Consider the following 57,671-nt stretch of genomic DNA (forward strand, 5'->3'; position numbering starts at 1 on the left):
CCGCACCGCCTCCAGAAAGGGTTGCGGTGCAAAGAGCGAAGGTTTCGGCAGGGCAAAGCGGACCTTCAGATCCCGTACATCCAGAAGCGTTGTCATATCCGGTTCTCCTCGACCGCGTGGCAGGCCGCGGGATGGTGGCCATGGGTGGCCAGAAGCGGCTTTTCACGGGTGCAGCGATCGGTGCGATGGGCGCAGCGATCAGCAAAGGCGCAGCCCGCCCCCAGCAAATGCAGCGGCGGCACCACGCCGGGGATTTCCGCCAAGGTCTCCGGCATATCGCCTTTGCCAAGGGCCGGGATGCAGGAGATCAGCCCTCGCGCATAGGGGTGTTGCGGATAGTCCAGCACATCGTCGGCGCTGGCTTCCTCGATGACCCGCCCGGCGTACATGACCGCCACCCGGTCCGCCATTTCACTGATTGCGCCCATGTCGTGGGTGATCAGGATGATGGCGGAGCCGAAATCGCGCTGGATTTCGTTCAGCAGGTCAAAGATCTGCGCCTGCACCGTCACATCCAGCGCGGTTGTCGGCTCATCCGCGATCAGCACTTTTGGGCGGCAGCTTACGGCCATGGCGATCATCACCCGCTGGCGCATGCCGCCAGACAGTTGGTGCGGATAATCCCGCGCCCGTGCGTCGGGCGACGGGATACCGACCCGGTCCAGCAGCGCCACCGCATCCCGCAGGGCCTGATCGCGGCTGACGTTCTGGTGCAGCATAATGGCCTCGGCAATCTGATCCCCGACAGTGAACACCGGGTTGAGCGAGGTCATTGGCTCCTGAAAGATCATCGCCATTTCCGAGCCGCGCAGGGCACGCATCCGGGATTCAGAGGCACGGGTCAGATCCTCACCATTGAGGTGGATCGCGCCACCGGCGATGCGGCCGGGCGGGGTTGGGATCAGCCCCATGACCGACAGGGCGGTGATGGATTTTCCGCAGCCGCTTTCGCCCACCACGCCCAGGGTTTCACCGGCGCTGACATGCATCGAAATGCTGTCCAGCGCGGTGACTTCGCCATAGCGGGTATTGAAGGTGACGCGCAGGTCTTCGATTTCGAGAAGGTGGTTCATCGTTCCCTCAGCTTTGGATTGAAGGCATCGTTGAGCCCGTCTCCGATCAGGCTGACGGCAAAGACGGTAAAGAAGATCGCAAGCCCCGGGAAAGTGACCGGCCACCAGGCGTCCAGAATGTATTCGCGGTTGGCTCCGATCATCAGGCCCCAGCTCATGACATTTGGATCGCCAAGTCCAAGGAAGCTCAGCCCTGCTTCGAAGAGGATCGCGACTCCCACAGTCAGCGTGGCTGAGACGATCAGCGGCGGCAGGGCGTTGGGCAGGATCACGGTCCAGATGATGCGTTTGTCCCGGGCGCCAATCGCACGGGCGGCGGTGACGTACTCAAGGTTCTTGATCTTCAGGAACTCGGCCCGTGTCAGGCGCGCGGTCTGCGGCCAGCTAACCACCCCAATGGCAAAGGCGATGGTGAACAGGGTGGGCGACAGCAGCGTCACCAGCACCATGGCAAACAAAAGGGCAGGCAGCACTTGAAAGAACTCGGTGACGCGCATCAAGAGGTTGTCGACCCAGCCGCCATAGTACCCGGCCAAGGCGCCCATCGCGATGCCGATCACCATGGTGATCGCAGCCGCAACCGCCCCGACCGCCAGGGTCGGCCCGCCCCCGGTCAGCATGCCCGCAATGATGTCTCGGCCCAGATAGTCGGTGCCAAGGGGAAACTCGGGCGTCACCCCGGGCGGTTCATGCGGAGCCCAGACGATGTCGAAGGGATCGCCGCTGTAAAAGAAGGTGCCGTATAGCGTCGCGCCGATGATTAGGGTCAGCAGCACCACCCCGAACAAGGCCGGAATGTTGCGGCGGAACATCCGCCAGGCTTCCAGTGCCGGGCTTTGGGCCTGATGCTCGGTCGCAGACGTGTCGGTTGCGGTGTTGTCGGACATCAGCTTTTCTCCCTCAGTCGCGGATCGGCCAGCCGGTAGCTCATGTCCGTCAGGATATTGGCGATCACCACCATGGCGCTGGCAAAGAACAGGACCCCCATGATGGTTGGGTAATCGCGGCGCAGGATGGAATCGAAGGCCAGCCGCCCCATGCCGGGCCAGTTGAACACGGTCTCCACCAGCAGCGCGCCCGAGATCAGGTTGCCGAATTGCAGGCCGGCCACCGTCAGGATCGGCAGGGCCGCGTTGCGCAGCGCATGTTTGAACAGGATCGAGCGCTGCGAGGCGCCCTTGGCCTTGGCGGTGCGAATGTAATCGGATCCCAGCACCTCAAGCATCGAGGCACGCGACAGCCGGGCGTATTGCGCCAGATAGATGATGGCGAGCGTAAAGGCCGGAAGGGCGAGGTGATGCAGCACGTCCAGCGCCTGCACAAAGATCCCCGCATCGCGCAGCTTGACCGATTGCATGCCTTCGACAGGGAAGATCGGCAAAACGCTGGCAAAGAGGATGATCAGCATGATGCCGGTCCAGAACACCGGTACCGCATATCCTATGGTGGCAAAGACCGAGACGAAGGCGCTCATTATCCCATTGGGTTTGCGCGCGGCAATTACGCCGAGGAACACCCCGATGATGATCGACAGGACCTGAGCCGTGACCACCAACAGGATGGTCGGCAGGATGCGCTGGGCGATCAGGGTGGCAACAGGCTGGTTGAAGAAGAAACTTTCGCCAAGGTCGCCTGTCACCACATTGCCGACATAGATGCCCAGCTGCGTGATCAGCGGCTTGTTCAGTCCGTATTCTTCGCGGATGCTTTCCAGCATCTCTTCGGTGGCGCCGCCCATTTCCCCGGCAATCACCACTGCCGGATCACCCGGCGCCAGGCGGATCAGCAAGAAGTTCAGGACCACCACACCCAGCATCAGGACCAGCCCATAGCCAATCCGGCGTATCAAAAACGAAGCATTCATTACATGTCCCCGGCAGAAAGAAAGAGGGCGGGCGCCAGTATTCTGTTTGTCGGCGCCCGCCGGTTCAGCCGATCAGGCCCGGGCTCATTCGCCCCAGGAGACCATGTCCATCGGGTGCATGGTGCCCCAAATGCCAGTGGGAACGTTCATCAGTTTCTTGTCGTAGGCCGTGTGATAGGGAAGCGCGTTGATCCAGTAGACCGGCAGGTCCTTTGCGACGATCTGCTGGAACTCGGCATAAAGCTCCTTACGCTTGGTCGGATCGCTTTCGATGGCGGCGGCGTTCAGCAGTTCATCGACCTTTGCATTGGCGTATTGCTGGGTGTTGGACCAGATCACGCCTTGGCGAATGTTGTCGCTGAGATAAGTACGGTGCACCCCGATTACCGGGTCGCCCCAGTTGAACACGATATCCATCGTCAGTTCAAAGTCATGGCCGCCAACCCGGCCGGCCCAGGTCGGGAAATCTGGCGCGGCGCGCACGGTGACGGCAATACCGATCTTCTTCAGCTGCGATTTCATGTATTCGGCAATCGACTGCTGCTGTTCCTTGGGGCCGGGGATGAAATCAATGGTCAGTTCCATCCCGTCAGCAAACCCGGCTTCGGCCATCAGGGCCTTTGCCTTGTCCAGATCGGCATCATAGGCGGGGATGCTCTCGTCAAAGAAGGGCGAGCTTTCGATGATCGGACCCCGTTGCGGCGTGGAAACGCCTCTGTGCAACGCCTTGGTGATGAAGTCGCGATCCACCGCATAGGCAATCGCCTGACGCACCCGCACGTCGCTCAGCTTGGGGGAGGCGGTGTTGAAGGCCAGCCAGTTGAGCGGACCAACCGCAGCATAGCCTTCGGCGGTGACACCCAGATGGTCGGCTTTTTCAAGGCGGCGGATTTCCTGGCTGCCGGCCATGAAGGGGTACATATCCGCTTCGCCGTTTTCCATCGCGATCAGCAACGCCGAGGGATCCTTGATGATGCGGACGATGATCTCATCCAGCTTGGGGCGCCCGTCGAGGAAGAAATTCGGGTTCTTCTTCAGAACGATGGCCTCGCCTGCTTTGAATTCCTCCAGCATGAAGGGGCCGGAGCCGACGGGTTTGGAATTCATCGGGTGGGATTTGATGTCCTGCCCATCGTCGAATACGTGCTTGGGCAGGACCGGAGCCAGCGCGGGCGACAGCGCCAGCAGCAGCGCCGGGTGCGGATTGCTGAGGTTGATCACAACCGTATGCGCATCTGGCGTGTCGATGCTTTCGACCGGTGCGAACATGGATTTAAAAGGGTGGTTTTCCTTTGTGGTCAGGATGGAATAGGCCACATCTTCCGAGGTGATCGGCTCTCCGTCGTGAAAGGTGGCATTGTCGACCAGGTTCAGCGTGACGGTCAGGCCGTCCTCGGAGGTTTCCCAACTTTTCGCCAGATAGGGCTGCGGCTCCCAGTTTTCGTCATAACGGATGGGCGAGGCAAAAATCTGCGTCGACGGCACGGCGGTTGCGATGCCCGATTGCACCGCGCCGTTCAGGTGTCGCGGCACCTGACTGGAGGCGATGACCAGCGTGCCACCGTCGGCAAATGCGGGCAGGGCGGTAGAGGATAGTGCGGCAAATGCGGCCGCGCCCAAGAGGCGTGACATGAGTTTCATCTGGATCTCCCTGATCGTTTTTTTGCTGTTTCAATCAGGCTAGTCTCGCTCACTCGTCTCAGAAAACAGTCTTTTGCAGGGGTGAAAGTCTCATTTTTTAGCGGAAGATGTGAACAGAGGAGGGTGTTTCCTGCGGGTTAGAAAACAGTAAATCATCAAAATCCCCGCGCTCCGCCACCTCGCGGCAGGAGGCCAGAACCGATTTCACGATGGCAGATTTTTGTGACGCAGGCGTGTAAGCCACTCCATATTGTGGTGATTCCAGATCGCCCTTGATCGGGCGGGCGACATAGCCGCTTTGTCCGACGCGGTCGTTAGGGCCGCAGATATTCATCAGCGCATAGCCAAAGTTCGCTGCAACAAGCCCCCGCAGGACAGACGAGCTTTTGGTGGTATGCGCAATATTCGGGCGCAAGCCCCGGGCTTCGAAAAGGCTGCAAAAATAGGCACGTGTCCCCGGTAGGTCCAGAAGGATCATCGGCAGTTCCGCCAGATCCTGAAGATCGACCTCCGGCTTTTGGGCCAAGGGTGACTCGTCGGGGATCAGGGCAATCGGTGTGGCCCGGAACATCGGAATGAAAGGCTGCGCCTCCGGCGTGGTGCGCCGGTAGGTCAGCGCCACATCAATGGCGCCGGAGCTCAGCAGATCAGCAATCGACTGCATGTCGCCCTCTTTCAGCTCGATACTGATTGACGGGTAGTCTTCGGAAATCCGCTTCAGGATCGGCGGCAGCACATAAGGTGCGGTCGGGGCATAACAACCCATTCGCAGGGTCCCTGCCAGATCACCGGTCAGGGACATCAGATCCGATTCAAAAATCCTGGATTGTTCAAGAAACTCCTGAACCCGCTCGCCTACGGCCAGCCCGCTGCTGGTTGGGACGATCCCGCGCGCGGGCAGCCGCCGCAAGAGTTCAGTGCCCGTCGTTTGCTCGATCATGTCGATGGCTGCGGTGATCGAGGATTGCGAAATATTCATCTCGACAGCGGCCCGTGCGATGGAGCCGGTCCGCAGCGCCGCATCGAAGTAGCGAAGTTGTTTGAGCGTGAAACGCATAGCAATTCCTGCATTTTTTGCGGGTTACCTCGACAGTAATTACATTTTTCCAATGTTCAAAGCTTGGATATCCCAAAGGGGAACCCAAAGGTGCTCCATGTCAAAAATCACTGTTTTCAAAGCAAAAAAAATCATCACTCAGGATCCGAACACTCCGGTAGCGACCCATGTCGCGGTGCAGGACGGCAAAATTCTGGCCGTTGGCGATGCCGATTGCGCGCAGCAATGGGGCTCGGTTGAACGTGATGACAGCCTTAGCGGGGCGGTCCTGATGCCCGGTTTTGTCGAAGGTCATGCCCATATGATGGCAGGGGCGATGTGGAACTATGCCTATGCCGGATATCACGACCGGATCGACCCCGACGGGCGTATGTGGTCGGGCATGACGGACATTGGCGAGGTGATTTCCGGCCTCACGGAGTACGCCGGATCTCTGGGTGAGGACGTGCCACTGATCGGCTGGGGATTTGATCCGATTTTCTTGCCCACTGAGCGGCTGAACCGGCACCATCTGGATGAGATCAGCACCACCCGCCCGATTGCCATCATCTATTCCAATTTCCACCTGATGTGCGTGAACTCAAAGGCGCTGGAACTGGCGGGATACAGCTGGGAGACCAATGCCGAGGGGGTTCTAAAGGGTCCCGACGGCAGCCCGACCGGCGAGTTGCAGGAGATGGCAGCAATGTTCCCAGTAATGCGTCGGCTTGGCATCGATTTCCGCAGCTTAGCCCAGCAGGCGCCATCGATCCGGACCTATGGTGAGGTCGCCAAACGCGCCGGGGTTACCACTATCGCAGATCTCTTCTCTACCATGGAAGACAGCGATCTGGATGTCATGCTCGAGGTGACGGGCGCACCGGATTTCCCGGTCCGCATCGTGCCTGCGCAGGGGGCAATGGGGGCAACGCCCGAACAGATCGCCGCCCGGGCCAAGGATCTGGGCACCCGCTCCACCGACAAGCTGCGCCTTGGGGCGGTCAAGCTGATGACCGATGGTTCGATCCAGGGCTGGACCGCGCGGGTGAAATGGCCCGGCTACGTGGGCGGACAGCCTAATGGCATCTGGAACACTGCACCCGATCAGATCTACGCCCTGTGCGAAGTGATGCAGCGTGAAGGCGTGCAGATGCATATCCACGTCAACGGCGACGAAGCTTCGCAGGTCGCCATCGACGCCATCGAGGCGGCTCTGCGCCGGGCGCCCGGGCAGGGGCATCGCCACGTGCTGCAACATTGCCAGATGATGGGGCGTGATCAGTTCGAACGCTGCGCGGAGCTGGGGATCTGCACCAATATCTTTGCCAATCATATCTGGTACTTCGGGGATCAGCACGCAGAGGCAACCATTGGTGAGGATCGCGCCACGCGGATGGATGCCTGCCGGACCGCGCTGGACGCAGGTGTGCACATGACGATCCATTCCGATGCGCCGGTAACGCCGCTGGCGCCGCTGTTCACCGCATGGTGCGCCGTCAATCGCCAGACCATGAGCGGGCGTACTTTGGGCGCGGCGCAACAGATCACGGTGGAAGAGGCGCTTCATGCCATCACTCTTGGCGCGGCCTATACGCTGCGGCTTGATGATGAGATCGGCAGTATCGAGACCGGCAAGAAAGCCGATTTCGCAGTGCTGGGGGAGGACCCGACCGCGGTGGACCCGATGGCGCTGAAGGACGTGCCGGTTCTGGGCACGGTGTCGGGCGGTCAGGTGCATCTGCTGTGACCCGCCATGATTGACAGCCGCCTGCCAATGACCGTGATCGGGGGGTACCTCGGCGCGGGCAAGACCACGCTGATCAACCGCCTTCTGTCGGCGCCGCATGGCCAGCGTCTGATGGTTCTGGTCAATGATTTCGGCGCCATCAATATCGATGCCGAACTGCTGCACAGTGCCGATGAGGACACGCTGACCCTGACCAATGGCTGTGTCTGCTGCACCATGGGCGCGGACCTTTTCATGGCGATTGCCGATGTGCTCGACCGCAATCCGCGCCCGGATCACCTGATCGTCGAGGCCAGCGGCATTGCTGATCCGCAAAAGATTGCCAATGCCGCCGTGGCAGAGCCAGAGATGCGTTTTGGCGGCATCGTGACCGTGGTCGATGCAGGCAGCTATCAGAGCCTTTCCAGCGATACATTGATCGGCCCGCAGATCCGCGATCAGGTGGCTTGCGCTGATCTGGTGCTGGTCAGCAAGACCGAAGAAATACCGGCTGCTGTGGCCCTTGGGCTGGCCGCCGACAGCCGGTCGGCCCCGGTTCTGCTGAGCGATGCAGACCATGTGGCCGAACTGCTGCTGTTGCAGCCGGACCCCGCCAGCAAGCCGCAGCGGAGGACACGGCCACACCCGGATTACATGCATTGGCACCACAGTGCGGATATCGTTCTCAGCCGGGAGGAACTCGCCCGGATCGTTGAGACCCGCCCACCCGGCTTGTTCCGGATCAAGGGGTTCGTGCGTGGCAGGCCGGGGCGGGGCTGGCTTATTCAGGTGGTTGGGCAGGACGTTAGCATTACTCCGGCTGACGTGCCCGGTGACACGCATCTGGTCGGGATCGGCCTCTCCGCTCAGGTCACGGTGCAGGACTGTGAGGTATGGTGGCAGGGGGCAGAGCAGCTCTCTGCGGCACCTGCCAAGGCGGATTGAGGTCGATCAAGGACAGCGCAGCCCGCCCCTAGTATTCCTGTATCCACATTCGGTTCATAGCCAGCGAATGCGGATACGGGCATGCGACAGGAGGCGGCTGCAATGACGCTTTTCAAAGATCGAACAGATGCGGGGCAGGCCCTTGCGGCCGAACTGTCTGGCAAAGGGTATCAAGACCCGGTGATCCTTGCGCTGCCGCGCGGCGGCGTTCCGGTTGCGGCCGAAGTTGCGCGCGCGCTGAATGCCCCGATGGATCTGATCATGGTCCGCAAGATCGGCGCTCCTGAGCAACCCGAACTCGCTGTGGCGGCAGTGGTGAACGGCTCGGAGCCACAGATTGTCACAAACCAGGAAATCGCCAGATCCTTTGGCCTTGCGGCGGCGGATATCAAACGGATGTCACAGCCCCGGCTGGAGGAAATCAGGCGCCGCCGGGACGTCTATCTGAAAGGGCGCAAGCAGGTGCCGCTTAGGGGGCGGACGGCGATTGTCGTGGATGATGGCATCGCCACCGGGGCCACGGTCCGGGCTTCGCTGCGGGCCGTGCGTGCGCGCAAACCGGCGCGTTTGGTACTGGCGGTGCCGGTGGCGCCGCGCGATGTCGCCGAGAGTTTGCGCAACGAAGTAGATGAGCTGATCTGTCTGAAAATGCCTTTTCCTTTCGGTTCAATTGGGCGCTTCTACAGCGATTTTTCGCAGACCTCGGATGGAGAGGTCGTCCGCCTTTTGGATGCGGCGGCCAAGGCAGCCTCCGCAGAAACGCCCTGAGACAGGGCCAAGGCAACGCGTCCGGTGGTCCCGTCAAGGATCGTATCTGCCCGCGTTTTCACCCAAGGCTTGTGTCTGGGCACTGGCGGGGTGATCGCAAGTATGCCACCTTTCCCACACCCATGCTGAACCAAATCAGGAGCTTGCATGTCTGATACGGCACTGTCGCCCGATGAACTGAGACGGGTCTGCGATCCGACGGAGTTCGAGTTTGCAACCACCGCCGATCTTGAGCCGCTTGAAGGGCCGCTGGGGCAGGGCCGGGGAATGGAGGCGATCCGCCTGTCGGCGCAGATGAAACACCGCAGGTTCAATCTTTATGTGCAAGGCCCAAGGGGCAGTGGCCGTAAATCCGCCGTGCTGCGCGTGTTGGAGGAAGAGGCCGCCAGCCGCCCCATTCCAAAGGACTGGGTCTATGTGCAGAACTTTGAGGACGCCGATCAGCCCAACGCCATTTGTCTGCCGCGTGGGCAGGGCGTGCGGCTGCGCAACGCGATGGCCCGGCTGCTTGAGGAGTTGGCCAATCATATCCCGGCGCTGCTGGTGTCCGAAGACTACCAGAACAAGCGGATGGCGCTGGAGCAGGATTACAATGCGCGGCGCGAAGAGGCCTTTGATGCGCTGCGTCAGAAGGCCGAAGCCAGGAATGTCGCGATCCTGAGTACGCCGATGGGGTTTTCCCTGGCCGCAAAACGCGACGATGAGATCGTCAAACCGGAGGTGATCGAAAAGCTGCCCGAAGAAGAGCGGATACAGATCCGCGACGCGGTTGCGGAAATTCAGAGCGAGCTGGAGGATTTCCTTCTGGACCAGCCCGAACTGGAGCGGGAACAGCGCGATGCGTTGACCCGGCTCAATGCGGAAATGGCGCGGATCGCAGTGGATGCCGCCGTCGACAGGGCCTGTCGCGGTTTTGTCGAGATCGACGAGCTTGGTCCGTATTTCACGGCCCTGCGGGATGATCTGGTGGCCCATGCGGATCTGTTCCTGTCACTGGACCTGGGGCGCTCCAAGGCGCCGTTTCCCGCCGGGCTGGCTGCCTTGCGCGAGGATCCGCAGTTTCACCGGTATCATGTCAATGTTGTGGTGACCCATGAGGGAGATGCGGACCGGGCGCCGGTAGTTGAGGAAAGCCTGCCGACGCTGGCCAATCTGACCGGGCAGATCGACTACATGGCGATGCAGGGTGTGCTGGTCACCGATTTTACCCAGATCAAACCGGGGGCATTGCATCGGGCAAACGGGGGATTTCTGGTGCTGGACGCCCGCCGGGTGCTGGCGGAACCCCTGGCCTGGGATGCGCTGAAACGCTGTTTGGAAACAGAGGCGGTCCATGTGATCACCCCGGGTGAACGGCTGGGGCTGATTTCGACCACCACGATGAAACCCGAACCGATCCCGCTGGATGTGCGGGTTGTGCTGGTTGGGGATCGTATGCTGCACATGCTGCTGGCGGAATACGATCCGGATTTTGACAAGTTCTTCCGCGTGACCGCTGATTTCGGGCCTGACATGGTGCGCGATGCGGACAGTATTGCGCTGTTTGCCCGCCGGGTTGCGGCGCTGGTGAAGGAAGAGGCGCTGCGCCCGGTGACCGCTGATGGTGTGGCGGCGCTGATCGATGCCGCCTCGCGCGCCTCGGCGGATCAGGAAAAGCTGAGCCTTCGGATCGAGACCTTGTGGGATACCCTGCGTGAAGGCAATCACTACGCCCGCCAGGGGGGGACTGAGGCCATTTCGGCAAAACATGTAAATGGCGCCATAACTGCCGCCGAAGAACGCCGTGGTCTGATCCGCGACCGGATGCGCGAGATGATCGCGCGGGAGCAGATCCTGATTTCCACTCGGGGCAGTGAAATCGGTCAGATCAACGGGCTGACCGTTTCGGCGCTGGGCGAAGAAAGCTTTGGCGCGCCGGTGCGGATCACCGCCCGCGTTCGCGTAGGGTCCGGACGTGTTGTCGATATCGAGCGCGAGGCCAAGCTGGGCGGTCCGATCCATTCCAAGGCGGTGCTGATCCTCTCTGGCTATCTGGCGGCGCGCTATGTGCCGGACGCACCCCTGTCGCTTTGGGCCAGCCTCGTTTTCGAGCAAAGCTATGGCGGCGTCGAAGGCGACAGCGCGTCGTTGGCAGAACTCTGCGCCCTGATGTCGGCCCTTGCCGAGGTGCCAATCTCACAGTCCTTCGCGGTGACCGGATCGGTGAACCAGATGGGCGATGTCCAACCCATTGGCGGCGTGAATGAGAAGATCGAAGGGTTTTTCGAGGTCTGCCGTACCGAGGGGCTGACAGGCCGTCAGGGGGTTCTGATCCCGCGCAGCAATGTGGAGAACCTCATGTTGAAACCCGAGGTGGTGGAGGCAGTGCGCGCCGGGCAGTTCCAGATCCACGCGGTCAGCCATGTGGATGAGGCCATCGAACAGCTGACCGGCCTGCCTGCCGGGCTGCGCGATCTGCACGGTGCCTTTGAAGACGGGTCGGTCAATGCCAATATAGAGGTCAAACTGCTGGATTTCGCACAGACGCGCGCTGCCATGGGGGGATCATACGAGGCGCCGAACTCTCCGGATCCAGAGGACTGATCCCGGAAGGTCAGGACGCGCTACGCGTCATTTCCATTGCATTTCGGCCCCGGTCAGAGAAATCAGCAACGTATCTTGCGGCATCTGGCCAAGGCCTTCGAACATCTTGATATAATTGAGGTTCGAGTGAATTTCGGCGATCTTGTCGTCTTTAATCCGGAACATCATCTGGCCGTCAAAATCAAAAGGCGGGCGTGTGGGGTGTTTCGTGACAGCTACCGTGAAACAGGTGATTACCCAGTCGCCTAGCTCTTCGAAGACGGAAAAGGACACCTCTGGTGTGCATTCAAGGCGCGCTTTCAGGGCCGAGACGATGTCGATGGGCCTGAAATCCTTGTCTGCCAGATTGGACACCGGGCCACTCGCCTTTGCACCGGTTGAAAACATCTCGTCCTGTATTTGGTCGTTGTTCCGGTACCAGATTTCCTCGAACCAAAACCGCACCAACTCTGCCTTGCTTCCCACCAGTTATTCACCTGTTTAGAGTTCCCGTTTGGCGGGATTTTATGCCGTGTTTACGACCGCCGTCGAGAGCATGAATACGTCGGTCGCGACCTGTGTCAAAAAGGCCAAAATCGGGCGGGATGGCTGCCCTGTGGTTATTCTGGGCAGTCGCGGATTGAGCTGCTAGCCTGATCGAGGCCTCGGGTTTCAATCGCAAATGCGGGGCACAGCGGGGCAGGGATCGGGGAATCCGGGTGCAATTGAGGAGTTGCGCAGCCTGCCGCGCGTCGGGAGGGGAAACGATGAAACACGCTGAGCAACAGGCAGATGTCATTATCGTCGGGGCGGGGCTGGCCGGACTGGTGGCCGCCGCCGAACTGGCGGACCGGGGCAAGACGGTCATGATCGTCGATCAGGAACCCGAAGGTTTTCTTGGCGGGCAGGCTTTCTGGTCGCTGGGCGGGCTGATGTTGATCGACAGCCCCGAACAGCGCCGCATGGGGATCCGTGACAGCCGTGAATTGGCCTATTCTGACTGGATGGGCAGCGCTGGTTTCGACCGTGACGAAGACCTCTGGCCGCGCAAATGGGCCGAAAGCTATATCGATTTTGCGGCCGGTGAGATGCGGCCGTGGTTGCATGACATGGGCATGCGCTGGTTTCCCATCGTCGGCTGGGCCGAGCGGGGCGGCTCCTTTGGTTCGGGGCATGGCAATTCGGTGCCACGGTTCCATCTGACCTGGGGCGTGGGTCCCGGCACGCAGGAGCCGTTCGAGCGCCGGGTCAGGGAGCATGAAAAGGCGGGGCGCATCAGCCTGAAGTTCCGCCATCGCTGTTCACATCTGCTGATGCAGAACGGCGCCTGCACGGGCATCAGCGGTGAGGTTCTTGCCGAAGACACCAGCGCCCGCGGGCAGAAGACCAACCGCGAGGTCATTGGCGATTTTGAATTGCGCGCAGCCAGCGTGGTGGTGGCCTCGGGCGGGATCGGTGGCAACCTGGATCTGGTGCGCAAGGCCTGGCCGACGGACCGGCTGGGGGCCGCGCCAAAACACATGATCGCAGGCGTTCCCGCCCATGTGGACGGCCGTATGGTCGCGATCACCCAGCAGGCCGGTGGCCATGTGATCAACGCCGACCGCATGTGGCATTACACCGAAGGCGTGAAGAACTGGGATCCGATCTGGCCGAACCATGGCATCCGGATCCTGCCGGGACCGTCCTCAATGTGGTTCGATGCGACCGGCAACCGTTTCGCGCCGCCTGCCATGCCGGGCTTCGACAGTCTTGGCACGCTGAAGGCCATTCTGGCCACGGGCTATGATTATTCCTGGTTCATCACCACGCAGAAAATCATCAAGAAGGAATTTGCGTTATCCGGATCAGAGCAGAACCCGGACCTTGCCTCCAAAAGCTGGAAACAGGTCCTAAAACAGCGACTTTTGAATAAGAAGGCGACCCCCAACGTGGAAGCCTTCAAGGAGCACGGCGAGGATTTTGTCGTTGCTGACCGGTTGGAGGATCTGATCGCCAGGATGAATGCACTGCAAGGGAACAGCCTGCTGGATGCCGGAAAAATACGGGACGAAATCACTGCCCGGGACGCGCAGATCGACAACCCGTTCTCAAAAGACGCCCAGATGATGGCGATCCACGCGGCCCGCAATTATCGCGGTGACAGGCTGATGCGCACGGCAAAGCCGCACCGGATCCTGGATCCCGACAACGGTCCGCTGATCGGGGTCCGGCTCAACATCATCACTCGCAAGACGCTGGGCGGTCTTCAGACCGATTTGAATGGGCAACTGGTCGATGCCAATGGCAAGACCATTCCCGGCCTTTTCGCTGCGGGGGAGGTTGCCGGGTTTGGCGGCGGTGGCTATCATGGCTATAACGCGCTCGAGGGCACGTTTCTGGGCGGCTGTATTTTCTCGGGCCGCCAGGTGGGACGGGCGGACAGCATTGCCTGATGACCGGGATCAGTCCTCTAAGTAATTCGCCAGATAGGAATCCAGCAGGGTGAGAAACTCCTGCGCGTAGATATCCGCGTTTTCTGGGTTGGACTGAGCCGCGATCATATCCTCCATGGCAACCGCGATCTGCAGTACCGTCTGGGCCACCACCTTTGGATCGCCACCATGAAACCCGTCCTGACCGCGTTTCCAGCGCATTTCCATCAGTTCGGTGGTGTATTCACGTTCACGGTCTCGGGCAGCGACTGCTGGGCGGGCCGAGACGAAATACATCAGCAGCAAACGGTAGTAAGGATTGTTCCGTACGTAGTCTCTCTGGGTTAGGATGATGTGATGCAACCTGTCGCGCCAGCCCGGTCTTGTCTCGGTGTTTTCCAGCGTCTCCAGAACCTTGTCCCGCAGTTCCTGCGCGCTTTGCAGGTAGAGCTCGCGCAAAACCTGATTCACATCGGAGAAATAGCGGTAAATGGAGCTGACCGGGATCCCGGCATGAGTGGCAATCTGTGTGGTCGTGATCGTTTGCACCGGATGATCTGACAAGAGATCTGCCGTAGCGGTCAGAATGATGTGGATGCGCTGGACAGCGCGGGCCTGTTTCGGCGTGTTCCGTGTTTTCAGCGGACCAAAGACTATGGGTGTTTGTGCGGACGGGGTCATCTTACAGTCTCAGCAGTTGGGCCAGGGTGGCTGCCGAATGGCCTTGCTGTGGCGTCGGCGCGGCCTCTTGGGCTTTGATCAGGTCGTAAAGGGCAGTGTTGATGGGCGCCGGGCAGTCGGCAGCTGCGGCCAGGCGCAGGATTTCGCCGGTGATCGCATCGATTTCGGTGGGCCTGCCCGCGGCCAGATCGACGGCCATGGAGGTCATCGACGCCGGATCGAGTTTCTGAAGCCGCAGCAATGTCCTATTGAACAGCGCGTCGGGCAAACGCAGCAACCATTGCACCAGCCGCGGGGAGAGGGGACCGACGGTCTGACAGGTGACCCCTGCTTCGTCATAGACCCGGAGCGCTTCGCGCAGCGTGGCCGCGTATATCCGGCGGTACCCCGATTGGCAGAGCATGGCATGAAGTGGCAGGCCGCTGAGGGCATTGATAGGATTGATCAGGTTCAACAGCAGCTTGCCGTATTGAATGGGCTTCAGCGCATCCTGCAGCTCTGCCGGGGCGCCGGTGGCCGCGATGATCTCGGCAAGGGCAGTGCTGACTGGGGTGCGTTCCAACTTCAGCTGCCCGGCGCTGGACCGATGCAGGTGGTTGCCGGATGCCCAGACCACATTGAAGGGCACCATACCGGCGATGACCGGATGAGCGGGAAGGGCGGCACGCAGCTGCTCCACCGCGGACACTCCGTTCAGCAGGCAGAGGATCGGCGTTCCTTCGGCGGCGTATGAGCGGATCTCTTCGATCGCCCGCTCCAGCCCGATGGATTTGAGCGTCAGCACGATAAGATCGGCCTCTGACAAGGCCTCGGGGCTGTCGTGCAGGTCCAGAAGCGACAAGTCAGTGTCCGCCGCCGTGCCGCCGGTCAGTCGCAGCGGTCCGGCACCGATCTGTGCCCAAGTGGCGGCCCGTCCGATCAGGCCAAGACGCCCGCCCGCCGCCTGCACGGCCGCTGCCCAATGCGCGCCGAGGAAACACCCGATCGCTCCGGCGCCCAGAAAGACAACTCTGCGGGGTGTCACGTTCAATCGAGCGTTCTCCAGACCGAGGCCAGGTCAGACAGTGGAATAAGAAATGGATAGCGCGCTCTGCCCCCTGACGCGCCGTGCGGCAGTTCTACAATCATTCACCGTTCCGCGGAAATATTTTCCCGTTTTGCGGTAAAATATTGGTTCATAGGCTGATGTGATGCTGCGCAAACGCCCGATTTGCCGAGGTTCAGAGCAATTTCAGGGCACTGCGGAGGCCATGACTGCCGGTAAACTTTGGACAGTTCATTGGTGTGCTGGGCGTCAGCGCAGGTTGGCGATGTTTTCCACCAGCGAAGTGCAGGCATCTGCGATATGCGCCCGGGTCAGTTCCGCAGCGAGGGCAGCATCGCCGGTGCTACAGGCCTCAAGAATGGCAAGATGCTCTTCATGGGCGCGCTGCATGCCGTTGGATAGCACCAGCTGTGCGCGCAAATATCTGTCGACCCGGTCCATAGCATTGTCGATCACATCGAGATGATATTGCAGGCCGCTGGCCGCGTAGAGCTGCGAATGGAAATCCCGGTTCAGCTGACCCCAGGTCAGGGGATCGTCCGATGCGGAAAACGCTTCCAGACATTGGCGGGCCTGCTCCAGGACCTCTGGCATCATCTGCGGGACCGCGCGGCGGATCACTTCGGGTTCGATGAGCGCCCGCAGATCAAAAATCTCCTGTGCCTCTTCGGGGGAGAGGCCAGACACAACCGCGCCCTTGTACCGCTGGGTCTTGACCAGTCCCTGTTCCTCAAGCCGCGAGATCGCCTCGCGGACCGGGATCCGGCTGGTGTTGAACAGCCCGGCGATTTCATCCTGCCGCAGCGGTTCGCCCTCTTTCAGGTCACCTTCGATGATGGCCTTGCGCAGGGCTTCGAAAACGATCGACGAGGCCGAGGCGGTTTTCGAGATATCGACGGGGTTCAGCTTCATTCGGTTTGGCTCCTCCTGAAGCCTTGATATGATCTTTTGCCTGCTCTGCAAAGGTTTGGCCGCAATTATCCGCTGCAGGCCCAGGACAGGCCACATGCGGAAATCGCTTGCAAAGGCAAGCAGGGATGAAATGCGGTGGAGGGACGTGCCTGCCCGTTACGGGCGATCCGCGCCAAAACCAGCTGTCGTGAAGCTGCCAGTCAGGGCGGCGGAGGCAGTCTGCGGAGTGGTGGCCGCGCGGCTGGCCATGCGCTCAAGGTTTACGATGGTTGAGAGCATGATCCGATCATGGCTCCAGTCGGCGGGGCGTTGCAGCAACAGGGCCGTTGTCATCACCGCAGCAACCATCAGGCCCGAGATGATGGCCCAGCCCAGCGGGCTGGCTTTTGCGCTCTGGTCGGCGGTCACGGCGAGCAGGCGGCGTTCCAGCGCTGATGCGCCACGACCTGTTTCGCGGCGATCCACCAGGGCCACCGCAGGGCTGCGACGGGCAAACAGTACCGGGTCCTTGGCCGCATGGGCGCAGGCGCGGATCAGGCATTCGCAATAGGCGCGCAGATCGAAATGAGGCCGTGCCATCATCGCCTGATCGCAGGCAAATTCACGCAGCAGCCGCACTTCGCGGCGCCACAGGTAGAAGGCGGGATTCCAGAACAGCAGCGGTCGCAGCGCATCGAGGAGAAATTCGCATTCGATGTCGCGCTGCCGGAAGTGCTGCAATTCATGCGCGACGGTCAGGCGCAGATCCTGCGGATCCTCCAGCAGGGCGGTCGGCAGAACCACGTAGCGCGTAAAAAGACTGCGGGTGGAATAGGCGACGCGGGCCTCATCAGACAACAGCACCCGCACGCTGCCGATGCGTTTCCAGGTAAAGGCCTGCCGCAGGCTGCTCCGCAGGCGCAGGACCGACACCGCCAATTGCGCCGTGCAGAAGGCCGCGCCAGCTGCCAGAGCGGCCAGCGTCGCCTGTGCCCAGAGAGGTCGATCGCTGGTCAGGGTGCGAACCAGATCCTCGCGCAGGCCCAGAAGATCCTCGAACCGGGTTGCGCTCATCCCGACATGACCCTGCAGATATTGCGCAACCAGAAGGTCCGACAGGTTGGGTGGATGGGCAAAGACCAGGCTGGTCAGGGCCAATACCAGCAGCGGAGACAGTGCGAGCAGCAGCGTCACCGTGTTCAGAAGCTGCAATTGCGGACGGTAGGTTGAGCCGAAAGCGCTGCGGGACAGCAGTTTTCGCGCGACCAGCCAGAGCGCCGCGCCCGCAAACAGCAGCAGGTTCAGATCAAGATAGGCATTCAGTAGAGCATCAGGTTGCATTGTCCCCCAGCCTTTCCTCCAGAAGCGCTCTCATCTCTTCGAGCATTTCGTCGGTCACGTCCTCATCATCGACAAGCCGGGCAACAAGGGCGGCCGGGGCTCCGTTGAAGAGTTTGCTCGAAAGGTTTTTCAGAGATGTTTTCTGGTACTCTGCCTTGGGAACAGCGGGGCGGTAGACCAGCGACCGGTCAGCCCGTTCACTGGTAAGAAAACCCTTCTGCTCCATGATTTTCAAGACCGTTGCGACCGAGGTATAGGCGCGTTCCTGCACTTTGTTCAGCTCGGCCAGAATATCGCGCACGGTGCCGCCGCCGGTTTCCCAGACCACGGTCATGAACTCCAGTTCCACTTCGGTGAGGAGCGATTTGTCCTGTTTCTTTCGCATGCGCGCAGTTGCCTGATCCATTTTGGTCTTCCGCTTATGCTAGGGGAAAGGGGGAGGGGTTGAAAACTATTTTTTTAGCAGAGGCCAGGCGCGCAGATTTCTGGTTGCCGTGGCTCGTAGGGCAGAGACCTCTGTGCACCAGCAGAAAAGGCCCGATTTGCTGAGAAGGCCTTGAGGGGCAGATCTGCCTCTCAAGGCCGTTTTCAAGGGTATTGAAGGTTTGCGCGTCAAGGACAAGCCGCCTTTGGCGGGGCCTTCGGCCTCCTTGACCCGCCGGGTGGGCCCGCCGTCACACCTTCCAGAAGCAGAAGACGCCCCAGGCGATAGACAGGCCGAGCGGGATCCACAGGGGCATGCCGATCAGACCGAGCCAGGCCAGAAAGATATAGGCGGTCCCGAGGAGGCTGATGAACAGCCGGTCGCCGCGAGTGGTTTCGAGCCCCAGGACCCCCTTGCGCAGGTCGCCGCCGGGGTGACGGATCTCAAGCGCGATGAGAACGCCGATTGCAGAAAAGATACCGATAAAGACCAGCGCCGTCGGCCAGGTCCAGGCCATCCATGATAGCATGTCAAACCCTCCCCATCGCAAAACCCTTTGCGATGTAGTTGCGGACGAACCAAATCACGATGGCGCCCGGAATGATTGTCAATGTGCCCGCAGCCGCCAGAAGGCCCAGCTCATAGCCGGCGCTGGAGGCGGTTTTGGTCATGGTGGCGGCGATGGGTTTGGCCGCCACGGCTGTCAGGGTTTTGGCCAACAGCAGCTCCACCCAGGAGAACATGAAGCAGAAGAAGGCAGCAACGCCGACCCCGGCCTTGATCGAGGGGATGAAGATCACGGCAAAGAACCGCGGGAAGGAATAGCCATCCACATAGGCGGTCTCGTCGAGTTCCTTGGGAATGCCGCCCATGAAACCTTCGAGAATCCAGACCGCGAGCGGGATGTTGAACAGGCAGTGCGCCAGCGCCACCGCCAGATGGGTGTCGAACAGCCCGACGGCCGAATATAGCTGGAAAAAGGGCAGGGCAAAGACCGCTGCCGGGGCCATCCGGTTGGTGAGCAGCCAGAAGAACAGCTGCTTGTCACCGAGAAAGCGGTAGCGGCTGAAGGCATAGGCGGCCGGAAGGGCCACCGCGACCGAAATCACCGTGTTGATCGTCACGTAGAGGATCGAGTTGACATAACCCCAGTACCAGGTCGGATCGGTGAAGATGACCTTGTAGTTCTCCAGCGTGAAGGTCTGCGGAAAGAGCGAGAATCCCGCGAGGATTTCATTGGTTGTCTTGAAGCTCATCGCCACCAGCCAGTAGATCGGCAGCATGAGGAACAGGATATAGACGATGGGGACGATGGAACGTTTTTGCATCTGATCCCTCCCTTAATTCTGATCGTCTTTGGTCATCAGCGTGTAAAACAGCCAGCTGACCAGAAGCGTGATTGCAAAGTAGATGAGCGACATCGCGGCGGCAGGGCCGAGGTCGAACTGACCCAGCGCGATTTTCACCAGATCGATCGACAGGAGCGTGGTGGAGTTGCCGGGGCCACCGCCGGTCAGAACGAAAGGCTCGGTGTAGATGTTGAAGCTGTCCATGAACCTGAGCAGGATCGCGATGGTCAGGACGGTTTTCATCTTGGGCAGCTGGATGAACCGGAACACCGCCCAGTTAGAGGCACCGTCGATCTTGGCTGCCTGATAATAGGCGTCGGGGATTGAGACGAGACCCGCATAGGACAGAAGCACCACCAGCGAGGTCCAGTGCCAGACGTCCATGGTGACGATGGTCACCCAGGCCGCGACCGGATCCTGCGTCATGTCGTAGTTGATGCCGAGCGTATGGTTCAGGAAATAGCCCAGAAGGCCGATATCGGGGAGGGTGAAGATGTTCCACATCGCGCCCACCACGTTCCAGGGGATCAGCATCGGCAGCGCCATCAGCACGAGGCAGACCGGCACCCAGAACCCTTTGCGTGGCATCGACAGCGCAATCGCGATGCCCAAGGGCACCTCGATGATCAGGATCAGGAAGGTGAAGAGGAACTGACGCCCCAGCGCCGCGTGGAACCGGTCGGAGCGCAGGATCTGTTCGAACCAGTCGAGCCCTTGCCAGAAGAAGACGTTGTCGCCGAAGGTTTCCTGTACCGAGTAGTTGACGACGGTCATCATCGGGATGAGCGCATTAAAGGCCACCAGCAACAGGACCGGCAGCACAAAGAACCATGCTTTTTGGTTTTCGGTTTTCATTTGCTGTTACTCCGGGTCTGTGGCGAGCCAGCCGTCCACGTAAAGGCGGGTCTGGTCTTGGCGGAAGGCGAGGTGGGTTTCATCGCCTTTGTGCGGGGCGGCGCCTTCCCCGATCACGGCGTTGACCTTGTGGCCAAGGCAGTTGCATTCGACCACCGTGTGGCGGCCGATGTCGGACACCTTGGTGACGGTGGCGGGCAGGCCGCTGTCTGAGAGCGAGACGAACTCCGGGCGGATGCCGATCTCGGTCTTGCCATTAGGGGTGCCGCGCACGGGGCCTTCGAGGGCGACTGGCTGGCCGTCGATCTTTGCCTCACCCTCAAACGTGCAGGGCAGGATGTTCATGCCCGGCGAGCCGATGAAATGGCCGACAAACGTATGCGCGGGGCGTTCGAACAGCTCAACCGGCGTGCCGATCTGCACCACTTCGCCAAGCTGCATCACCACCACCTGATCGGCAAAGGTCAGTGCCTCGGTCTGGTCGTGGGTGACGTAGATCATCGTTGCCTTGACCCGCTGGTGCAGCTCTTTCAGCTTCGAGCGCAGCTTCCACTTCAGATGCGGGTCGATCACGGTGAGCGGTTCGTCGAACATGACCACGTTCACATCCTCGCGCACCAAGCCACGGCCCATGGAGATTTTCTGTTTGTTGTCCGGGGAGAGACCAGCGGCCTTCTGATCTAGCATCTCGGTGACTTCCAGCATCTCGGCAATCGCCATGACGCGTTCGCGTACGACGGCCTCGTCCCGGCCACGATTGCGCAGTGGGAAGGCGAGGTTATCGTAAACTGTCATCGTGTCGTAGATCACCGGGAACTGGAACACCTGCGCGATATTGCGCTGGTCGGGGGGCAGTTTGGTGACGTCCTGCCCATCAAACAGGATCTGACCTTCGGATGGCACCAGAAGACCTGAGATGATGTTCAGCAGGGTGGATTTGCCACAACCCGAGGGACCAAGCAGCGCATAGGCGCCGCCGTCGGACCAGTCGAGATCGATCTCCTTCAGGGCGTAGTCGGACGCGGAGGTCGGCGCCGGAAGGTAGCTGTGGCGTAGTTTTGAAAGGGTGATTTTTGCCATAGTCTTGCCTCACGCCACGCGGGAGCCATCGGGTGCAAAGAAATAGCACGCGGATGGATCCATATAGAAATCATGCATTTCACCGACCTGGTAGGGGTGAACCCCGGCCGAAAGGGAGACCCAGCTGCCCTGAGCGCTGCCAAGGCCCAGATCGAAATGGGCGCTGCTTTCGGAGCCCGAAAGCTCGGTCACCTGCACGCGTCCGGCGATGCGGACCGTGGCCTGCGTGGTGGCGACGGGCAGCACGTGATAGGGGCGGATCGCGACGGTATAGGTGCCATCCGCCAGATCTGCGGCGGCGCCCTCCAGAACCCAGGTCACATCCGGGGTCAGCCGGGCCATGTTACCCTGTTTGGTGATTTCGGCGGTGTTGATCGGCGGATCCGAGAACACCCGGGCCGCGGCCACGTTTTGCGGGTCGCGGTAGATCTCTGCGGTGGGGCCGAACTGGGTAACGCGGCCATCGCGCATCAGCGCGGTCTTACCGCCCAGCAGCAACGCCTCTTCGGGCTCCGAGGTGGCATAGACCACGACGGCACCACGTCCGGCGAAAAGCTCTGGTAGCTGGTCGCGCAGTTCTTCGCGCAGTTTGTAATCGAGGTTCGCCAGCGGTTCGTCCAGGAACACCGCCTGGCTTTCCTTGGCAATCGCGCGGGCAAGGGCGCAGCGTTGCTGCTGTCCGCCAGAGAGCTCATGCGGGCGCCGGTGCAGCATCGGGCGCAGCTGCAGGATATCCGCGGCGTCTTCTACCCGACCTTCGATTTCGGATTTTGCCATGCCTGCGACCTTCAAGGGGGAGGCGATGTTTTCAAAAACCGTCATGTGCGGGTAGTTGATAAAGAATTGGTGCACCAGGCTGATGTTGCGTTTCTGGGTGTTGAGGCGGGTCACGTCCCGGCCTTCCATCCACACGCTGCCGCTGGCAATCGGGTCCAGCCCGGCCATCAGTTTGATCAATGAGGTCTTGCCCGACCCGGTGGCGCCCAGAAGGACGTTGAAGTGACCGCTCTCCAGTATCAGAGACGTGTCTTTTATGTGCTCAATCGCGCCGACGCGCTTGACCACGTTTTTAAGTTCAAGAGCCATCTTGGTTGGTCTTTCCGGAGAATGGGCCCGCTTGCGCTGCGCCGCTGCGGGCGTCGGCGAGAGAGCCAAAGCGCGATCCGCGCTTCCGTGGGGTTTGCAAATGCCCCGAAGCAGGACATGGGCCGCTTCGGGGTGGGTCGGCCGGGCGGAGAGCCGCCCGGCGGGGAGGGAGCCCTTAGTTCTTGGCCCAGCGGGCAACTAGCTCGTCATAGTTGACGGTCTGGCCCTGAGGCTTCTCGTTCTCCAGCTTCGGCTTGGCGCCGCCATTGGCGTACCACCATTCCGCGTCCTTCTCTTCGTTCAGACGCGGACCGCAGCCGCCGTAGATATTGGCCTGCTCGTCTGCGCGCTGCATCCGGCTCATGGTGATGTCCATTTCCTGAGCAAGACGATCCATCGCTTCCTGCGGCGTGAAGGCGCCGGAGTTTACGTCACCGATCTGCTGCCACCAGATCTGGGCCAGCTTGGGATAGTCCGGAACGTTCACACCGGTCGGCGACCATGCCACGCGGTCGGGCGAACGATAGAATTCCACCAGACCACCGAGTTTCTCGGCACGTTCAGAGAAGCTCTCGTGGTTGACCGAGCTGTCGCGGATGAAGGTGAGACCCACGTGGGATTTCTTCACGTCCACGGTTTTCGACACCACGAACTGAGCGTAGAGCCATGCAGCCTGCGCGCGGTCCAGCGGAGTGGAGTTGAGGAAGGTCCAGGAACCCACGTCCTGATAGCCGACCTTCTGGCCTTCTTCCCAGTAGGGGCCATGCGGAGAGGGCGCCATGCGCCACAGCGGGGTGCCGCTGTCGTCGACGGTGTTGTTGCCTTCGGACTTCGGCTTCACCATGTCTGCGGTGAAGGCGGTGTACCAGAAGATCTGCTGTGCCACGTTGCCTTGGGCCAGGGCGGGCAGGGACTGGTAGAAGTCATAAGACGCCGCACCTGGAGGCGCGTATTTGCGCAGCCATTCGTCCCATTTGCGGATCGCATAGACCGCAGCCGGGCCGTTCGCGGCACCACCGCGGGTGACGCTGGCGCCAACCGGGTTACAGGTGCCCGCTTCCATGCGGATGCCCCATTCGTCGATCGGCACACCGTTCGGCTCACCTTTGGAGCCTGCGCCCGCCATCGACAGCCAGGCGTCGGTCATCCGCCAGCCAAGGTCAGGCGCGCGTTTGCCGTAGTCCATGTGGCCGTAGATATCGACGCCATCGATGTTCTTCACATCTTCCGAGAAGAATTCAGCGATGTCCTCATATGCGGACCAGTTAACCGGAACGCCCAGATCGTAGCCGTATTTCTCTTTGAAGGCCGCTTGCAGGTCTTCACGGTCGAACCAGTCTTTGCGGAACCAGTAGAGGTTCGCGAATTGTTGGTCGGGCAGCTGGTACAGATCGCCATCGGGACCGGTGGTGAACTGGGTGCCCATGAAGTCGTCGAGGTCGAGACCGGGGTTGGTCACCGCCTTGAAATCGCCTTCCATCATGTCGCTGAGGTTATAAGCAAGCTGCAGACGCGAGTGGGTGCCGATCAGGTCGGAATCGTTGACGTAGGCGTCATAGAGGTTCCGCTTGGTCTGCATTTGGGTCTGAACCGCCTGAACGACTTCGCCTTCCCCCAGGATCTGGTGGTTCACCTTGATGCCGGTGATTTCTTCAAAGGCTTTTGTCAGAACTTCCGATTCATAGCTGTGCGTGGGGATGCCCTCGGACAGCACGTTGATTTCCATGCCCTTGTAAGGCTCTGCCGCCTGAATGAACCACTGCATCTCGGACAGTTGTTCATCCTTGGACAGGGCCGATGGCTGGAATTCTTCATCAATCCATTTCTTGGCAGCTGCCTCGTCGGCATATGCTGCTTGGCCCGCAACCACGGCGCAAACCGCTGCTGCGGACAAAAGATACTTCCGCATCTTTCTCCTCCCTAAAGTCAGTAAGGCCAGATGTGCGTTGCTCGCACCTGACTGCTACAGGAGTTTCATAGGGTGCGGCGGATTGTCAAACTAAAAAATTAGTAATGATGTAAGTGTTTGACAATATTGTGATTAAAGTTGATCTGGAGATGCCTGTTTGCAATGCGGGCGCAGCGAAAATCCGCTGCCGCACCGCAGCATCAACCGGATTAGTGGCTCTTGTTGTGGGGATGGCGAGGGCGCTGGGAGAATCGCGTTTTCCCGTCGCGGTGTTCGGAGTTTCCGGCTAAGGAAGGTGCCATGACAGATGAATCCACATTCGAGATCTTTCTGACCGCGGCGCCGGGGCTTGAACAGGCCCTCCTGGCCGAGGCGCGCGAGCTGCAATTTTCCGATCCCCGGGCGGTACCCGGCGGTGTCACGGTGCAGGGCGGCTGGCCCGAGGTCTGGCGCGCCAACCTGTACCTGCGCGGCGCCGCGCGCGTGCTGGCGCGGATCGGAGCTTTCCGGGCCTTCCACCTTGCGCAACTGGACAAACGCGCCCGGAAATTTCCGTGGGCGGATGTACTGCGCGCGGATGTTCCAATCCGCGTGGAGGTGGCGACCAACAAGAAGTCAAAAATCTACCACGCAGGTGCCGCCGCCCAGCGGATCGAACGGGCCCTGTCCGAAGAGCTGGGCGCCACAATCATTCCGCCCAATGCCAGTGATGAGATGAGCGGCGCAGGCGTGACGCTGAAATGCCGGATTGAGGACAACCTGTGCCAGTTCAGCGTCGATACTTCGGGCGAGGGGCTTCACAAGCGTGGCCACAAATCGGCCGTGGGCAAGGCGCCGATGCGGGAAAATCTGGCGGCGCTGTTTCTGCGCGAATGCGGGTTCGACGGAAGCCAGACAGTAGTGGACCCGATGTGCGGCTCCGGCACCTTCGTGATCGAGGCCGCCGAGATCGCCATGGGGCTGGCGCCCGGGCGCAGCCGCAGCTTTGCCTTTGAGCAACTTGCGACATTTGATGCGGATGCTTTTGCCGCGATGAAAGCCGCAGTCGTTTCGCATGAGACCCCGCTGCGGTTCTACGGATCCGACAGGAATGCGGGCGCGGTGGAGATGGCCACTGCCAATGCCGCCCGTGCGGGTGTTGCAGGCTGCACGTCCTTTTCGCAGGCTGCGGTAAGCGATCTGATGCCGCCCGAGGGGGCGCCAGGGCTGGTGATCGTGAACCCGCCTTATGGGGCGCGGATCGGCAACAAGAAACTGCTCTTCGCACTCTACGGCGCGCTGGGGCAGGTCCTGAAAGAGCGTTTTTCCGGCTGGCAGGTGGGTATCGTGACCAGCGAAACCGGTCTGGCAAAGGCGACCCAACTGCCTTTTCTACCCTTCGGGGCACCAGTCGCACATGGCGGGTTGAAGATCCGTCTGTTCCGGACTGCTCCGCTGCCCTGATCCATCGTTCTGATGTGACAATGCTGGCCATACTGCTGAGATCAGTGGCATCTTGGCTGCGCCGGGCTATCTGAACCCGGCGCCAAATCCTGCATTCACGGAGCCGCAGCATGAGCACATTTGACGAAGATCTGTTTCTCAAGGGGCTTGAGCAGCGCCGCGCCACCCTTGGGGCGGAATATGTAGATGCCAATCTAGCCGCTGCGGATGATTTCAGCCGCCCCTTTCAGGAGGCGATGACCGCCTGGTGCTGGGGGTTCGGCTGGGGCGATGATGTCATCGATGCCAAGACCCGGTCGATGATGAACCTTTCCATGATCGGCGCGCTGGGCAAGATGCAGGAGTGGGAAACTCACTGCAGAGGCGCGCTGAACAATGGTGTCACACAGGATGAACTGCGGGCGATTATTCATGTGATCGGGATTTATTGCGGTGTGCCGCAGGCGCTGGAGTGCTTCCGGGTGGCCCGGCGGGTTCTAGCCGAGGCTAACGCGGAGAGCTGAGGCTCAGCCCTTGTCATGGGGCCCGTGATCGGGTGGGATCAGCAGGATGTTTGTTTCCCGGAAGGTCCCTCATGGTTTTGCGCGCTCTGGTTGTTATTTTTCTGCTGCTGGGCGGCCCCGGCTCGGCCTTGGCCCAGGACCACGCCGCCATTGAGCGCCAGTTCCAGACCTGGTTGCGGCAGGAGGTCTGGCCGCAGGCTCGGCAGGCGGGTGTCTCGCGTCGCACGTTCAAGGCCGCTTTTGACGGCGTGACACTGAACTGGAAGCTGCCCGATCTGGTGCCCCCTGGCGCCCCGGCCAAGACGCCGAAAACGCAGCGGCAGGCCGAGTTCGGCAAACCTGGGAAATACTTCGGGCGTGGCACGGTTGATGGCGCCACGGCGACCGGGCGCCAGATGGCCCGGCGCCACAAGGCAAGTCTGACAAGGGTCGAGCGCGAGACCGGCGTGCCCGGGCGGATCATCCTCGCGATCTGGGGGCGGGAAAGCGCCTATGGGCGGGCGGCCATTCCGCATGACGCCTTTCAGGTCCTCGCCACCAAGGGGTTCATGAGCACGCGCGCGGACTATTTCTCGGCCGAGTTGATCGCGGCGCTGCAGATCGCGGAGGCAGGTCACGTGCCCGCCCATGCAATGAAGAGCAGCTGGGCTGGCGCCCTTGGCCAGCCGCAGTTCATGCCCACGAACTTTCTGCAACATGCCGTGGACGGCGACGGCGACGGCCGCGCGGATATCTGGGGTTCGGAGGCCGACACCATCGCCTCGATCGGGACCTATCTGAAGCGGCATGGCTGGCAAACTGGGCGCGACTGGGGGTTTGAGGTTTCAGTTCCAGGCAGCGTCTCTTGCACGCTGGAAGGCCCAGATCAGGGCCGCCTTATTTCCGATTGGGAGGCCATGGGGATCACCCGTGTCTCCGGGCGCCCCTTCCCGGAGCATGAACGGTCCCAGCAGGGGTACCTTTTGATGCCCGCCGGACGTTACGGCCCCGCTTTCGTGGTGACACCGAACTTCTATGTCCTGAAGGATTACAACATGAGCGATCTATACGCTCTCTTCGTGGGGCACGTGGGGGACCGCATCCAGTTCGGTGTCGGTGACTTTCACGCCCGCTGGGGCAGTGTCGGGGGGCTGCTGCGGTCGGATGTGGCTGCCATGCAGCGTACGCTCATAGGGCAGGGGCATGATGTTGGCGGCGCCGATGGGCTGGCCGGTTACAAGACACGCCGCTCCATCGGGCGCTGGCAGGAGGCCATGGGGCAGCCCCCGACTTGTTTCCCTGACCCTGCGATGAAGGCGGCGCTTGCGCGGTGACTGCGCCGCAGCCCGGCGAGGCATGCGATTCTGAAAAACGCGGAGAAAGCGCGGGGTTTCGCTTCGCAGCGGGTGAGGTAGGGGAGGGGGCGTCCAGTCAGCCTAACGCTCGGGTGCCAAGGCTGCGATGTGTTTCACAGTGCCTGTCTTCGCGGTCATTTTGTTTGATGGCTTAAGGTGCTGTAAATATTGTAAAATTTTAAGACGGCGCATTTTTTTGACCAGAAAATCCTGCAGAGCCGATTTTCCTGCTTGACCCCACCGGCCCCATTCCGTAAATCGCCTCCACACAGCGAGTGGCGGAGTAGCTCAGCTGGTTAGAGCAGCGGAATCATAATCCGCGTGTCGGGGGTTCAAGTCCCTCCTCCGCTACCAAAAACTTCTGCAACGCAAACAACGTTTGCCGCCGTTGGAAGAAAAAATACCCGAAAGCGACATATAGCGCCTGACGCCCGGATCTGATGTTCTGGACGCGTTGTGTTTTGATGCCTGCAGTTTGGCGCCTCTGGCGGCGTGCGGAGCAGTGCTGCGAGGCTGCAGAGGGGCGACCGCATCCTTCTGAGAACACGGTCGCTTGTCTTTAGCTATTATTCTGCTTCACAGCCGTTGACGAAGGTCGCGACAGGCCATTTCTCCTGGCGCAGTGCGGTCTTGCTGACCCAGCCGCTGGCTTCTCCGAAGCGGGCTCGGCACCAGATACCGTCCGAGGCCACAGTGCAGTAATTCACCTTGAGGCATGCGCCCTGCGGCAGTGTACCCACGATCCGCGCATCCCGTCTGGGCTGATCGCGGACATTCAGGTTGACCAGAAGGCCCAGAGAGGCAACGACACCCCCATCTTCGCTCATGACAGGGGCTGCCAGATCGGAACGTTCTGCGCAGTCGCTTGTGTAGCCAAGGTAAATGCAACGGTGTTGGCGCACAGCCTGGCTGAAGGCGGCCTGATAGGCGTCGCCGTTTGGTCGCTCTAGAATGAGGCTGACAAAAGAATCGGACAGATCACCTGTGACGCGGGATTGGTTGCCGCCCAACCGAGCAACAACAACATCCTGCTGAGCATAGAGGACAAGCTGGTTCTGCTCGATGTCCCAGGCTGAAACGCTGTTCAGCGGCACAACGCAGTTTTGGCTATTGGCGACGGGGCGCAACTGAGACTCCTCAACTACCCCGTGGAGTTCCACCTTGTTTTCCAGGCTGAGCGAACATGGTGTGGAACTGGTCGAGAATGCGGTGTCGAAGACCACCCAGTTCCCAGAAAAAGCTTCAAGCAGCTGTTCTTTTGTTTGAGCAGACGACGGGGGCGCAATCAGCGTTACAAGCGCGGCAAGCGCACCCAGAGAAAGCGATTTGAGCATTACCATTCCTGTTCCTTGGAAATTATGGTCCGAATGTGGACACCGCGGTGGCGATTTCGGCTCCGTCTTGCGTTACGGATAACTCGACCGAGAGCTTGCCGCCGGGCTGTATCGAAAGGGTCGTCTTGCCTATGACATGACGTTCCCCACGGTGTATTCCGATTGCACGGCTTTGTGTCAGGTTGGAGGTTCCGCCAGAGTCGGATTTGACGATTGTCAGAGCAGCCTGCACCTCACCCTCGTCCAGTCCGATCACGCGACCTTCGATTTCCACACCTTGAGCGGTGGGAATGATCGAAATCTCAGCTGCAGCGGATTGCGCTGTGGCGGTGGATGTTCCCGCGGACATCAAAACGGTGCAGGCAAGTCCAAGGGTCGAAAGCAGTCGACGCATGGCGCAGCCAGCCTAGCGCGTCTGCGTGATCAGAACAGTTCCGCCGTTTGAAATGACGGTTGGCCCCGCTCCATTCACCGCTGACAGTCCATTACCAATCTGCGTGTAGGTGACATTTGTCGAATCACCCGCTACAGACAGGCTGAAACTGTTCTGATTGCCGTTCTGAACCAAGGTGCCGGAATTGTTGGAGCCGGACACATTGACATTGCCATCGTTGCCATTGCCGGTCTGCAGAAGGCCCGCGGAGTTATTGATGCCGGTCACGGAGATCTCACCGGTATTCCTGGAGCCGGTTTGGGACAACACGATGGAGGCCAATTCACCGCCAAAGATGGTCGCGGAATTGCCAAGTGGTGATCCGGTTAAGGCATTGTTTTGACTGAAGTAAACAGTCGCGCCTTCGCCTTCTAGAATGATTTCGCCGCTGTTGTAGGTGCCATACTGGCTGGCAGGTGACAGCCCGTCTGGAGCACCGGCGACGAGCGAATTCGTTGCGTCACTTTGGTCAATAAATAGCTCGTTGCCCGCGCTCGTGCCGTCGCCCTGCTCAAGATAAACAACGTTTCCACTGCCAGCAGCAGCCATGGAGGTCAGTGAAAGCGCCACGACGACCGTCATAGGGGTAATATCAAGTAAACGTATCAAAGCAAAAACTCCCCAAAAGTTAACAATACGTTACCATGATGATTGGGAGATCGCTACACTATTTCCGTTTCCATGCTGATGAAACACGGCCACATTTGCATGTCCGGTTTGCATGACGAGTGCTGTGTTGCCGGTGCCGGTTATCTGACCAAAGGCCCGGTTATTGGAACCATTCTGCGCAATGGCGAAAAGGTTGTCTGATCCGAGGACAGACAGGTCGATTTGATTGCCGAAGCCTGTTTGCGACAATACGCCTGGCTGAATAGTTGCGGCGGCAAATGCGGGAAGCGCAGGCCAGCTTTGGCCAAATCCGCCGTTGTCATTTCCTGAGATGGTCAGGGTTATCGTATTTTCTGGCTCGACGAGGACCTCCAGGGTATTGGCCGGTTCTGTTCTGAGTGAAACGACATTGTCCTGAGCTGCTGCCGTTTCGGTGCTGAGGCTCAGCGTGAAAGCTGTCAGGCAAATGAAATGTGCAACCAGAGGTGGTTTGAACGGTGTCTTCATTGCATATCCTCCTGTGACGGCGAGGCCTTCGGTCAGCGACCTGGGGCAGGCACAGGAAAGGATAGAATAAGGGCGAGTTTGAGGCGGGCTATAGGCGCTTGAAGGAGGCTTTTTGGATGTTTTTATCTTAAATTTAAACAAATTATTACTGTGAGCATTTGCCTGTGATGGCAGTACAGCAAACAGCGGATAAGGCATATGCCTGCTCCGCTGTCTGGCCCAGGATCTGAAACGATCCTGTTATTTCAGAAAGTGAAGTGCCTAAGCGGGCAGAACGAGGTTAACCAATGACCTCGCCGTCTGCCGGCGGCGGCGGCGTTACCGGGCCACCTTCATCGACTGCAGGCGGCAACTGACGCACGCTGGGGGCGGGCGGTGTTGGTCGCGGCTTGGGCCGCGTCTGGGTAATCCGGGCGGCAGAGATCGTCACTGGACGCACCGGGGGGAGCGTCTGGCCGAGGTATTCCCCCAGTTTCTCCTGACGGTACTTCGCAATCAGGCGCTGCTGGGATCCCTTGTCCTTGAAGGCCCACAACCCGACCTCGGCCCCTTCGATGATGGTGCCGTAGACAGCCTTTTCGATGGCCTGTTGCAAGGCAATCAAGCGGGGTTCGTTCCCGGTCACGCCGGCTTCGATTTCAAGCAGCTCGTCCAGCGCGATGTAGCGGAACACGCTACCCCGGATCAGGGAGGAGCCGATTGATTTCTGGGTGACCACGCTGGTGAGGACTTCGCCAGTTTCGGTCGAGACAGCCCGCAGGCTGACGGTCACGGTATCCAGTTGCCACTCGGTATTGCCGCCGATGCCAAGGTATCGTGCGCCTGCGCCACCTGTTTGGGTGTTGCTGTCGTATCCCACGATTCCACCCTGCAGGATGATGCCGGAGTGCAGCAGCGGCGCCAATGCATTCGGATCGATCTCTGTCTCACCGCGATACTGCCGACGCATTTCAGTGAGGATCTGGCGCTCCCGGACGAGGTCCTGCAGGCCGGCGCGATCCAGAACTGTGAACCAGCGGCGTTCACCGGCATCCTGTAGTGCTTTGATCAGAACCGCAGAACCGCCCTGGGACACGGCCCGGGACAGTGTCTGGACGAGTTCGCGCTCTTTGTATTGTCCGGTAAGGTCAGGAAAATCGTAAACGGAGACGGATATGCGGCGCGTCGGTTCTGGCAGCGTGCGCAGGCTCATGTTGACCGGTGTCGGCTGCACAATCGTCGGATCGGTGGTCCCAAAAAATGGCCCTGGCGTTGTGGCGCAGCCAGAGAGAGCAGCGGTTCCAGCCACCACCATGGCACGGAGTAGCACTCGCAGGCCTGCTTCTTTACCAAACACCATGTTTATCCTCGTTCTAATTCGTAGCTGTGGCTGCCCGATCTGCCAGGCAATCAGCAAACCTAATTTTAACTTCCAGTTACCAGTTGCGGGACCACGATTTCTGTCACGGTGCCATCCAGGGAGTCGACAATTGTGAGGCTGATGGAATCCACCGTACGCTCAAAGGTGACTTCGGTGGTTCCGAACGTCACTGTGCCCTGATCGGATGGGTTGCTTCCGAAGATCGCCTCTGTCACCTGGCCCGCGAGAGCGGAAAGCAAGCGACCTTCGAGCTGGCGCACGAACAAATCGGCGTTTGTGGTTCCGGTCGGAGATGTTGTTCCGGTCCCTGTGGTCGAGCTGCTTACTGCATCCCGCGCTGTCGCGTCGCGTTGCGCATTCGCAGTCGACAGCAGGTGGGATGAGTTGAGGGGAGCACCGCCGAAGGACGGGTTGATCGGAGTATAGGTCAACTCTCCAGATACACCGGCTCCCGCAAATAAGAGTGCCGATGCAGTGAAGCCAATGAAGGAATTTTTCATATCAACCACCAATCCTACAAACCTGCCGTGATGCGTCGCTAATTGACCGACTCACGGGTGATAACAACCACGCCGACTGGGTGTCCAGCGCCCATCATCTCTAAAAGCGCAGCAAATAGTGACTTGGCGATGACGAATTGTCCAAGTTGAAATAATTCGCATAAGTGTGTTGCGAATCTGTCACTTGTTGATGATGAAGGCTCGCGTCAGGGTTTTTGCGGGAAATTGGGCAATTCTAACAATGGTTGTGTTGACGTTACGAAAGCGCACGCGTTGCGCTTGGATTCGTTGGTGGCTCCCCCGTGAAATTGACGCTTAATTGAAAACAATCGTCCGGATTTGGGGTGAATGGGTGCGGGGTGCGAACGAGTTCGGTCCGGATTGGCTAAAATTATATAAAAATTTGCGACTTGATTACTGAAAGCTTGATTTAAATCATCTCTTAGGTCTCAATGAGGCGGCAGAATTGTTAACAGAAAGTTAACGGTGCGTGGGGGCGCACGAGGGGTGAATGGGCAGAGGAATATCTTTCATAGCCACATCTAAATTCTTGGTGCGTGGGCCCTTTTAAACAGTTGGGTCGGGGCATGCCTGCAATTGATGCAGGACGCCCCGCTGGGGCGGTTCCGAAGTCGAAGGCTTCTTTGGCGGAAGAACCTGGTAACGATAATTGGAGACCAAAATGCGAATTTCAAAACGTTTTCTGGTGGCAACGACTGCGTTGACGCTGAGCATGAGCGCGGCAGCCCATGCTGATGACAACAAGGCCTTTCTGGAACAGATCGGATCCGACAACAGCGCAAGCGTCGATCAGTCGCTGGGCAACACGAACCAGGCAGGCGGTCAGCAAGGTTCTTCGTCAGCCTCTGGCAATGCGATGGTACAGAACGGCGAGGGTAACTCTCTGGATATCGTCCAGTCCGGTGACGACAACTTCATCGGGGTCCGTCGGGGGCAGGGCGGCGTCAACAACGGTGTGACCCAGACCGGCGACGACAACTCCGCAACGGTAACGCAAAGCTCCGTGACCAACTTTGTCAATGTGATCGAGCAAACTGCCACGAGCTTCTTGTCGGTGGGGAACGAGCTGACGATCACCCAGTCTTCGGTCGGCAATGCTCCGCGTAGCGGTCCGTTGAGCGGCGATGGTAACTTGCTGAGCGGCGTGCGCCAGACGTCGACCGGTCTTGTTAAGAACAGTGTGACCGTCTCGCAGAACGTAAATGTTGCAAACGGCAGCAGCTACACGCGCAACCAGATCGGCGGGAACCTTAATCAAAACGAGAACGCAGGTCTGATTTTTGAAAACTCGAACCTGAACCAGGGTAACAATGGCGTTGTCCAGGTGGGTTGGGGTAACTCGGCCAACCTGACACAGGACGGCACCCGCAACTTCATCAAGCTTGTTGATCAGGCTGGTGGCAGCAACACAGCGATCGCGACTCAGAATGGTGCGTTCAACAGGATTTCCACGATCGCCCAGTCTGGTACAGGCCCGTTTGGTTTCGGTGGGAACATTGCTATTGTGTCCCAGAGCGGCAGCAACAACGGCCGCGGCGGCTTGACCCTGCCCAATGCCGGCTCGGTTGGGGCCACGGATTCCAGCATTTTGCAGTCCGGCATTGGCAACTCGGTGAACTATGCTGCGCTAGGCGACAGCAACGAATTTGGTTTCACTCAGTCCGGTAACGGCAATACCGTCGGATCCGTCTCAGTTGTCGGTTCCGGCAACCAGACCGCTGGTTTCCAGGATGGCAACGCCAACATCATCACCATTATACCGATCGTTGGCGACGATAACGACGTTGGTGTCAAACAGGTGGGGACCGTCAATGTGGCGACTGCCATCCTGACCAACGGAAGTGATCGCAACGCGCTGCTGATTGATCAGAATGGCGGCTTTAACGTTGCCACCATGAGCGTGAATGGCGATGACAACGTTGCCAAGCTGGATCAGACCGGGACTGGCAACAACTTCATCCTGGCCATGGTCGGCGACGCGAACAACAACACGGCCCTGTCGGGGACCTTCAGCGGCAACGCCGCATCCCTCGGGCTGACAGAAGGCGTATTTACCCAAGATGGCGCGGGTAACTCTTTCTTGGGCTCCGTTATCGGTTCGAACAACCTGATGGCCTCGCTTCAAGATGGCAACAACAACGCCATCGTTGCGTCTGTCGTTGGCGGCGCCAACCAGGCAGCGGTTTCCCAGGTGGGCAACAGCAATACAGCCAATTTCACCCAAACTGGCGGCAGCAATAACGCTGGCATCCTTCAGTAAGCTTTTTGGCGGGGGCCTCATTCCTGAGGGTCTCGCCGTTTGATGGGGCATTTACCCCGGCTCAAAACGGAGAAAATTATGAAACTTCTCAAAACATCCTTGATTACCACCACAGCCCTGACGCTTTCGCTGAGCACTGCAGCTTTTGCGGACAGCAATGAAGCCTACCTGGATCAGCAGGACGTGGCGAACAGCGCGATCGTCGATCAGAGCGGTGGCGACAACAACAAGGCAGGTTATGCTGGTCTGAAAATGACCCAGGACGGCTTTACGGCTGCCGATGGCTATAACCAGCTGAGCATCACGCAGTCGAGCGACAACAACGAGATCGGCTTGATCGGCTCCGGCGTGTCTCAGGTTGGCAAAGCCTCCAACCCGGGTGCCGTTTCCTCGAACGTGGCAACCGTGACTCAGTCCGGCGGTGGCAGCAACGTGATCGGCGAGCTGGTGCAGTTCCACAATGGCGGCCCCGGTTCTGCGGGCGTTCCCAACACCCTGACGGTGAAGCAGAACGGAACGTCGAACAACATCACCACGATCAATCAGGAAGGCAAGGTGAACGACCGCAACACGGCGACGATCACCATGTCCGGCACCAGCGACAACATCGATTTGGTGCAGCAGAAAGTGTCCAACAACGGTTCGGGTGACAATACCCTGACCATCACCATGAACGGCGTCAGCAATGGCATCGGGGACTTCACCGGCTTTGCCAATGGCTCGGGTGCGGTTGCGGCCCACTTCCGCCAGTTCAATGCGACCCGCACCAACGCCAATGTCATCATCGGCGGCACCGGCAACCTGGTCGGGACCTACCAGCAGGGCAAAGACAACGATGTTGGCACCCTGGAAGTCACCGGCGACAACAACCAGCTGGGTGTTCTTCAGCACGGTAACAGCAACCTCGTCAACGTTGCCGCGATTGCAGGTAACGGCAACAATGTTGGTATTTCCCAGATGGGCAACACCAATGGTGCTTCGGTTACCGTAACCAATGACAACAACGCCTTCGGTGTCATGCAGAATGGCAACGACAACAGCGCAACGGTTTCCGTCTTTGGTGATGGCAATGGTCTGACCGGCACCACGCCTCTGTTGGCTGGTTCCGCGCTGGCGGCCGCTGGCAGCCACGTTTCCTTTGAGGCGGGCCTGATCCAGCAGCAGGGCAATGACAACACTGTCTTGGCCTCCGTGACTGGCAACAACAACCTGTTCGGTACCCTGCAGTGGGGCGCTGACAACAGCATCACCGCCACCGTGAATGGCAACAGCAACCAGTCTGCCGTTGTTCAGGTCGGCAGCAGCAACACCGCGAGCTTCTCGCAGACTGGCGGTACCAACAACGCTGGCATCATTCAGTAATCAAAGAGTTGCGCGGGGCTGAATGCATTCCTCAGCCCCGCGATTTTACGTGTGTTAATCATTTTGACCTCTGGGGGGAGGTACTATCATGAAACTTCTGAAAACGACCTATATCACGACAACTGCTCTCACCCTTTCGATGAGCGCCGCGGCTTTCGCCGGCAGTGGCAACGAAGCCTACTTGGATCAGATCCAATCCGGATCCGGGACGGGCACGAACAGTGCTCTGATTACCCAAAGCGCGGGTAACGACAACGAGGCGGGTTCGACCAGCCAGAACATCCGTCAGATTGCACAGAGCAACTCCAACAACGATCTGGACATCGTGCAGAGCGGCGATAACAACGACATCGGTCTGAACGGCTTCCAGCAGCTGGCGCAGTATGCCTCCTCTCCCAACGGCAACACTGCGTCGATCACCCAAAGCTCGAATGACAACGTAGTTGGCAAGGTGACTCAACGAAACCGCTTCGGTGGTGCGGTCGGTGCGTCCGGCAACGCATTGACCATCCTGCAGCAGACCGGTGACGACAATGTCATCACGGAGGTTTTCCAGGACAAGCACAAGGGCGGTTCCGGCAACACGGCCACGCTGACCATGTCCGGCACCAGAAACACCATCGCGCTTGCCAAACAGACCGTCACAGGGGGGAGCATCCCGGGCAACACGATGACTGTCTCGATCTCCGGCGACGACAACGGTCGTGGAGCGCTGGGTGGATATGCGGCTCTCAGCGGTGCGTCCACAAGCGAACTCAAACAAGGGTTCGAAGACTTGAACAACGGGAATGTCAACAAGGGCAACAACGCTCTGGCACTCGACATTTCCGGGAACAGCAACCAGTTCGGCGTGACGCAGGACGGGACGAACAACACTGTTGGCACACTGTCCATCACCGGCAGCAGCAACGAGTTGGGCATCAGCCAGGTCGGCGATGCGAACACTGTGCAGCTTGCTGTGCTGGGGGGCAACTATAACAACGTTGGTATCTCGCAGACTGTCGACAACAACTGGGCGCAGGTCGACATCAGCGGGTCCTCCAACGAAGCCTGGGTGATGGAACACGGCAACCGCAACTTTGTGGACCACTGGGTGGAGGGCGACCACCATACTGCCGAGATCGACATTCTCGGCGACGACAACTCACTGAACACCCATCAGCGCTGGGGCAATGGCAACCAGATGTATGTGAGTGTAACCGGTGATCGTAACAATAATGGTGGTGCATTGAGCGGCAATGCCGGCAGCGCATTTGCGGCTGCCAATGGTGTCACCGGCCTTCCGATGTCTGCGGGGTCCCTGTGGCAACACGGCAGCAACAACGAGATGACCGTGACAGTCACCGGAGACGACAACCTCTTTGCAGTCCTGCAACGGGGTAGTGGCAACGCGCTTGTCGGAACGGTGATCGGGGCCAACAACCAGGCTGCCGTGGCGCAAAATGGCAACAACAACACTGCCAACTTTGTCCAGAACGGTTCGTACAACAACCTCGGCATCATCCAATAAATCGACACCCCGTCGCGGCAGATCCGCGGCGGGGCTCAATCCCGTTTGCAACACAATTTCTATAGCATTCAGGTGAGTTTAACGATCAATTTCAGGAGCTTGACCCAATTGAACTGTGCCCAACATGACGCTGTTGACCATTGAATATTGCATTGGGGGCGTAAGATGACACATCTGAAGACAATCCTGGTGACCTCCACGGCCATGGCATTGGCCGCCGCGGCTTGGGCGGACAGCAACAAAGCGGCCATTGTCCAGAACGGCAGTGGCAATGCCGCATTGATCGACCAGGGGGCCGGAACGAACAACGTGGCCGGTACAACGGCGACGTTCACCGACTATGCCGACATCCCGCTTCGGCAGGACGGGGACAACAACGACCTTTCGGTTAAGCAGTCGGGTAACGGCAACCTTGTGGGCTACAACGGCAACAGCGGCAATCCGGCTGGCTATGTCCAGCAACTTGGGGACGACAACCTTGCTACGATCGAGCAGACGACGGACGGCAACGCCGTGATCCGTCTGTCTCAGAAAGGCGACGTCGGGACCGGCACGGGTGAAAACGTCCTGACCATTCTGCAGACGGGTGGCAACAACAACACGCTGCGAACTGTACTCCAGCAGGCAACCGGCGGAGTTCCGGATCTGGCCAATACTGCGGCTTTGATCCAGGACGGTACCGGTAATCTGATCAATACCGTTCAGCAGTTCGGCGAAGACAACAGCCTGGCCGTTCAGATGACCGGCGATAGCAACGGCACCACCGCGCTGTCGGGCGTGGCGGATGTGGCGAATGATGCCACCTTCATCCAGCGCGGCCTTGGCAACATGATCAACGTTGACATCGCTGCCAACAACACCGGTATCGGTGTGGAGCAGCGGGGGAACGGCAACGCGGTCGGCACGTTGGACATCAACGGCGACAACAACGAGATCGGTATCGCGCAGGGTGGTCCTGTTAACCAGTCCAGCCAATCGGGCAATAACAACCTCGTGGCGATGGGCGTGATCGACGGCGCCTCCAACATCATCGGGATCCGCCAGTGGAACGATGACAACATGGCGGTTTTGAATATCATCGGCACCTCGGACGACAATATCGTGTCGATCCTTCAGAAAGACGTGTTCGGAACGGGTGGCGAGGCCATCGTCAACATCGACGGAGACGCCAACGGTGGTGACTTCAACACCGTCGCGATCATGCAGCAGGCCTGGGGCTTTGCTGATGTGGGCATAGTCGGGGATCAGAACAATGTGCACGTCACCCAGTTCAATGCTGGTGAAGCAACCCTTCGCATCGGCGGCGCCGCGGAGGGCGACAGTAATTTCCTGTCCGTTGTGCAGGGCCTGTCCAGTCCGGCGAGCCCCAATGTTGTGACGGCGTCCATCTTTGGCGACGGCAACAATCAGGCAGGTGGCTTCAGCGCGCCTGTGTCGTTAACGGCAGCCGTAGCCGCGACCGGCTACCAGACCTGGGACGGCCTGCAGCCGGGCGAGTTGAGCCAGAAGGGCATGGGCAATGTGATGTCGCTGACGGTTGGTGTCGATGGCGTCAGCCAAGCTAACGATAACCTCTTCGCCGCCAGCCAGCATGGTGATTTCAACACGCTGACCGGCACTATCAACGGCAGCATGAACCAGGCCGTCGTTGCACAGACGGGCAACAGGAATGTTGCTGTTTTCGCACAGACAGGGTCCGGCAACAGCATCGGCATCGTCCAGTAAAATGTTTCGACTGGGGCGGACCACCGCCCCCACACGACAACCGGGGAAGTATCCCCCTGAAATAAGGATCACAGCAATGCGGAATACGAAAACAATTCTGGCGGCCTCAACGGCGCTTTCCCTTCTGGCGGGTGCTGTCTTCGCCGGTAGCGGCAATGAAGCTCTGCTGAGCCAATCCGGAAATGCAAACAACGCTCTTGTCACCCAGTCGGGCGACAACAACAGTGCTTTCGGCTCGGTCGATGGTGGCACCACCAAGGCAGACATGATCCAATCTGGCGACCAGAACACGCTGACCATTACCCAGTCGGGCGATGGCAACGAAATCGGCATCAAGGGAAGCCTTGTGACCTTTGGCGGTGGGGCCGGTCTGAACCAGACGAATAATAACGCCACGACCGCAGGCAATTTCAACGTGCTGAGCGTCACCCAATCCACCAATGGAAACGCGGTGCAGGGAATCCGTCAGCGTGTCTTTGCCGGGGCAGGAGGCAACAGCATGACCATCACCCAGCAAGGCGGTGACGGTAACCTGATCGGTGATATCAAGCAGTGGCAGTATGGTTCCTCAGGAGCCAATACGGAGGGGCAGACGATTGCCATCCTGCAGGACGGTGCCAACAACCAGATCCGCGCGGTCTATCAGGACCTGACGGGCAACGGGAATGAAGGCAATACGATGTACATCGACATCCTGGGCAACAACAACAGCGGTGCCCAGCCGGTCAACTCGGATGCGCGTGCCGGATACAATGGTGGCGGACAGTTTCGCCAAAACGGCTACGGCAACTACATGGATGTGGACATCACCGGTGACTCCAACGGCTATGGGGTGAACCAAGTTGGTGCCCGCAACTCGATCGGTACGCTGGCCATAAATGGTGACGGCAATGCGTTCGGCATCGCACAGCTTGGCAATGACAATACCGTTTCGGTTGTCAGCGGCATCAACGGAAATGGCAACGATTTCGGGGTCAACCAGAACGGATCTTCCAACCTAGTTGATGTGGCGCTTTTCGTCGGTGATCTCAATGAGCTGCTGGTCGATCAGGACGGTGCTGACAACACGTCCTACGTGACCATCGATGGTGACCAGAACGATGGCGACATCACCCAGGGTGGCGGTGGCAGCAATACCGCATCGCTGAGCCAGGTCGGTGACAGCAACGTGGCGACCATCACTCAGTGACGCCGCAGCGCCGGATTGGCGCAAAAAATCAATCAGGCCGGGCGCCAGCGCGCCCGGCCCCTGATCCGTAGGAGCCCGTCGTACAATGCGCATTCTCGTTCTTCTCAGCGTTCTTCTTCCTGCGGCGGCTGCCGCGCAGGACAATCTGGTTTTCATTGATCAGATCGGTTTGGAAAACGAGGCGCTGATCGATCAGGTCGGAAGTGGCAACCAATTGGGCCTTGATACGGATGTCGCGCTGCAGGAGGGTTATTATAACAGCCTGATCGTGACCCAGACGGGGGCGGACAACCAAGTGGGCACCATCGGACGGGGCTTTGAGCAAAGCGGCAATTCGCAGACACCTACGATTTTCAACCAGGTCGACATCACCCAAGGCTCCAACAGCAACCTTGTGGGAGAGGTACTTCAGGCCGCAACCGGGGCCATCCCATCTGGCGCCAACCGCCTGTTCATTCTGCAAGGACAGTCCGGGTCGGGAGATGGCAACCAGATCATCACCGTAATCCAGGAACAGCTGGACGGAATGCCTGGTCAGATTGCCCAGATTGAACAGACCGGCACTGAAAACACTCTGCTGCGGGTCGAGCAGCGGTCCGAAACGGCTGCGCAATTCGCCGAGAACATCATCCGCGCCCGGTTCACCGGATCCTACAACGGTCGCGGTCAGCTGACCGGGCCTGCTTTGCTGTCCCGCGCCCTCGACAACGCGCTCATCCAGCGTATCGGCTACGATAATATGGGTGCAAACGGCAATGAGATGGATCTGACGGTTTCTGGGGATTTCAACCGCTTTGGCATCTTTCAGGGCGGACGCCGCAATTCGGTCGGTTTCGTCACAATCACCGGCGACACAAACGAAGTGGGGCTGCGCCAGGATGGTTTGCAGAATGATATCACCATGTCCACGGTCGCTGGCGATGAAAACCGGGTCGGGGTGGGGCAGATCGGCACGAACCGCGCCTGGGTGGAGCTGACGGGGTTCAGCAATCGGAACGACATTCTCGGGCTGCAGGAAGGCACCAACGATCTGGAGTTCTATGTCGAAGGAACTGGCAATATCGCCTCAGCGGACCAGAACTATTTTTCAGGATTGGGGGGCGGCAATGCCGCGGAATTCCGCATTCTCGGAGACAGCAATTTCCTAGACCTTCTGCAACAGGGGCAAAACACGGCTGTCTTTCTTGTTGAAGGCGACCTGAACAATGCCGCACCTGCAAGCTTCACGGGTGTTGCAGCCAGCGATCCAAGTCTGACGCCGGGTTTCTTCAAGCAACTTGGCTTCGGGAATGATGCCACGACATCCATCACCGGGGACGCAAACCTAGTTGCCGCGGTACAGGACGGTGATGCGAATGGTTTCACGGTCATCATTGTCGGCAATACGAACCAGGCCGCCGTCGCACAGCGCGGAAACGCGAACGACGCGTGGATTTCTCAAAACGGGACCGGAAATACGGCTGCAATCATCCAATAATCTGGCCCCCCCTTTATCTCTGCCAATATCGTGCACTTGCGGAGCGGAGAGGATGTAAGCGCTTTGCCGCGCTACCGGCCTTGGCGGGCGGTTCTGTATAGGGCGCTTCGTCTTGCGCCGCCGAACTGCAACATGGAGTTGGCCAGAAGCGGCTGACGCCCGGTGTCCGTCAGCGGGATGTGACCGGTCCCCCCTGCGACGATGCCGCCTGTCAGGTGGCGGGCGGCGGCGGCGAATTCAGGGGTCAGGTAGGGGCTGGACGCGGCGCTCAATTGGGGCAGGCAAAGCCGTGAGGCCCACAGGAACGGATGAGTCGAGAGACGGGCTTCACCGGACGGATCGAGAAAGAATGCTGCTTTCACGGTTGATTGGCGTGACCATGCTATCGTGTTTGAGAGTGACCAAGAAAGGCGAGCTGCCCCTGAAACTGGCCGCCATAGACGCCGGAGGACCGGGGCATCGTAATGGGAAGAAGCACAAGACCGGCCGCCATGGCAGCGGCTAGTGCCAGTGCAAGAAGAGAAGTCATTTCTTTCATTTGCGGTTTCCACTTCCTGGGCTGAATAGTTTTAAAGACGCACTGGCCGTCTGGCGCATGGCGTACTCAAGGTATCGTTACATGTTTTGTACGGCGTTCCGGGTGCGGGGGTCTTGGCAGGTTCTGCCAGCCATATGACCCTATCTGCCAAACCGGGTGTCCACGCTGCAGTTATTGGGTCGCTGCAGCCTGCCGGTATTGGGCAGGTGCCTGGCCAACCCAGCGTTTGAAGGCGCGGCTGAAAGTACTTTGTTCGGAAAATCCGGTGAGGAATGCGATCTCGGCGATCGAGAAGTCGCTTGTGGTCAGCAGTTCATGGGCAAGTTGGGTTTGGGCCTGTTTCAGGGCCTCTCGATAAGTCAGCCCCTCTTCGGACAGGCGGCGGTAGAGAGTGCGTTCGCTCATCCCCATGGCGCGCGCGATGTCGCCCGCTTGTGGCAAGCCATGTTTCAGTGCCTGTGACAGGTGGCGCATCAGATCGGTCATCAGCGGTGGGTTCTTGTGCAAGGCACACATTTCCTCATCCAGATGCCGGATCAGGAAGTCGGACACCGCCTTGTCTCCGAGCCGGACCGGCAGATCCAGCGCGGTGGAGGGCAGGGCGAGGGCGTCCCGGTCTGCTTCAAAGTGAACCTCGCAGCCAAAATACTCGGCATAGCGTTCAGGCGTGCCTCGGCAGGGGTGACGAAAGGATGCATAGGATAACTGGATATCCTGTCCCAACAGGCAGCGGATCTTGTGAGCAAAGCTGGCCAATGCGCATTCATTGCGAAATTGCAGGACGGGATGAGTGACGGAACGCTCTTCGATGATCAGGCGAGCAGGATCCTGAGTGTCATCAAAAAGATAATCGACAGTGTCGGTCATGAGCCGGAAATAGCGCTCGATAAGGCGCATGGAGCTGCGTAGATCAGGTGCCGTCTTGATCGCAAGCCCCAGCACCCCGAGATCGTCCAGCTGGATGGTCTCTGCGTAAGTGGAAATGAGAGCGACCTCATCTTCCTGGGTGCTCCGTATCCAGTCCAGAGCGTTGAAATACTCGGCCTCGGGCATGATCCCATCCGCGCCCGGCCGAAAGCGATAAACAACTTTCCCTTCAGAGAGCAAAGCACCGTCGTTCGACATCGTCAGACCAGCGGCATTGGCCATCGTCGCCACAAATGTTGTTGTTACACTTGGCATTCGACTCTCCCTGTTTGGGAAACGAAGATAATTTATCTTTTGATTTAGGGATAGAGACTTCGGGGTGTCCTTGGCGCCACCACGGGCGTCGTTGCTGCGCCTGCCGGCTCCATTTGGGGGCCTGACGCGCTGTGGGGCGGTGGCAGCGCCTGCAATTTGGGGCTGGTCCGTCATGATGTGCCTCCTCCCTAATGATCCGTGAGTTAACTGATCAGTCAATGCTCTGCAGGGTGTACTGATCGGTACGCAAATGTCAATGTAATTCTTTTCTGCTCCGCTCTCTTCACAAGTTGGAGAGGGGAAATCTAATACTTTTCAGAGGTTTAATAACTTTTTTGCAAAGTTTGCGCGCGCGTGAGTGAAAACTGATCGGTACACCTTTGAGGTGAGTTCGGCGGTGCGATCATGAAGCAAGGTCGTGGGCAGGGCGCCGTCTAGGCCGATCGTGATAGCGACATGCCGTGGCGCCCGCAGAACCCAGCCAGACGGAGGCTCGCTGAGTAAATGGAAATCACGCCACATCCGAATCGTTCTCAGACGCCTGCAACATGGCAGCAGGGCACTGCGACGTTAGCCGCGACGGGAAAGGCCCGCCAACTATGGCAGGCGCGGCATCCAACATGATGTGCCCGAAGTTCTTTGCCTGGTTATTTTACGCCAAGGCCCATCTGCATCAGGGTCCGGCGCACCGGCGCCATTGAATAGAGCGCATTGAGGCCAAAGGCACGTAGATCGCGCAGCGGGCGCGGTGCCAGCATCGAGGTGCGGTTCAACAGGTCGATGCCTTTGACGCGCAACATGATGTCCTTGTGGCGGGCCTTGTTGTAGGCCTCCAGCATCGCAGCATCGCCCAATCCCTCGGGGCGGGCCTCGGCCAGTTCCAGCAGACAGCGCAAATCGCTCAACGACATGTTCAGCCCTTGGGCGCCGATTGGCGGCACCACGTGGGCCGCCTCTGCCATCAGCGCCAACCGCTCGCCGTTCAGCCGCTCAGCCGACTGGCTGATGATCGGCCAGATGGTCCGGCGGGAGGCCAGCGTCAGATCACCCAGCAAGCCACAGCTGCGCCGGGTCATCGCGGCCTCGAACTCTGCCGTCTCCATCTGCAGCAACTCGCTCGCCCGCGGACCGCGTTCCATCCAGACTACGGCTGAGGACGGCAAGCCTTGATAGTCGGGCAGGGGAACCAGGGTGAATGGCCCGCCCGAGCGGTGGATTTCGGTCGAGACGTTTTCATGTGGGACCGGATGGGTTACCGCAAAGGCCAGCGCCTTTTGCCCGTATCGGGTGGTCTTGATCGGAATGCCTGCGGCCTCGCGCATCGGGGAATTGCGCCCGTCGCAAGCAAGAACCAGTTTTGCCTTTTGCTGGCTGCCGTCGGTCAGGGTCACGCGAGCTTCGTTCAGGCGGGTGAACAGCTGCGTGGTGCCAACGCCGGGGCGGAAATCTACATTCGGCAGATCAGCCAGCGCTGCGACCAGCTCCCGGCGCAACAGCCAATTGGGCAGGTTCCAGCCAAAGGGCTGGTCCGAGATATCGGCGGCGTTGAAATCCCGCACCACCCGCGGTTCGGGGTGCTCTCCGCCAGCATCGACGATGCGCATGATCTGGAGGGGGGCGGCGTGATCAGCAAGCCGGGCCCAAAGGCCACAACGCTCCAGCAACTCGCGGGCGGGCTGCAGGACTGCGGTGGTGCGCAGGTCGGAGCCATCGACGTCCCGCTCGGTAATCGGGGGGGCCGGGTCAACGCAGATCACCCGGAACCCGGCAGAGCCAAAAGTGGCGGTGGCTGTCAGTCCGGCGATGCCGCCGCCGGAAATCAGGATGTCACAGGTCTGGTCCATGGCTGCCGCCTTTCATCGTCCGTCTGCCCTGAGATATGCCCCTAGGCAGAGGAATGACAAGCGGCATATGGTCCTTATCCGCGCGTGATCAGGATCAAGAGCGTGAACATCACCGGTACAAGGCACAGGGCCGGTATATAAAGACCGGGAACGCCGAACATGACCACCGAGCAACCCCAGAGGCTGACGAAGGTGCCAAGCGCGTAATAGATGTTGTCCTTGGCGCCATAGGCGACCTCTTTGCAGATCCGGCCCAGAAGGGGGATGGCAAACAGCAGCCGCTGCCAGAGAGACAGGCGTTCGGGGAGGGTATAAGCAGTCATATCGCGTTTCCTGTATGTATTACTGCGGCTTCATTTAGGTCAGGAAAGGTGACTATTGCAGGCGAGATTTCGTCGCAGTCTGCTTGCGCGTGGAAAACCGCTCAGCTGAGCCGAAATTTACCGCGGTTCAGCAGCCATTCTGCCGCGCCGGACGACCCGGTGCAGCCATTGAGTGGATAAGGGTACGGGGGAGCGGTGCCGGTTCTACAACAGGCGGCTCAGGAACCCTGTCAGATCATCAGTATGGTGATGGATGTGATCGCCGTCTTGCGGGGCTGGCGCGACATGGACGGTGCGCATGCCCATGGCGTGCGGTGCAGCCAGATTGCGGGGATCATCCTCGAACATGGCGGCGGTTTGTGGCGCAATGCCCGCCTTGGCAAACACAGTGTCGAATGCCTGCCGTTCGGGTTTTGGCCGGTAATTGGCGTGTTCGACGCCATAGATCCCGTCAAACAGCCCAGCCAGACCGCGCGCTTCGAGAACCCGCTCGGCATAGGGGGCGCTGCCGTTGGTATAGACGATCCGCCGCCCCGGTAGATCCCTGATCCGGGCGGCAAGCTCGGCATCCGGGTCCAGCGGCGCAAAGGAAATGTCGTGCACCGCAACCAGATAGGGATCGGGATCGATGCCGTGTTCTTGCATCAGCCCGGCCAGGGTGGTGCCATGTTCCCGCCAGTAGTGTTTGCGCAGACGGTCGGCCTCGGCGTGATCCACGCCCAGTTCGGCCATCACATAATCGGTCATCTTGACCTCGATCTGATCGAACAGCCGCGCCGAGGGCGGGTAAAGCGTGTTGTCGAGGTCGAAGACCCAGTGACGGACATGAGAGAAATGTGATTTGACCATGCCCTTCGATTAAGTTGGATGCAGCTGTTTTGCAATGCAGCGCGGCTTTTCTGGCCTGCGTGATTTCGGCGCAAATTGAGCAAGAGGCTTGATTGGCTGGGGTCGCACTGTAGAAAAGACCGGATGAAATCCCACGGAAAAACCATGAACCAGCACCGCAGCAATCAGAAAGACGCCTATGCGCTGATCCTTGAAGCCATCGACGTAGGCGTCTACCGGCCCGGCGACCGACTGGTGGAAAGTGATCTGGCCGAACGCTTTGGCGTCTCCCGCACGCCGATCCGCGAAGCCCTGCAACGGCTTGAAACGCAATCGCTGCTGGAGCGGGACGGCAGGTCGCTGATCGTGGCCTCGCTGGATCATAACCAGATGGCCGAGCTCTATGTGGTGCGGCGCGAACTGGAAGGTCTGGCCGCGCGGCTTGCCGCGCAGCACGCCACCGAGGAAGAGATCCGTGTCCTGCAGGAGATGGTGAAGGCCGATGATCAGCTGGTCGATGATCCGACCGAGCTGGCCAAGGCGAACCGGCGCTTTCACGAACAGATCCACCTTGCCTCGCACAACCGCTATCTGGTCCAGCAGCTCAATCTGGTGCACCGGACAATGGCACTGATGGCAACCACCTCGCTGGCGGCCAAGGGACGCGGCAAGATCGCGCAATCCGAGCATAAGGGTATCGTGGATGCGATCAGCAGGCGCGATGCGGATGCTGCGGCAGATGCCCTGAAAGATCATATTTCTATCGCCTTCATGACCCGTCTGAAACAGGATGCTGGCGACCGCAGCAAGGGCTGAGCAGCCGGTTGCTGACCGGTGACCTCTGGTTGCTTTGGCGGAGACAACCGTCGGTGTTCTAAGGTCCTGTGGGTGCGGTGTTCCGGGGGGCGGTTTGCTCAGGATCCTCTGCCTGTGGCGCAGGGCATTCATCCGGCGCGTGGATCCCATGATCGGTCTTGTCCCAGAAGAAGGGATGAAAAACCAATTCATAGAACCCTTTGTAGGCGGCAACGACGCCCATGGGATAGTAGAACAGCAGGCAGGGGGCCCATGGGGCCAGCCACCGCCGACCGGTCACAAAGGCCGCGATAACAGCCGTGGTCTGGTTCAGGAGCTCAAAAATCACCAGACTTGCGACGGCCAGCGTCAGCCAGCCCCCGGGAACCGTGCCCGCACTGGGATGGGGAACGCCGAGGGCCACGAGCCAGAAGCTCCACAAGAACGGTGCGAGCAGAAATTGCCCGACAGAGCCAAGGAAAAAGACCTGAAACCCCAGGAACTGCCGCCAGCCAAGATCCCGGAACAGCTGCGCCGGGGAGCGCATATGCACACAATAGGTCACCATGAAACCCTTCAGCCAGCGTGACCTCTGCTTGATCCAGGGCCAGGGACGGCAATTGGCCTCTTCATAGGTGGTGGAGGCCAGCATCTCGGTCCGGTAGCCTGCCCGGAACAGGCGCACACCCAGGTCCGCGTCCTCGGTCACGTTGTGGGCGTCCCAGCCGCCGACGCGGTCCAGAATGTCGCGCCTAACGAACATGGTGGTGCCACCGAGAGGCACGACCAGCCCCATGCGGGCAATTCCCTTTAGAACGATGCGGAACCAGCTGGCGTATTCCAGCGTAAAGCAACGCGCGATCCAGCTTGCACGCGGGTTGTAATAATCCAGCACGCCCTGCACGCAGGCGAGTTCAGGCGGGGCATGGGCAAACGCCTCTGCCACCCGGTGCAGCTGATCGGGCTGCGGCGCGTCCTCGGCGTCCCAGACACCGATGATGTCGCCGTGGCAGTAGTTCAAAGCATAGTTCAGCGCCCGGGGTTTGGTCGTCAGATCAGCATAGGCTGGAACTCTGACCACCCGGGTCCAATGAGGCAGCCGCGCCTTTTGAACCGCCCGTAGCGTGACAATGTCATCCTCTTCCAGCACCAGAAGAACGTCCAGCAGATGGCGTGGATAGCGCAGTTTCCTGAGCCGGTGCAAAAGCGCGGCGCTGATTTCGGCCTCTTTGAATAGTGGGACCAGCACCGATATGCGTGGCAAATGATCCGGTCGCAGGCGCCCACGGGGCTGCGGGGGCGGGCGGTAACGCTCTGCCAGAAACCCTGCAAGGCCAATCACCCGGAAGCCTGCGAACAGCACGAGCAGCGCCATTGCAAACGCGCTCAAGGCATTGAATACAAACAGCGGCATCAGGATGGAAAGGCTCAGCACCATTCCCAGCCAGACTGCAATTGCCATATGCAGCCTGCCGTGGGCCAGAAACCGGCTGCTCATCTCGGACGGCACGCTGTGGCTGGCTCTGCGCACCATCCGGTGCCGCAGGCTGCGCGTCAGCAGATCGCGAACCTGCTCCTTGCGGGCAAGCGCCGGGATCACGGTGCCAAAGGTATTGCGCAGCTGTTGTTGGATCTGGTTTGCCCTGCCGAGATCGGCGATAGTCACGACAATCGCATCCCCCAACTTCATCCAGGGCACGGCAGAATTCCGGAGCCAGAAGGCCGGAGGCATCTTGTTCAGAAGGTTCGGATCCGGTCGGGCCTGCGCCAGCTCGACATACCGAAACGCGTCGCGCGTGGAGCTGTCGGTCCCTTGCGGCGCGCGGGTGCGGGGCTGCGCGGTATTGGGCAGTAGATCCTGCAACCCGTCCGGCAGGGGTTTGCCGTGCCGTCGCAGAGTCAGCGCACGTATCGCCTCATCAGGCTGATGTTCCGCGCCCGGCGTCGCGGGCTGGCGCCGTTTTACCTTTACCGGAGGAGGAGCGAAAGCAGAGCGATATGCCTTGTTTCTGTGCTGATGTGCAACCAGATGGTGCTGCGCCTGTTGCGCCCGGAATAGTGATTTGCCGGGATGGCGCAATCCCCGTGTGTGCTTACTCATATGAAGAACAACCCCAGATAGAAACTGGAGCTACGGTTGCCATCCATGGTTAATGGGTGGTTAACATGAGCGCGCTCAGGGGGCGGCCTCCGCGGTTTTTACGACGCTTTCCGGGTCGCCATGGCTTCCGCAAAACGTTCGAAAAGGTAAAAGCTGTCCTGCGGTCCGGGGCTTGCTTCCGGGTGGTGCTGCACGGAATAGACAGGGCGCCCGGTCATGGCGATGCCGCAGTTGGAGCCGTCGAACAGCGAAATGTGGGTTTCTTCCACCCCTTCGGGCAGCGACTGCGCATCCACCGCGAACCCGTGGTTCATCGAGGTAATCTCAACCTTGCCGGTGGAATGCTCTTTCACCGGGTGGTTTGCACCATGGTGGCCGTGGTTCATCTTGACCGTCTTACCACCCAGCGCCAGCGCCAGCATCTGGTGTCCAAGGCAGATGCCAAAGACGGGCAGATCGGTGGTGTCGAGGATCGTCTTGATCATCGGCACGGCATAGGCGCCGGTGGCCGCCGGATCGCCAGGGCCATTGGACAGGAATACTCCGTCAGGATTATGGGCGAGCACCTCTTCGGCCGTGGCCGTTGCAGGTAGAACGGTCACATCGCAGCCCGCAGAGGCCAGGCAGCGCAGGATGTTGCGCTTGGCGCCATAGTCGACGGCGACAACTTTGTGCTGGGGGGCCTCCTGACGGGTATAGCCTTCGGGCCAGGCCCACCGCATTTCGTCCCAGCGATAGCTTTGGGCGCAGGTGACGTCCTTGGCCAGATCCAGACCTTCCAGACCGGACCAGCCGCGGGCGGCTGCAACCAGTGCTTCCACGTCGAAGTTGCCTTCCGGATCATGTGCCAGCGCCGCATGCGGAGCGCCCTGCTGGCGGATCGCGCGGGTCAGGCGCCGGGTGTCGATGCCGCCGATGGCGATACGGCCGGTGCGGGTCAGCCAGGCTTTCAGCTCTTCGGTGGCGCGCCAGTTGGAGGCCAGCGTCGGATCCCATTTCACCACCATGCCAGCCGCAACCGGATCGCCGGTTTCGTCATCCTCGGGGGTGACGCCGGTGTTGCCGATATGCGGGAAGGTAAAGGTCACGATTTGCCCGGCATAAGACGGGTCGGTCATGATCTCCTGGTAGCCGGTCATCGCGGTGTTGAAACACAGCTCGGCCACGGTTCGTCCTGTTGCGCCGAACCCGGTTCCGTAAAAGACGGTTCCATCAGCAAGCGCAAGACACGCGGTTGGCTTGGACGGTGCGGTATCGGCCATGACACGACTCTCCATGAGGTGAAATTCAAGGGCTTGTAGGGGGTGGTTCAGAGCGGGTCAAGAGCGCTGCGCATCGGCGCGACAAAGCCTGCAGGCAAAGGGCGTCAGAGCGCGCGCTTGAAATGCGGCTTTCAATTGGATAAACGTCCGAATTCCGATGCCATGGGGATGGGTACAGAAAATGGATACGCGTACACGGGTCAATCAGGCCCTGAAGCAGGCCATGAAAGACAAGGCAGCCGAACGGCTGGCAACGCTTCGCCTGATCAATGCCGCGATCAAGGACAAGGAAATCGCCGCGCGCGGTGATGGTGAGGAAGGCAGTATCGGCGATGCTGAAATCCTCGGGATCCTGGGCAAGATGACCAAGCAGCGCAACGAAAGCGCCCGCGCCTATGAAGAGGGCGGTCGTCTGGATCTGGCTGAGCGGGAGCTGGCGGAAATTACCATCATCGAGGAATTCCTGCCCAAACAGCTGACCGAAGAAGAGATCCGCAGCGCGGTCAAGAGCGCGGTCAGCGACACCGGTGCGGCCTCGATCCGGGATATGGGCAAGGTCATGGGTGTTCTGAAGTCCAAATACACCGGGCAGGTCGATTTCGGCCTTGTCGGCCCAATGGTCAAAGACGAGCTGTGCTCTGAAGGCGGCTGCTGAGACAGCTGCCGGATCGGGCATTCGCCATGAAAGATTGAGTGCGTAAAAAGGCCCGCATCGCTGCGGGCTTTTTGCTTTCATGGCAGTTCGGCATCCAGTGCGCCGACTACGGCCCCGGCCTTGCGCAGGAAATCTTCGCGCACCTTTGCGGCAAAGGGATTGGCCTCTGCAATTGCGGCAAAGACGCCAGGGGGATCCCCCTGAACCATCTGCACCGCTTCGACCAGTCGGTCAAAGCTGGCAGTCGTCATCCGGGCGGGCAGGGGGCCCATGTCGGATAGGGTCCGGGCAATTAGGTGCGTTAGCCCCTGAACGGTGGCGGCCTCAATATCGTGCTGTTCTGCGGTGGTCAGAATCACCTGTAGGCCCAACACCGTTCTGAGAAAGGCCGCCAGGGGCAGGTGAGACCTGCCGCGTATGTTGCAAAGGGCAATTTTGTGACCGGCGAGGCCAACGCGGGCGCTTTGCGGGCCAAAAAGAGGGTGGGTGCCCACGAGGTCAACATGATCCGGCAGGCGGCTTTGCATGATTTGTACCGGCTCCAGCTTGACCGAGCCGACATCCGCGACAATGGCGCCGGGCTGAAGGTATGTGCGGATCTCACTACATACGCTCCCGATGGTATGAACCGGCACCGCGAGGATCACCAACGGGCAACCAGCGGCCGTGGCCAGATCGCCGGAGCGCTGGTTCGGTCCTGAGATGGCGTCCGGTGGCAGGGCTGGATCGCAAATCACGAGCGGTACATGCGGCGACAGGTGGCGGGCGATCAGCTTACCGAATTGGCCAAAGCCGATCAGGCCAACCGTGTGGATATGAGGCATTGAAGTCATCGAAACGCTCCGGTGGGCCACGAAACCGGAGGAGTGTCTGATGCTTCTGCTGACCGCCGGATCGCGGCGGGTGAACATCAAAACAAGTGTATGCGGCCGCCGTTATGGAAACAGCGGATAATAAACGGTGCTGAAAAGAGGCGTCGTTTTACACATGCAGGCTGAGTAGCCCGCGGACCGGGGAAAGTCAAAACCCGATTTCAGCAGGCTCAGCCCCGCAGTGCCGATTGCAGGTCGTCATAGAGCGCCTTGCGCTCATCCTCGGACAGGAAGGCGCCGATCTCCACTTCCCGGCCTCCGCCGCGCAGGGTCACGTAATTGGGCACTGGTCCATCGTGGGCGTGCAGTTGGACGGTGGTCCAATGGCGATTGCAATGCCAGCTTTGATGTCCGCCGCGGGGGCCGGTGCGCTCCAGCCGGGCCTCTTCGGGGCCCAGCGTGAGAACCTCCAGGATCTGCCGGTCGCGTCGGCTGCGGTCCAGCGCCCATTTCATGCCGAAGAGGGTGATCAAAAGAAACGGCAAAAGCCCCCAAAGAACGAAGGATCCAAGCAGCGGCAGCAGGGGCACCGCAATCAGAACAGCAGTCAGGGCCAGAAACCGCACGTAGCCTTCGACGGGCAGGGATTGATGCGGCCACAGGTGCAACTCACGAGGGGCATCACCATCTGCGGCGCTGTCGGCGTGGGTCCAGTTGTAGGGCATGAGACGAGCAGGATGTAGGGATTGGATAGAGCTTTGAAGTATGGTCCCGGCGGGCAGGTTTTCAAGGCGCGCTTTGTCGCAAAAGAGAAGATTGAATCTACGAAAAAAAAGGCCCCGGAGCATACGCTCCGGGGCCTTTTGTTTTACTGTGCCATCCACCTTTTAGTGGGAGTGGGAACGATCCCAGTCTTCCTGCTTGGGCAGGATTTCAAAGGTGTGCTCGGGCGGCGGCGAGGGCAGCGTCCACTCAAGCGTATCGGCATATTCGTTCCAGTAGTTGTTCTGGGTGATACGTGCGCCGCGCAGCAGCGAGTAGATCACGACACCGAAGAAGAACACGAAGGATGCGAAGGACAGGAACGCGCCGTAGGACGAGATCTTGTTCCAGTAGGCGAAGCCTTCGGGATAGTCGATGTAACGACGCGGCATGCCCTGACGGCCCAGGAAGTGCTGGGGGAAGAAGGTCAGGTTTGCACCGATGAAGAACATCCAGAAGTGAATCTGAGCGCCGATTTCGGAGTACTGCTTGCCGGTCATCTTGCCGAAGTAGAAGTAGATGCCTGCGAAGATCGCGAAGACAGCACCGAGCGACATCACGTAGTGGAAGTGAGCAACCACATAGTAGGTGTCGTGATAGGCACGGTCCACGGCGGCCTGCGACAGAACCACACCGGTCACACCACCAACGGTGAACAGGAACAGGAAGCCGAAAGCGAACATCATGGGCGCTTTGAACTCGATGGAGCCGCCCCACATGGTTGCGATCCAGGAGAAGACCTTAACCCCGGTGGGAACCGCGATGACCATCGTTGCCAGCATGAAGTAGGCCTGCTGGTTCAGCGACATACCAACGGTATACATGTGGTGCGCCCAGACGACGAAGCCCAGAACACCGATCGCAATGATCGCCCAGACCATCGGCAGGTAACCGAAGACCGGCTTCTTCGAGAAGGTCGCGATCACGTGGGAGATGATACCAAAGCCCGGCAGGATCACGATGTACACTTCCGGGTGGCCGAAGAACCACAGGATGTGCTGGTACAGGATCGGGTCACCACCGCCTGCGGGGTCAAAGAAGGTAAAGCCGAAGTTACGGTCCATCAGCAGCATGGTGATGGCGCCAGCCAGAACCGGCAGGGACAGCAGGATCAGCCAGGAGGTGACAAAGATCGACCAGGAGAACAGCGGTACCTTGAACAGGGTCATGCCAGGGGCACGCATGTTCAGGAAGGTGGTGATCATGTTGATCGCGCCGAGGATCGACGAGGCACCCGAAACGTGGACGGCGAAGATCGCCAGGTCCATCGAGAAACCGCCTTCATTGACCGACAGCGGCGGGTAGAGAACCCAGCCCACGCCAGAACCCATCTGGTCGTTGCCGCCCGGTGCCAGCACCGAGGCAACCGCCAGCGAGGTACCAGCCACGTAGAGCCAGAAGCTGAGGTTGTTCATCCGCGGGAACGCCATGTCCGGCGCGCCGATCTGCAGCGGCATGAAGTAGTTGCCGAAACCACCGAACAGTGCCGGGATGACCACGAAGAACATCATCAGGATGCCGTGCGCGGTGATCAGAACGTTCCAGAGGTGTCCGTTCGGGGTACATTCGCCCGGAACAGATGCCGCCATCGTGCTCAAGAAGCCGCTGATGAGACCTTTGTCCAGGTGCTCCATGCACATGTACTGAACGCCGGGGTCCATCAGCTCAAGCCGCATGAACACGGTGAACGCGACGGAAATGAAACCTGCAAGCGCCGAAACGATCAGGTAGAGAATGCCGATATCCTTATGGTTCGTGCTCATGAACCAGCGGGTGAAAAAACCGCGCTCGTCTTCGTGGCCGTGACCATGAATGGCTGCGTCTGCCATTTAAGGTGCCTCCTGTTGCAAAACTTAAGGCCACTGGGAGGGTTTCCGGGCGGCCTAGACTCGATGTTGGTTTTAGAGCGCCCTTAAAGGGCCTTCAATGGCGGAGTTTGATCTGGATCAAGAATAATTGTCGCGGGGGGTGGCTTTTCTGGGGGGCATTCCTATCACGGATCGGCAATGTTAGACCTGCGCCAGCCCGGCGCGCAAAACCGGGAGACCGCTAAGGATGGAGAGACAGCCGATGCCCGCCTATGATTCTGACAATATCTTTGCAAAATTGCTGCGCGGGGAAATCCCCTCGGCGCGGGTTTATGAAGATGATGATACTCTCGCTTTCATGGATATCATGCCCCGGGCAGATGGGCATCTGCTGGTTATCCCGAAAACACCCTGCCGCAACGTTCTGGATGCCAGCCCCGAGCAACTGGCGGCCGTCATGCAGACCGTGCAGAAAATGGGCCACGCGGTGCTCAAGGCTTTTGACGCGGACGGTGTCACCATCCAGCAGTTCAACGAGGCCGCAGGTGGGCAAGAGGTGTTCCACCTGCATTTCCACGTGCTGCCGCGCAAAGAAGGCGACAAGCTGCGCCCGCCGGGCAAAATGGGCGACATGGAGCAGATCCAGGAGCACGCGGCCAAGATCCGGGATGCGGTCGCCGGTTGACCGGCTGACGCAATGCTGAGCGACAGCGCTGCCGCATCTTTTTGAAGGGCGGCGGCGAATATTAACTCGACCGAAAACTGGGCGTTGTTCGGGGGCGGACCGACCGGGTGCTGGTCAGGCGTTTTGCCTCTGTCTAAGATGGCCGTCCATGCCCGCTGCCTGCCTCTGGTTCTTCGGCCAGCCTTCTGGGGGCGGGGACACAACAAATTGGTGGGATTGGGCGGATCTCCATTGCATTGGTCTGCCGATGCGGCTTCCCTGACAGTCAATATAAGGTGGCAAAGCGGTCACTTCCTGTGACTGTGCCGACCTCACACTGATTTGGAATGTTTTGCTCGATCACGCCGGGGCAGCAATCCTGGGTTCAGGCGGAGCAGGAAGCCCCGTTGGCGGCGGCCTCTGCCCCGAAGACCTCATCGAAGCTGCGGCGCAGAGCTACATCGACATCGGCCATGGTGACGGGCAGGCCCATATCCACCAGACTTGTGACGCCATGCTCCGTGATGCCGCAGGGCACGATTCCGGTGAAATGCTCCAGATCCGGTTCCACGTTGATCGAAATTCCGTGGAAACTCACCCATTTACGCAGGCGGATCCCGATCGCGGCGATCTTGTCTTCTGCGATTTCTCCGGTCGAGGTCCGCGGTTTGTCCGGGCGTTCGATCCAGACGCCGACACGGCCGCAGCGGATGTGTCCGGTCAGGTTGAACTCCGCCAGCGCGCGGATCACCCAGTCTTCCAGCTGCTGCACAAAACGGCGCACATCATGGCCGCGTTTACCCACGTCCAGCATCACATAGACAACCCGCTGACCGGGGCCGTGATAGGTATATTGCCCGCCGCGTTTCGACGGGTAGACCGGAAACCGCTCTGGGTCGGTCAGGTCTTCCACCCGCGCCGAGGTTCCGGCGGTGTAAAGCGGCGGATGTTCAAGCAACCAGATGCATTCATCTGCCTCGCCTGCGGCGATGGCAGCCGCCCGTGCCTCCATGAAATCGGTCGCTTCCTGATAATCGACGGGGGTGTCGGATGTGATCCAGTCAACCATTGCAGGGCACCTCTGATGGAGTTTTAGGAAAATGGAAGTCCAATGCTGCAGGAAAAAATCTGCAGAAAATCAGCATTTTCAGGGTATCCTATTTGCAACGATTCTTTTTGTTGTTCAATAGAGGGCCTGTTTCATGTTCCGTACCCCGATCAAGACCGCGCTTGCGGCGACCCTGTTTCTATCTGCCCCTTCTGGCCCCGTTGCTGCTGATAATCTTGGGGCCGCTCTTCTGGGCGGCATTGTCGGCGGCGCCATCGTCAATGAGGTGAACCGCAACAAGAAACGCCGCACCGTCAGCCAAGGCTATTCGGCCACGCGGGCGCACAACCGTGAAACGCAGGCTTCTCTCAACTACTTCGGCTTCCCGGCGGGTACGCCGGATGGCGTCATGGGGCGTCGGTCCCGGACTGCGATCAGCCAGTACCAGGTCCATATGGGTTTTCCGGCAACCGGTCAGCTGACCGCCTATGAACGGGATTTTCTGGTCTCATCTTATAATCGTGCCCAGATCGGTGGTCCGCAGGTAATTAAGGCGATGCAAGGCCCCAACGGCGTGCGCGGCTTGCTGCACACCTGGCGGGATGAGGCCGCAGGCGTGCGCAGCGCCAGCACCGGCTATGCCGGACTGCCGATCGAGGTCAGCGATGCTGTCGATGAAATCGCCGCCTCTGCCGAACCGAGCGCCGAACAACTGTTGCAGCGCTCCGGGTTCATGCAGCTGGCGGACATCAACGGCGACGGCAAGAATGATTATCTGATCGACACCTCCGT

At 59.7% G+C, this 57,671-nt stretch carries 52 protein-coding genes and 1 tRNA gene (2 of these 53 running past the window's edge); 19 read left to right on the top strand and 34 right to left on the bottom strand.

Annotated features, from left to right (window positions below):
* The 6 genes from SM766_RS12375 to SM766_RS12400 form a co-directional block, all read right to left on the bottom strand.
* Positions 1-96, bottom strand: the 5' portion of a protein-coding gene (locus SM766_RS12375) for an ABC transporter ATP-binding protein (RefSeq protein WP_274834840.1). It extends 879 nt beyond the left edge of the window; 96 of the gene's 975 nt are visible here — the first part of the coding sequence; the start codon lies at positions 94-96; its stop codon lies beyond the left edge, outside the window.
* A complete protein-coding gene (locus SM766_RS12380) occupies positions 93-1,073 on the bottom strand; it encodes an ABC transporter ATP-binding protein (protein WP_368947965.1) in 981 nt (326 codons plus the stop codon). Before SM766_RS12380 ends, SM766_RS12375 begins: the two co-directional genes overlap by 4 nt.
* On the bottom strand, positions 1,070-1,960 hold the full coding sequence (locus SM766_RS12385; protein ID WP_368947966.1) for an ABC transporter permease: 891 nt from the start codon (positions 1,958-1,960) through the stop codon (positions 1,070-1,072). Before SM766_RS12385 ends, SM766_RS12380 begins: the two co-directional genes overlap by 4 nt.
* Complete coding sequence (locus SM766_RS12390) at positions 1,960-2,937, bottom strand: ABC transporter permease (RefSeq protein WP_368947967.1); 978 nt, start codon at positions 2,935-2,937, stop codon at positions 1,960-1,962. The genes SM766_RS12385 and SM766_RS12390 overlap by 1 nt, the downstream gene beginning before the upstream one ends.
* 84 nt (positions 2,938-3,021) lie before the next feature.
* On the bottom strand, positions 3,022-4,578 hold the full coding sequence (locus SM766_RS12395; protein ID WP_274866731.1) for an ABC transporter substrate-binding protein: 1,557 nt from the start codon (positions 4,576-4,578) through the stop codon (positions 3,022-3,024).
* A gap of 97 nt (positions 4,579-4,675) precedes the next feature.
* The gene (locus tag SM766_RS12400; RefSeq protein WP_065271236.1) at positions 4,676-5,635 is read right to left on the bottom strand and encodes a LysR family transcriptional regulator; all 960 of its coding nucleotides are present in this window, start codon (positions 5,633-5,635) and stop codon (positions 4,676-4,678) included.
* Positions 5,636-5,732: 97 nt separating this feature from the next.
* On the opposite strand from SM766_RS12400, the gene SM766_RS12405 reads away from it, so the two are divergent.
* From SM766_RS12405 to SM766_RS12420, 4 genes are all read left to right on the top strand, one after another.
* Entirely contained in the window at positions 5,733-7,361 is a 1,629-nt protein-coding gene (locus SM766_RS12405; protein ID WP_368947968.1) for an amidohydrolase, read from the top strand.
* Positions 7,362-7,367: 6 nt separating this feature from the next.
* On the top strand, positions 7,368-8,285 hold the full coding sequence (locus SM766_RS12410) for a CobW family GTP-binding protein (RefSeq protein WP_368947969.1): 918 nt from the start codon (positions 7,368-7,370) through the stop codon (positions 8,283-8,285).
* Positions 8,286-8,387: 102 nt separating this feature from the next.
* Positions 8,388-9,053, top strand: coding sequence for a phosphoribosyltransferase (locus SM766_RS12415; RefSeq protein WP_368947970.1), 666 nt, complete (start codon positions 8,388-8,390; stop codon positions 9,051-9,053).
* Between the two features lie 147 nt (positions 9,054-9,200).
* The gene (locus SM766_RS12420) at positions 9,201-11,636 is read left to right on the top strand and encodes a Lon protease family protein (protein WP_368947971.1); all 2,436 of its coding nucleotides are present in this window, start codon (positions 9,201-9,203) and stop codon (positions 11,634-11,636) included.
* A gap of 27 nt (positions 11,637-11,663) precedes the next feature.
* Here the strand turns inward: SM766_RS12420 and SM766_RS12425 are convergent, their stop codons facing one another.
* Entirely contained in the window at positions 11,664-12,101 is a 438-nt protein-coding gene (locus SM766_RS12425) for a hypothetical protein (RefSeq protein ID WP_368947972.1), read from the bottom strand.
* A gap of 281 nt (positions 12,102-12,382) precedes the next feature.
* On the opposite strand from SM766_RS12425, the gene SM766_RS12430 reads away from it, so the two are divergent.
* Entirely contained in the window at positions 12,383-14,050 is a 1,668-nt protein-coding gene (locus SM766_RS12430) for an FAD-binding dehydrogenase (RefSeq protein WP_368947973.1), read from the top strand.
* Positions 14,051-14,059: 9 nt separating this feature from the next.
* On the opposite strand, the gene SM766_RS12435 is transcribed toward SM766_RS12430, so the two are convergent.
* The 11 genes from SM766_RS12435 to SM766_RS12485 all read right to left on the bottom strand — a co-directional run bounded on the left by SM766_RS12435 (position 14,060) and on the right by SM766_RS12485 (position 24,690).
* Positions 14,060-14,710, bottom strand: a complete 651-nt coding sequence (locus tag SM766_RS12435) for a TetR/AcrR family transcriptional regulator (RefSeq protein ID WP_368947974.1) — start codon at positions 14,708-14,710, stop codon at positions 14,060-14,062.
* A gap of 1 nt (position 14,711) precedes the next feature.
* Positions 14,712-15,734 (bottom strand): 2-dehydropantoate 2-reductase, encoded by a 1,023-nt coding sequence (locus SM766_RS12440; protein ID WP_368948024.1) that lies wholly within the window; start codon positions 15,732-15,734, stop codon positions 14,712-14,714.
* Positions 15,735-16,004: 270 nt separating this feature from the next.
* Positions 16,005-16,667, bottom strand: coding sequence for a GntR family transcriptional regulator (locus tag SM766_RS12445; protein WP_368947975.1), 663 nt, complete (start codon positions 16,665-16,667; stop codon positions 16,005-16,007).
* Between the two features lie 156 nt (positions 16,668-16,823).
* Positions 16,824-17,987, bottom strand: a complete 1,164-nt coding sequence (locus SM766_RS12450) for a M56 family metallopeptidase (protein ID WP_368947976.1) — start codon at positions 17,985-17,987, stop codon at positions 16,824-16,826.
* On the bottom strand, positions 17,977-18,372 hold the full coding sequence (locus SM766_RS12455; RefSeq protein ID WP_274829675.1) for a BlaI/MecI/CopY family transcriptional regulator: 396 nt from the start codon (positions 18,370-18,372) through the stop codon (positions 17,977-17,979). Before SM766_RS12455 ends, SM766_RS12450 begins: the two co-directional genes overlap by 11 nt.
* A gap of 289 nt (positions 18,373-18,661) precedes the next feature.
* On the bottom strand, positions 18,662-18,940 hold the full coding sequence (locus SM766_RS12460) for a DUF2160 domain-containing protein (RefSeq protein ID WP_065271226.1): 279 nt from the start codon (positions 18,938-18,940) through the stop codon (positions 18,662-18,664).
* Position 18,941: 1 nt separating this feature from the next.
* Positions 18,942-19,739 (bottom strand): carbohydrate ABC transporter permease, encoded by a 798-nt coding sequence (locus tag SM766_RS12465; RefSeq protein ID WP_368947977.1) that lies wholly within the window; start codon positions 19,737-19,739, stop codon positions 18,942-18,944.
* Between the two features lie 12 nt (positions 19,740-19,751).
* Positions 19,752-20,615, bottom strand: coding sequence for a carbohydrate ABC transporter permease (locus SM766_RS12470; protein WP_065271224.1), 864 nt, complete (start codon positions 20,613-20,615; stop codon positions 19,752-19,754).
* 6 nt (positions 20,616-20,621) lie between these two features.
* Entirely contained in the window at positions 20,622-21,695 is a 1,074-nt protein-coding gene (locus SM766_RS12475) for an ABC transporter ATP-binding protein (protein ID WP_368947978.1), read from the bottom strand.
* 9 nt (positions 21,696-21,704) lie between these two features.
* Complete coding sequence (locus SM766_RS12480; protein ID WP_368947979.1) at positions 21,705-22,781, bottom strand: ABC transporter ATP-binding protein; 1,077 nt, start codon at positions 22,779-22,781, stop codon at positions 21,705-21,707.
* Between the two features lie 175 nt (positions 22,782-22,956).
* Complete coding sequence (locus SM766_RS12485) at positions 22,957-24,690, bottom strand: ABC transporter substrate-binding protein (protein WP_274839877.1); 1,734 nt, start codon at positions 24,688-24,690, stop codon at positions 22,957-22,959.
* A gap of 300 nt (positions 24,691-24,990) precedes the next feature.
* Here SM766_RS12485 and SM766_RS12490 point away from each other — a divergent pair, with 300 nt between their 5' ends.
* The 4 genes from SM766_RS12490 (at position 24,991) to SM766_RS12505 (ending at position 28,324) form a co-directional block, all read left to right on the top strand.
* Positions 24,991-26,133: a THUMP domain-containing class I SAM-dependent RNA methyltransferase gene (locus SM766_RS12490; RefSeq protein ID WP_368947980.1), complete on the top strand. Its 1,143-nt coding sequence runs from the start codon at positions 24,991-24,993 to the stop codon at positions 26,131-26,133.
* Between the two features lie 110 nt (positions 26,134-26,243).
* Positions 26,244-26,636, top strand: coding sequence for a carboxymuconolactone decarboxylase family protein (locus SM766_RS12495; protein ID WP_065271219.1), 393 nt, complete (start codon positions 26,244-26,246; stop codon positions 26,634-26,636).
* Positions 26,637-26,707: 71 nt separating this feature from the next.
* Positions 26,708-27,949, top strand: a complete 1,242-nt coding sequence (locus tag SM766_RS12500) for a lytic murein transglycosylase (protein WP_368947981.1) — start codon at positions 26,708-26,710, stop codon at positions 27,947-27,949.
* A gap of 298 nt (positions 27,950-28,247) precedes the next feature.
* A tRNA-Met gene (locus tag SM766_RS12505) sits at positions 28,248-28,324 on the top strand.
* 212 nt (positions 28,325-28,536) lie between these two features.
* Here the strand turns inward: SM766_RS12505 and SM766_RS12510 are convergent.
* From SM766_RS12510 to SM766_RS12535, 6 genes are all read right to left on the bottom strand, one after another.
* Complete coding sequence (locus SM766_RS12510; protein WP_082996023.1) at positions 28,537-29,310, bottom strand: SH3 domain-containing protein; 774 nt, start codon at positions 29,308-29,310, stop codon at positions 28,537-28,539.
* 16 nt (positions 29,311-29,326) lie between these two features.
* Positions 29,327-29,698 carry a curli-like amyloid fiber formation chaperone CsgH gene (gene csgH, locus SM766_RS12515; protein WP_274832729.1) on the bottom strand — a complete coding sequence of 124 codons (372 nt, stop codon included), beginning with the start codon at positions 29,696-29,698 and terminating at the stop codon, positions 29,327-29,329.
* A 12-nt stretch (positions 29,699-29,710) separates the two neighbouring features.
* Positions 29,711-30,346, bottom strand: coding sequence for a hypothetical protein (locus SM766_RS12520; RefSeq protein ID WP_368947982.1), 636 nt, complete (start codon positions 30,344-30,346; stop codon positions 29,711-29,713).
* 30 nt (positions 30,347-30,376) lie between these two features.
* A complete protein-coding gene (locus SM766_RS12525; RefSeq protein WP_368947983.1) occupies positions 30,377-31,051 on the bottom strand; it encodes a hypothetical protein in 675 nt (224 codons plus the stop codon).
* 82 nt (positions 31,052-31,133) lie between these two features.
* Positions 31,134-32,192 (bottom strand): CsgG/HfaB family protein, encoded by a 1,059-nt coding sequence (locus SM766_RS12530; RefSeq protein WP_082996021.1) that lies wholly within the window; start codon positions 32,190-32,192, stop codon positions 31,134-31,136.
* A 65-nt stretch (positions 32,193-32,257) separates the two neighbouring features.
* Complete coding sequence (locus tag SM766_RS12535) at positions 32,258-32,713, bottom strand: curli assembly protein CsgF (RefSeq protein ID WP_065271213.1); 456 nt, start codon at positions 32,711-32,713, stop codon at positions 32,258-32,260.
* A gap of 682 nt (positions 32,714-33,395) precedes the next feature.
* On the opposite strand from SM766_RS12535, the gene SM766_RS12540 reads away from it, so the two are divergent.
* The 6 genes from SM766_RS12540 to SM766_RS12565 all read left to right on the top strand — a co-directional run bounded on the left by SM766_RS12540 (position 33,396) and on the right by SM766_RS12565 (position 42,257).
* Positions 33,396-34,994 carry a beta strand repeat-containing protein gene (locus SM766_RS12540; RefSeq protein WP_274834822.1) on the top strand — a complete coding sequence of 533 codons (1,599 nt, stop codon included), beginning with the start codon at positions 33,396-33,398 and terminating at the stop codon, positions 34,992-34,994.
* A 78-nt stretch (positions 34,995-35,072) separates the two neighbouring features.
* A complete protein-coding gene (locus SM766_RS12545) occupies positions 35,073-36,356 on the top strand; it encodes a beta strand repeat-containing protein (RefSeq protein WP_368947984.1) in 1,284 nt (427 codons plus the stop codon).
* 88 nt (positions 36,357-36,444) lie between these two features.
* Positions 36,445-37,866, top strand: coding sequence for a hypothetical protein (locus SM766_RS12550; RefSeq protein ID WP_274834820.1), 1,422 nt, complete (start codon positions 36,445-36,447; stop codon positions 37,864-37,866).
* Positions 37,867-38,031: 165 nt separating this feature from the next.
* Entirely contained in the window at positions 38,032-39,591 is a 1,560-nt protein-coding gene (locus SM766_RS12555) for a beta strand repeat-containing protein (protein ID WP_368947985.1), read from the top strand.
* A 76-nt stretch (positions 39,592-39,667) separates the two neighbouring features.
* Positions 39,668-40,780 carry a hypothetical protein gene (locus SM766_RS12560; RefSeq protein ID WP_065271208.1) on the top strand — a complete coding sequence of 371 codons (1,113 nt, stop codon included), beginning with the start codon at positions 39,668-39,670 and terminating at the stop codon, positions 40,778-40,780.
* Between the two features lie 85 nt (positions 40,781-40,865).
* The gene (locus tag SM766_RS12565) at positions 40,866-42,257 is read left to right on the top strand and encodes a hypothetical protein (RefSeq protein WP_368947986.1); all 1,392 of its coding nucleotides are present in this window, start codon (positions 40,866-40,868) and stop codon (positions 42,255-42,257) included.
* A 709-nt stretch (positions 42,258-42,966) separates the two neighbouring features.
* Here SM766_RS12565 and SM766_RS12570 read toward each other — a convergent pair.
* The 4 genes from SM766_RS12570 to SM766_RS12585 all read right to left on the bottom strand — a co-directional run bounded on the left by SM766_RS12570 (position 42,967) and on the right by SM766_RS12585 (position 46,993).
* Positions 42,967-44,151, bottom strand: a complete 1,185-nt coding sequence (locus tag SM766_RS12570) for a helix-turn-helix domain-containing protein (protein ID WP_368947987.1) — start codon at positions 44,149-44,151, stop codon at positions 42,967-42,969.
* A gap of 473 nt (positions 44,152-44,624) precedes the next feature.
* Entirely contained in the window at positions 44,625-45,821 is a 1,197-nt protein-coding gene (locus tag SM766_RS12575; protein WP_368947988.1) for a UbiH/UbiF family hydroxylase, read from the bottom strand.
* Between the two features lie 74 nt (positions 45,822-45,895).
* Positions 45,896-46,144, bottom strand: a complete 249-nt coding sequence (locus tag SM766_RS12580; protein ID WP_274829657.1) for a hypothetical protein — start codon at positions 46,142-46,144, stop codon at positions 45,896-45,898.
* A 204-nt stretch (positions 46,145-46,348) separates the two neighbouring features.
* Positions 46,349-46,993: a pyrimidine 5'-nucleotidase gene (locus tag SM766_RS12585; protein ID WP_368947989.1), complete on the bottom strand. Its 645-nt coding sequence runs from the start codon at positions 46,991-46,993 to the stop codon at positions 46,349-46,351.
* A 144-nt stretch (positions 46,994-47,137) separates the two neighbouring features.
* Here SM766_RS12585 and SM766_RS12590 point away from each other — a divergent pair, with 144 nt between their 5' ends.
* Entirely contained in the window at positions 47,138-47,788 is a 651-nt protein-coding gene (locus SM766_RS12590; protein ID WP_368947990.1) for a GntR family transcriptional regulator, read from the top strand.
* 58 nt (positions 47,789-47,846) lie between these two features.
* Here SM766_RS12590 and SM766_RS12595 read toward each other — a convergent pair whose 3' ends face one another.
* Both SM766_RS12595 and carA read right to left on the bottom strand, forming a co-directional pair.
* On the bottom strand, positions 47,847-49,868 hold the full coding sequence (locus tag SM766_RS12595) for a glycosyltransferase (RefSeq protein WP_368947991.1): 2,022 nt from the start codon (positions 49,866-49,868) through the stop codon (positions 47,847-47,849).
* A gap of 98 nt (positions 49,869-49,966) precedes the next feature.
* Positions 49,967-51,130 (bottom strand): glutamine-hydrolyzing carbamoyl-phosphate synthase small subunit, encoded by a 1,164-nt coding sequence (gene carA, locus SM766_RS12600; RefSeq protein ID WP_065271201.1) that lies wholly within the window; start codon positions 51,128-51,130, stop codon positions 49,967-49,969.
* Positions 51,131-51,311: 181 nt separating this feature from the next.
* Here carA and SM766_RS12605 point away from each other — a divergent pair, with 181 nt between their 5' ends.
* Positions 51,312-51,785 carry a GatB/YqeY domain-containing protein gene (locus SM766_RS12605; protein WP_065271200.1) on the top strand — a complete coding sequence of 158 codons (474 nt, stop codon included), beginning with the start codon at positions 51,312-51,314 and terminating at the stop codon, positions 51,783-51,785.
* Between the two features lie 77 nt (positions 51,786-51,862).
* Here the strand turns inward: SM766_RS12605 and SM766_RS12610 are convergent, their stop codons facing one another.
* The 3 genes from SM766_RS12610 to SM766_RS12620 form a co-directional block, all read right to left on the bottom strand.
* Positions 51,863-52,618, bottom strand: coding sequence for a prephenate dehydrogenase/arogenate dehydrogenase family protein (locus SM766_RS12610; RefSeq protein WP_368947992.1), 756 nt, complete (start codon positions 52,616-52,618; stop codon positions 51,863-51,865).
* A 209-nt stretch (positions 52,619-52,827) separates the two neighbouring features.
* Positions 52,828-53,322: a DUF2244 domain-containing protein gene (locus SM766_RS12615; RefSeq protein WP_368947993.1), complete on the bottom strand. Its 495-nt coding sequence runs from the start codon at positions 53,320-53,322 to the stop codon at positions 52,828-52,830.
* Between the two features lie 162 nt (positions 53,323-53,484).
* On the bottom strand, positions 53,485-55,188 hold the full coding sequence (locus tag SM766_RS12620; protein WP_065271198.1) for a cytochrome c oxidase subunit I: 1,704 nt from the start codon (positions 55,186-55,188) through the stop codon (positions 53,485-53,487).
* 241 nt (positions 55,189-55,429) lie between these two features.
* Here SM766_RS12620 and SM766_RS12625 point away from each other — a divergent pair, with 241 nt between their 5' ends.
* Complete coding sequence (locus tag SM766_RS12625) at positions 55,430-55,852, top strand: HIT family protein (protein WP_274829652.1); 423 nt, start codon at positions 55,430-55,432, stop codon at positions 55,850-55,852.
* A gap of 364 nt (positions 55,853-56,216) precedes the next feature.
* On the opposite strand, the gene lipB is transcribed toward SM766_RS12625, so the two are convergent.
* A complete protein-coding gene (lipB, locus tag SM766_RS12630) occupies positions 56,217-56,900 on the bottom strand; it encodes a lipoyl(octanoyl) transferase LipB (RefSeq protein WP_368947994.1) in 684 nt (227 codons plus the stop codon).
* 133 nt (positions 56,901-57,033) lie between these two features.
* On the opposite strand from lipB, the gene SM766_RS12635 reads away from it, so the two are divergent.
* Positions 57,034-57,671, top strand: the start of a protein-coding gene (locus SM766_RS12635; protein WP_368947995.1) for a peptidoglycan-binding domain-containing protein. Its footprint extends 994 nt past the window's final position; 638 of the gene's 1,632 nt are visible here — the first part of the coding sequence; its start codon is at positions 57,034-57,036; the stop codon falls past the right edge of the window.

The organism is Pseudophaeobacter sp. A-200-2 (assembly GCF_041008815.1).
In the GTDB taxonomy this organism is placed as follows: domain Bacteria; phylum Pseudomonadota; class Alphaproteobacteria; order Rhodobacterales; family Rhodobacteraceae; genus Phycobacter; species Phycobacter gallaeciensis_A.

Coding starts and splice junctions, on each gene's coding strand:
- SM766_RS12620 (WP_065271198.1), bottom strand. CDS start 55,188: ATGGCAGACGCAGCCATTCATGGTCACGGCCACGAAGACGAGCGCGGT.
- SM766_RS12585 (WP_368947989.1), bottom strand. CDS start 46,993: ATGGTCAAATCACATTTCTCTCATGTCCGTCACTGGGTCTTCGACCTC.
- SM766_RS12590 (WP_368947990.1), top strand. CDS start 47,138: ATGAACCAGCACCGCAGCAATCAGAAAGACGCCTATGCGCTGATCCTT.
- SM766_RS12625 (WP_274829652.1), top strand. CDS start 55,430: ATGCCCGCCTATGATTCTGACAATATCTTTGCAAAATTGCTGCGCGGG.
- SM766_RS12510 (WP_082996023.1), bottom strand. CDS start 29,310: ATGGTAATGCTCAAATCGCTTTCTCTGGGTGCGCTTGCCGCGCTTGTA.
- SM766_RS12485 (WP_274839877.1), bottom strand. CDS start 24,690: ATGCGGAAGTATCTTTTGTCCGCAGCAGCGGTTTGCGCCGTGGTTGCG.
- SM766_RS12540 (WP_274834822.1), top strand. CDS start 33,396: ATGCGAATTTCAAAACGTTTTCTGGTGGCAACGACTGCGTTGACGCTG.
- lipB (WP_368947994.1), bottom strand. CDS start 56,900: ATGGTTGACTGGATCACATCCGACACCCCCGTCGATTATCAGGAAGCG.
- carA (WP_065271201.1), bottom strand. CDS start 51,130: ATGGCCGATACCGCACCGTCCAAGCCAACCGCGTGTCTTGCGCTTGCT.
- SM766_RS12405 (WP_368947968.1), top strand. CDS start 5,733: ATGTCAAAAATCACTGTTTTCAAAGCAAAAAAAATCATCACTCAGGAT.
- SM766_RS12455 (WP_274829675.1), bottom strand. CDS start 18,372: ATGCGAAAGAAACAGGACAAATCGCTCCTCACCGAAGTGGAACTGGAG.
- SM766_RS12580 (WP_274829657.1), bottom strand. CDS start 46,144: ATGACTGCTTATACCCTCCCCGAACGCCTGTCTCTCTGGCAGCGGCTG.
- SM766_RS12530 (WP_082996021.1), bottom strand. CDS start 32,192: ATGGTGTTTGGTAAAGAAGCAGGCCTGCGAGTGCTACTCCGTGCCATG.
- SM766_RS12430 (WP_368947973.1), top strand. CDS start 12,383: ATGAAACACGCTGAGCAACAGGCAGATGTCATTATCGTCGGGGCGGGG.
- SM766_RS12420 (WP_368947971.1), top strand. CDS start 9,201: ATGTCTGATACGGCACTGTCGCCCGATGAACTGAGACGGGTCTGCGAT.
- SM766_RS12545 (WP_368947984.1), top strand. CDS start 35,073: ATGAAACTTCTCAAAACATCCTTGATTACCACCACAGCCCTGACGCTT.
- SM766_RS12380 (WP_368947965.1), bottom strand. CDS start 1,073: ATGAACCACCTTCTCGAAATCGAAGACCTGCGCGTCACCTTCAATACC.
- SM766_RS12460 (WP_065271226.1), bottom strand. CDS start 18,940: ATGCTATCATGGATGGCCTGGACCTGGCCGACGGCGCTGGTCTTTATC.
- SM766_RS12470 (WP_065271224.1), bottom strand. CDS start 20,615: ATGAAAACCGAAAACCAAAAAGCATGGTTCTTTGTGCTGCCGGTCCTG.
- SM766_RS12415 (WP_368947970.1), top strand. CDS start 8,388: ATGACGCTTTTCAAAGATCGAACAGATGCGGGGCAGGCCCTTGCGGCC.
- SM766_RS12565 (WP_368947986.1), top strand. CDS start 40,866: ATGCGCATTCTCGTTCTTCTCAGCGTTCTTCTTCCTGCGGCGGCTGCC.
- SM766_RS12610 (WP_368947992.1), bottom strand. CDS start 52,618: ATGACTTCAATGCCTCATATCCACACGGTTGGCCTGATCGGCTTTGGC.
- SM766_RS12495 (WP_065271219.1), top strand. CDS start 26,244: ATGAGCACATTTGACGAAGATCTGTTTCTCAAGGGGCTTGAGCAGCGC.
- SM766_RS12550 (WP_274834820.1), top strand. CDS start 36,445: ATGAAACTTCTGAAAACGACCTATATCACGACAACTGCTCTCACCCTT.
- SM766_RS12575 (WP_368947988.1), bottom strand. CDS start 45,821: ATGGACCAGACCTGTGACATCCTGATTTCCGGCGGCGGCATCGCCGGA.
- SM766_RS12410 (WP_368947969.1), top strand. CDS start 7,368: ATGATTGACAGCCGCCTGCCAATGACCGTGATCGGGGGGTACCTCGGC.
- SM766_RS12570 (WP_368947987.1), bottom strand. CDS start 44,151: ATGACGGACCAGCCCCAAATTGCAGGCGCTGCCACCGCCCCACAGCGC.
- SM766_RS12605 (WP_065271200.1), top strand. CDS start 51,312: ATGGATACGCGTACACGGGTCAATCAGGCCCTGAAGCAGGCCATGAAA.
- SM766_RS12615 (WP_368947993.1), bottom strand. CDS start 53,322: ATGCCCTACAACTGGACCCACGCCGACAGCGCCGCAGATGGTGATGCC.
- SM766_RS12490 (WP_368947980.1), top strand. CDS start 24,991: ATGACAGATGAATCCACATTCGAGATCTTTCTGACCGCGGCGCCGGGG.
- SM766_RS12450 (WP_368947976.1), bottom strand. CDS start 17,987: ATGCAACCTGATGCTCTACTGAATGCCTATCTTGATCTGAACCTGCTG.
- SM766_RS12555 (WP_368947985.1), top strand. CDS start 38,032: ATGACACATCTGAAGACAATCCTGGTGACCTCCACGGCCATGGCATTG.
- SM766_RS12500 (WP_368947981.1), top strand. CDS start 26,708: ATGGTTTTGCGCGCTCTGGTTGTTATTTTTCTGCTGCTGGGCGGCCCC.
- SM766_RS12435 (WP_368947974.1), bottom strand. CDS start 14,710: ATGACCCCGTCCGCACAAACACCCATAGTCTTTGGTCCGCTGAAAACA.
- SM766_RS12400 (WP_065271236.1), bottom strand. CDS start 5,635: ATGCGTTTCACGCTCAAACAACTTCGCTACTTCGATGCGGCGCTGCGG.
- SM766_RS12480 (WP_368947979.1), bottom strand. CDS start 22,781: ATGGCTCTTGAACTTAAAAACGTGGTCAAGCGCGTCGGCGCGATTGAG.
- SM766_RS12535 (WP_065271213.1), bottom strand. CDS start 32,713: ATGAAAAATTCCTTCATTGGCTTCACTGCATCGGCACTCTTATTTGCG.
- SM766_RS12465 (WP_368947977.1), bottom strand. CDS start 19,739: ATGCAAAAACGTTCCATCGTCCCCATCGTCTATATCCTGTTCCTCATG.
- SM766_RS12525 (WP_368947983.1), bottom strand. CDS start 31,051: ATGCCTTATCCGCTGTTTGCTGTACTGCCATCACAGGCAAATGCTCAC.
- SM766_RS12385 (WP_368947966.1), bottom strand. CDS start 1,960: ATGTCCGACAACACCGCAACCGACACGTCTGCGACCGAGCATCAGGCC.
- SM766_RS12390 (WP_368947967.1), bottom strand. CDS start 2,937: ATGAATGCTTCGTTTTTGATACGCCGGATTGGCTATGGGCTGGTCCTG.
- SM766_RS12395 (WP_274866731.1), bottom strand. CDS start 4,578: ATGAAACTCATGTCACGCCTCTTGGGCGCGGCCGCATTTGCCGCACTA.
- SM766_RS12595 (WP_368947991.1), bottom strand. CDS start 49,868: ATGAGTAAGCACACACGGGGATTGCGCCATCCCGGCAAATCACTATTC.
- SM766_RS12445 (WP_368947975.1), bottom strand. CDS start 16,667: ATGAAGCTGAACCCCGTCGATATCTCGAAAACCGCCTCGGCCTCGTCG.
- SM766_RS12560 (WP_065271208.1), top strand. CDS start 39,668: ATGCGGAATACGAAAACAATTCTGGCGGCCTCAACGGCGCTTTCCCTT.
- csgH (WP_274832729.1), bottom strand. CDS start 29,698: ATGCGTCGACTGCTTTCGACCCTTGGACTTGCCTGCACCGTTTTGATG.
- SM766_RS12475 (WP_368947978.1), bottom strand. CDS start 21,695: ATGGCAAAAATCACCCTTTCAAAACTACGCCACAGCTACCTTCCGGCG.